This is a genomic window from Luteolibacter sp. (assembly GCF_039920825.1).
Taxonomy (GTDB): domain Bacteria; phylum Verrucomicrobiota; class Verrucomicrobiia; order Verrucomicrobiales; family Akkermansiaceae; genus Luteolibacter.
The window spans coordinates 1-56849 of sequence record NZ_JBDSCX010000091.1 but is presented as its reverse complement, the minus strand read 5'-3'; the positions used below and the strand labels follow the sequence as shown (position 1 = coordinate 56849).

At 58.4% G+C, this 56849-nt stretch carries 51 protein-coding genes and 1 tRNA gene; 24 read left to right on the top strand and 28 right to left on the bottom strand.

The genetic code is table 11. From position 1 onward, the window contains the following. Nucleotides 1-163 precede the first annotated feature (163 nt). Nucleotides 164-1756 carry a bifunctional GNAT family N-acetyltransferase/carbon-nitrogen hydrolase family protein gene (locus tag ABIQ96_RS27025; RefSeq protein WP_348217786.1) on the top strand — a complete coding sequence of 531 codons (1593 nt, stop codon included), beginning with the start codon at nt 164-166 and terminating at the stop codon, nt 1754-1756. A 207-nt stretch (nt 1757-1963) separates the two neighbouring features. On the opposite strand, the gene ABIQ96_RS27020 is transcribed toward ABIQ96_RS27025, so the two are convergent. The 5 genes from ABIQ96_RS27020 to ABIQ96_RS27000 all read right to left on the bottom strand — a co-directional run bounded on the left by ABIQ96_RS27020 (nt 1964) and on the right by ABIQ96_RS27000 (nt 7435). Then, nucleotides 1964-2653, bottom strand: coding sequence for a hypothetical protein (locus ABIQ96_RS27020; protein ID WP_348217785.1), 690 nt, complete (start codon nt 2651-2653; stop codon nt 1964-1966). Nucleotides 2654-3545: 892 nt separating this feature from the next. Further along, nucleotides 3546-4349, bottom strand: a complete 804-nt coding sequence (locus ABIQ96_RS27015) for an endonuclease (protein WP_348217784.1) — start codon at nt 4347-4349, stop codon at nt 3546-3548. Beyond that, complete coding sequence (locus ABIQ96_RS27010) at nt 4346-5704, bottom strand: DNA cytosine methyltransferase (RefSeq protein ID WP_348217783.1); 1359 nt, start codon at nt 5702-5704, stop codon at nt 4346-4348. Before ABIQ96_RS27010 ends, ABIQ96_RS27015 begins: the two co-directional genes overlap by 4 nt. 158 nt (nt 5705-5862) lie before the next feature. Beyond that, on the bottom strand, nt 5863-6822 hold the full coding sequence (locus ABIQ96_RS27005; protein WP_348217782.1) for a phosphoglycerate dehydrogenase: 960 nt from the start codon (nt 6820-6822) through the stop codon (nt 5863-5865). A 217-nt stretch (nt 6823-7039) separates the two neighbouring features. Next, a complete protein-coding gene (locus tag ABIQ96_RS27000) occupies nt 7040-7435 on the bottom strand; it encodes a hypothetical protein (RefSeq protein ID WP_348217781.1) in 396 nt (131 codons plus the stop codon). A gap of 80 nt (nt 7436-7515) precedes the next feature. Here ABIQ96_RS27000 and dusB point away from each other — a divergent pair, with 80 nt between their 5' ends. From dusB to ABIQ96_RS26985, 3 genes are all read left to right on the top strand, one after another. Further along, nucleotides 7516-8514, top strand: a complete 999-nt coding sequence (gene dusB / locus ABIQ96_RS26995; protein ID WP_348217780.1) for a tRNA dihydrouridine synthase DusB — start codon at nt 7516-7518, stop codon at nt 8512-8514. A gap of 90 nt (nt 8515-8604) precedes the next feature. After that, entirely contained in the window at nt 8605-11847 is a 3243-nt protein-coding gene (locus ABIQ96_RS26990) for a DUF1553 domain-containing protein (RefSeq protein ID WP_348217779.1), read from the top strand. A gap of 3 nt (nt 11848-11850) precedes the next feature. Further along, complete coding sequence (locus ABIQ96_RS26985; RefSeq protein WP_348217778.1) at nt 11851-13380, top strand: DUF1501 domain-containing protein; 1530 nt, start codon at nt 11851-11853, stop codon at nt 13378-13380. A 3-nt stretch (nt 13381-13383) separates the two neighbouring features. Here the strand turns inward: ABIQ96_RS26985 and ABIQ96_RS26980 are convergent, their stop codons facing one another. From ABIQ96_RS26980 to deoC, 5 genes are all read right to left on the bottom strand, one after another. After that, entirely contained in the window at nt 13384-14055 is a 672-nt protein-coding gene (locus ABIQ96_RS26980; RefSeq protein WP_348217777.1) for a ubiquinone/menaquinone biosynthesis methyltransferase, read from the bottom strand. Nucleotides 14056-14228: 173 nt separating this feature from the next. Beyond that, a complete protein-coding gene (locus ABIQ96_RS26975; protein WP_348217776.1) occupies nt 14229-15092 on the bottom strand; it encodes an aldehyde dehydrogenase family protein in 864 nt (287 codons plus the stop codon). Nucleotides 15093-15103: 11 nt separating this feature from the next. Next, nucleotides 15104-15427 carry a hypothetical protein gene (locus ABIQ96_RS26970; protein ID WP_348217775.1) on the bottom strand — a complete coding sequence of 108 codons (324 nt, stop codon included), beginning with the start codon at nt 15425-15427 and terminating at the stop codon, nt 15104-15106. Between the two features lie 39 nt (nt 15428-15466). Continuing rightward, nucleotides 15467-16948 (bottom strand): aldehyde dehydrogenase family protein, encoded by a 1482-nt coding sequence (locus ABIQ96_RS26965; protein ID WP_348217774.1) that lies wholly within the window; start codon nt 16946-16948, stop codon nt 15467-15469. A gap of 37 nt (nt 16949-16985) precedes the next feature. Beyond that, the gene (gene deoC / locus ABIQ96_RS26960; protein ID WP_348217773.1) at nt 16986-17921 is read right to left on the bottom strand and encodes a deoxyribose-phosphate aldolase; all 936 of its coding nucleotides are present in this window, start codon (nt 17919-17921) and stop codon (nt 16986-16988) included. Nucleotides 17922-17999: 78 nt separating this feature from the next. Here deoC and mscL point away from each other — a divergent pair, with 78 nt between their 5' ends. From mscL to ABIQ96_RS26945, 3 genes are all read left to right on the top strand, one after another. After that, nucleotides 18000-18422, top strand: a complete 423-nt coding sequence (gene mscL / locus ABIQ96_RS26955) for a large conductance mechanosensitive channel protein MscL (protein ID WP_348217772.1) — start codon at nt 18000-18002, stop codon at nt 18420-18422. Nucleotides 18423-18683: 261 nt separating this feature from the next. Then, nucleotides 18684-19031 carry a P-II family nitrogen regulator gene (locus ABIQ96_RS26950; RefSeq protein ID WP_348217771.1) on the top strand — a complete coding sequence of 116 codons (348 nt, stop codon included), beginning with the start codon at nt 18684-18686 and terminating at the stop codon, nt 19029-19031. Between the two features lie 100 nt (nt 19032-19131). Then, nucleotides 19132-19458, top strand: a complete 327-nt coding sequence (locus ABIQ96_RS26945; protein ID WP_348217770.1) for a DUF3817 domain-containing protein — start codon at nt 19132-19134, stop codon at nt 19456-19458. Here the strand turns inward: ABIQ96_RS26945 and ABIQ96_RS26940 are convergent. The 4 genes from ABIQ96_RS26940 to ABIQ96_RS26925 all read right to left on the bottom strand — a co-directional run bounded on the left by ABIQ96_RS26940 (nt 19455) and on the right by ABIQ96_RS26925 (nt 23748). Beyond that, the gene (locus ABIQ96_RS26940; protein WP_348217769.1) at nt 19455-20951 is read right to left on the bottom strand and encodes an NAD(P)H-hydrate dehydratase; all 1497 of its coding nucleotides are present in this window, start codon (nt 20949-20951) and stop codon (nt 19455-19457) included. The genes ABIQ96_RS26945 and ABIQ96_RS26940 overlap by 4 nt on opposite strands. 40 nt (nt 20952-20991) lie before the next feature. Further along, a complete protein-coding gene (locus ABIQ96_RS26935) occupies nt 20992-21597 on the bottom strand; it encodes an N-acetylmuramoyl-L-alanine amidase (protein WP_348217768.1) in 606 nt (201 codons plus the stop codon). A 107-nt stretch (nt 21598-21704) separates the two neighbouring features. After that, nucleotides 21705-22577, bottom strand: a complete 873-nt coding sequence (locus tag ABIQ96_RS26930; RefSeq protein WP_348217767.1) for a hypothetical protein — start codon at nt 22575-22577, stop codon at nt 21705-21707. Between the two features lie 97 nt (nt 22578-22674). Next, nucleotides 22675-23748 (bottom strand): phosphate acyltransferase, encoded by a 1074-nt coding sequence (locus tag ABIQ96_RS26925; RefSeq protein ID WP_348217766.1) that lies wholly within the window; start codon nt 23746-23748, stop codon nt 22675-22677. An 83-nt stretch (nt 23749-23831) separates the two neighbouring features. Here ABIQ96_RS26925 and ABIQ96_RS26920 point away from each other — a divergent pair, with 83 nt between their 5' ends. After that, on the top strand, nt 23832-24629 hold the full coding sequence (locus ABIQ96_RS26920) for a histidinol-phosphatase (RefSeq protein ID WP_348217765.1): 798 nt from the start codon (nt 23832-23834) through the stop codon (nt 24627-24629). Between the two features lie 153 nt (nt 24630-24782). Here the strand turns inward: ABIQ96_RS26920 and ABIQ96_RS26915 are convergent, their stop codons facing one another. Further along, complete coding sequence (locus ABIQ96_RS26915) at nt 24783-26579, bottom strand: YHYH protein (RefSeq protein ID WP_348217764.1); 1797 nt, start codon at nt 26577-26579, stop codon at nt 24783-24785. A gap of 114 nt (nt 26580-26693) precedes the next feature. Here ABIQ96_RS26915 and ABIQ96_RS26910 point away from each other — a divergent pair, with 114 nt between their 5' ends. Continuing rightward, nucleotides 26694-27347, top strand: coding sequence for a response regulator transcription factor (locus ABIQ96_RS26910; RefSeq protein WP_348217763.1), 654 nt, complete (start codon nt 26694-26696; stop codon nt 27345-27347). Further along, on the top strand, nt 27344-28780 hold the full coding sequence (locus ABIQ96_RS26905; protein ID WP_348217762.1) for a HAMP domain-containing sensor histidine kinase: 1437 nt from the start codon (nt 27344-27346) through the stop codon (nt 28778-28780). Before ABIQ96_RS26910 ends, ABIQ96_RS26905 begins: the two co-directional genes overlap by 4 nt. 17 nt (nt 28781-28797) lie before the next feature. Here the strand turns inward: ABIQ96_RS26905 and ABIQ96_RS26900 are convergent, their stop codons facing one another. Then, nucleotides 28798-29151, bottom strand: a complete 354-nt coding sequence (locus ABIQ96_RS26900) for an arsenate reductase family protein (RefSeq protein WP_348217761.1) — start codon at nt 29149-29151, stop codon at nt 28798-28800. Nucleotides 29152-29202: 51 nt separating this feature from the next. Between ABIQ96_RS26900 and ABIQ96_RS26895 the strand changes: the two genes are divergently transcribed. The 5 genes from ABIQ96_RS26895 (at nt 29203) to ABIQ96_RS26875 (ending at nt 34585) form a co-directional block, all read left to right on the top strand. Then, nucleotides 29203-29661, top strand: a complete 459-nt coding sequence (locus ABIQ96_RS26895) for a transcription elongation factor GreAB (RefSeq protein ID WP_348217760.1) — start codon at nt 29203-29205, stop codon at nt 29659-29661. 63 nt (nt 29662-29724) lie between these two features. After that, nucleotides 29725-31287 (top strand): hypothetical protein, encoded by a 1563-nt coding sequence (locus tag ABIQ96_RS26890; protein ID WP_348217759.1) that lies wholly within the window; start codon nt 29725-29727, stop codon nt 31285-31287. 209 nt (nt 31288-31496) lie between these two features. Then, nucleotides 31497-32525 (top strand): hypothetical protein, encoded by a 1029-nt coding sequence (locus tag ABIQ96_RS26885; protein ID WP_348217758.1) that lies wholly within the window; start codon nt 31497-31499, stop codon nt 32523-32525. A 45-nt stretch (nt 32526-32570) separates the two neighbouring features. Then, on the top strand, nt 32571-33956 hold the full coding sequence (xseA, locus tag ABIQ96_RS26880; RefSeq protein ID WP_348217757.1) for an exodeoxyribonuclease VII large subunit: 1386 nt from the start codon (nt 32571-32573) through the stop codon (nt 33954-33956). Then, nucleotides 33953-34585, top strand: coding sequence for a flavin reductase family protein (locus tag ABIQ96_RS26875; protein ID WP_348217756.1), 633 nt, complete (start codon nt 33953-33955; stop codon nt 34583-34585). The genes xseA and ABIQ96_RS26875 overlap by 4 nt, the downstream gene beginning before the upstream one ends. A gap of 16 nt (nt 34586-34601) precedes the next feature. Here the strand turns inward: ABIQ96_RS26875 and aroB are convergent, their stop codons facing one another. From aroB to ABIQ96_RS26860, 3 genes are all read right to left on the bottom strand, one after another. Beyond that, complete coding sequence (gene aroB, locus ABIQ96_RS26870) at nt 34602-35681, bottom strand: 3-dehydroquinate synthase (RefSeq protein WP_348217755.1); 1080 nt, start codon at nt 35679-35681, stop codon at nt 34602-34604. A gap of 87 nt (nt 35682-35768) precedes the next feature. Next, nucleotides 35769-36140 (bottom strand): STAS/SEC14 domain-containing protein, encoded by a 372-nt coding sequence (locus tag ABIQ96_RS26865; protein ID WP_348217754.1) that lies wholly within the window; start codon nt 36138-36140, stop codon nt 35769-35771. Between the two features lie 234 nt (nt 36141-36374). Then, a complete protein-coding gene (locus tag ABIQ96_RS26860; RefSeq protein ID WP_348217753.1) occupies nt 36375-36734 on the bottom strand; it encodes a hypothetical protein in 360 nt (119 codons plus the stop codon). A gap of 45 nt (nt 36735-36779) precedes the next feature. Here ABIQ96_RS26860 and ABIQ96_RS26855 point away from each other — a divergent pair, with 45 nt between their 5' ends. Together ABIQ96_RS26855 and ABIQ96_RS26850 are read left to right on the top strand one after the other, a co-directional pair. Beyond that, entirely contained in the window at nt 36780-37241 is a 462-nt protein-coding gene (locus ABIQ96_RS26855) for a hypothetical protein (protein WP_348217752.1), read from the top strand. A 402-nt stretch (nt 37242-37643) separates the two neighbouring features. Beyond that, nucleotides 37644-37988, top strand: coding sequence for a hypothetical protein (locus ABIQ96_RS26850; protein ID WP_348217751.1), 345 nt, complete (start codon nt 37644-37646; stop codon nt 37986-37988). A gap of 44 nt (nt 37989-38032) precedes the next feature. On the opposite strand, the gene ABIQ96_RS26845 is transcribed toward ABIQ96_RS26850, so the two are convergent. Both ABIQ96_RS26845 and ABIQ96_RS26840 read right to left on the bottom strand, forming a co-directional pair. Further along, nucleotides 38033-38704, bottom strand: coding sequence for a hypothetical protein (locus ABIQ96_RS26845; protein ID WP_348217750.1), 672 nt, complete (start codon nt 38702-38704; stop codon nt 38033-38035). After that, nucleotides 38701-39729, bottom strand: a complete 1029-nt coding sequence (locus tag ABIQ96_RS26840) for a DUF3500 domain-containing protein (RefSeq protein ID WP_348217749.1) — start codon at nt 39727-39729, stop codon at nt 38701-38703. Before ABIQ96_RS26840 ends, ABIQ96_RS26845 begins: the two co-directional genes overlap by 4 nt. 157 nt (nt 39730-39886) lie before the next feature. On the opposite strand from ABIQ96_RS26840, the gene ABIQ96_RS26835 reads away from it, so the two are divergent. Then, entirely contained in the window at nt 39887-40240 is a 354-nt protein-coding gene (locus ABIQ96_RS26835; protein WP_348217748.1) for a cupin domain-containing protein, read from the top strand. 12 nt (nt 40241-40252) lie between these two features. On the opposite strand, the gene ABIQ96_RS26830 is transcribed toward ABIQ96_RS26835, so the two are convergent. The 6 genes from ABIQ96_RS26830 to ABIQ96_RS26805 all read right to left on the bottom strand — a co-directional run bounded on the left by ABIQ96_RS26830 (nt 40253) and on the right by ABIQ96_RS26805 (nt 45656). Continuing rightward, on the bottom strand, nt 40253-40555 hold the full coding sequence (locus tag ABIQ96_RS26830) for a hypothetical protein (protein WP_348217747.1): 303 nt from the start codon (nt 40553-40555) through the stop codon (nt 40253-40255). A 2-nt stretch (nt 40556-40557) separates the two neighbouring features. Further along, nucleotides 40558-40890, bottom strand: a complete 333-nt coding sequence (locus tag ABIQ96_RS26825; RefSeq protein WP_348217746.1) for a hypothetical protein — start codon at nt 40888-40890, stop codon at nt 40558-40560. Between the two features lie 14 nt (nt 40891-40904). Further along, the gene (locus ABIQ96_RS26820; RefSeq protein WP_348217745.1) at nt 40905-41192 is read right to left on the bottom strand and encodes a hypothetical protein; all 288 of its coding nucleotides are present in this window, start codon (nt 41190-41192) and stop codon (nt 40905-40907) included. A gap of 154 nt (nt 41193-41346) precedes the next feature. Then, nucleotides 41347-41886, bottom strand: coding sequence for a hypothetical protein (locus ABIQ96_RS26815; protein WP_348217744.1), 540 nt, complete (start codon nt 41884-41886; stop codon nt 41347-41349). Nucleotides 41887-41897: 11 nt separating this feature from the next. Continuing rightward, nucleotides 41898-43958: a right-handed parallel beta-helix repeat-containing protein gene (locus tag ABIQ96_RS26810; protein ID WP_348217743.1), complete on the bottom strand. Its 2061-nt coding sequence runs from the start codon at nt 43956-43958 to the stop codon at nt 41898-41900. A gap of 60 nt (nt 43959-44018) precedes the next feature. Next, nucleotides 44019-45656 (bottom strand): NAD+ synthase, encoded by a 1638-nt coding sequence (locus tag ABIQ96_RS26805; RefSeq protein WP_348217742.1) that lies wholly within the window; start codon nt 45654-45656, stop codon nt 44019-44021. Nucleotides 45657-45880: 224 nt separating this feature from the next. On the opposite strand from ABIQ96_RS26805, the gene ABIQ96_RS26800 reads away from it, so the two are divergent. The 3 genes from ABIQ96_RS26800 (at nt 45881) to ABIQ96_RS26790 (ending at nt 46687) form a co-directional block, all read left to right on the top strand. Next, nucleotides 45881-45951: transfer RNA gene (locus tag ABIQ96_RS26800), tRNA-Gln, on the top strand. A gap of 60 nt (nt 45952-46011) precedes the next feature. After that, nucleotides 46012-46227: a hypothetical protein gene (locus tag ABIQ96_RS26795; RefSeq protein WP_348217741.1), complete on the top strand. Its 216-nt coding sequence runs from the start codon at nt 46012-46014 to the stop codon at nt 46225-46227. Nucleotides 46228-46231: 4 nt separating this feature from the next. After that, nucleotides 46232-46687 (top strand): nucleoside 2-deoxyribosyltransferase domain-containing protein, encoded by a 456-nt coding sequence (locus ABIQ96_RS26790; protein WP_348217740.1) that lies wholly within the window; start codon nt 46232-46234, stop codon nt 46685-46687. Between the two features lie 25 nt (nt 46688-46712). Here the strand turns inward: ABIQ96_RS26790 and ABIQ96_RS26785 are convergent, their stop codons facing one another. After that, nucleotides 46713-48905, bottom strand: coding sequence for a TIM-barrel domain-containing protein (locus ABIQ96_RS26785; protein ID WP_348217739.1), 2193 nt, complete (start codon nt 48903-48905; stop codon nt 46713-46715). Nucleotides 48906-49298: 393 nt separating this feature from the next. Here ABIQ96_RS26785 and ABIQ96_RS26780 point away from each other — a divergent pair, with 393 nt between their 5' ends. From ABIQ96_RS26780 to ABIQ96_RS26770, 3 genes are read left to right on the top strand one after another with little or no spacing between them, the layout of a single operon-like run. Further along, complete coding sequence (locus ABIQ96_RS26780) at nt 49299-53216, top strand: LamG-like jellyroll fold domain-containing protein (RefSeq protein WP_348217738.1); 3918 nt, start codon at nt 49299-49301, stop codon at nt 53214-53216. Nucleotide 53217: 1 nt separating this feature from the next. After that, on the top strand, nt 53218-56034 hold the full coding sequence (locus tag ABIQ96_RS26775) for a two-component regulator propeller domain-containing protein (protein ID WP_348217737.1): 2817 nt from the start codon (nt 53218-53220) through the stop codon (nt 56032-56034). Nucleotides 56035-56044: 10 nt separating this feature from the next. Then, nucleotides 56045-56722, top strand: a complete 678-nt coding sequence (locus ABIQ96_RS26770) for a response regulator transcription factor (RefSeq protein ID WP_348217736.1) — start codon at nt 56045-56047, stop codon at nt 56720-56722. Nucleotides 56723-56849 lie beyond the last annotated feature (127 nt).

The following is a 56849-nucleotide window of genomic DNA, read 5'->3' as shown; positions in this document are numbered from 1 at the left end:
GGAGTGGGCCTATTGCTGAATGCCAAGAAGGTCAAACTCCATTAGGTAATGTGCCAAGGCAAACATTCTGAGTTCAAACAATCGATTTTTCATAATTCCATCCGGAATTTTCTGCGACTCAGCTCCGCTTGACCCGGGCGCGGATCTCGGGACACTTGGCCCCATGGATTCTTCCACGTATCAAAGCAAAGCCGGGGAAGTCCTCATCCGCCAAGTCGAACCCGACGATTTTCCCCGCCTCATCGAGCTGAACAGCAAGGCATTCCCCCTGCTGGGTGAGGAAAACGTCGTGTGGAGCGTGCGGCAGTTGCACAATCATTTGAAGGTATTTCCCGCCGGACAACTCGTCGCGGTGATCGGTGGCCGCATCGTGGGCGCGGTTTCCTCGCTGGTCATCAAGGCGGACCGCGATCCCTACCGGCAGCACACCTACGCGGGCGTCACCGACGGCGGCTACTTTCACAACCATGACCCGAGCGGCGACACGCTTTACGGCGCGGATGTCTATGTCGATCCGGACGACCAAGGAATGGGCATCGGTGCGGCGCTTTACGAAGCCCGCCGCGTACTTTGCAAGCGGCTCAATCTGCGCCGCATCCTTGCCGGAGGCAGGCTCGCCGGTTATGCCGCGATGGCCGCCGGGCTAACACCGGAAGAGTATGTCCAGCGGGTCAAGGACGGCGAGATCCGCGACAACGTCTTGAGCTTCCAACTGCGCGAGGGCTTCGTCGTCCGCGGCATCCTGCGTAACTACATCACCGATCCGGTCAGCCTTAACCACGCAAGCCTGATCGAGTGGCTCAACCCCGACTACGTCGAAACGGAACCCTCGTCGAAAGTCCGCATCGCCTGCGTGCAATATCAGGTGCGTAAAATCGACAGCTTCCAAGACTTTGCCAATCAGGTGGAATACTTCGTCGAGACGGCCGCCGACTATCGCTCGGACTTCGTGTTGTTCCCCGAGTTCTTCACCGTCCAGCTCCTTTCCTTCATCGAGCCGCTGTCATCCATCCAAGGCATCCGCCGGCTCTCCACCGATTTTACCGGTCCCTTCATCGAACTGATGTCCGGCCTCGCACAGAAATACGGCCTCTACATCATCGGCGGCAGCCACCCGATCGAGGAAGACGGCGAACTCTATAACAAGTGCCTGATATTTGATCCCGAGGGCCGCTACATCGCCCAGCCGAAACTCCACATCACCCCTTCGGAAAAACGCTACTGGGGCATTTCCGGCGGCAGCGAACTGATCGTCCTGCCTACGCCCAAAGCGAAGATCGCGGTGCAGATTTGTTATGACGTCGAGTTCCCCGAGGCCACCCGCTACCTCGCGGACCAGGGGGTGGACATCCTCTTCGTCCCGTATTGCTGCGACGACCGCCACGCCCAGCTCCGCGTGCGTTACTGCGCCCAAGCGCGGGCCATTGAAAACCAGATCTTCGTCGCCACCGCCGGCGTCATCGGCAATCTCCCGAGCGTCCCCGCGATGGACATCCACTACGGCCAGGCCGCGGTGTTCACGCCGTCCGACTTCGAGTTCGCCCGCGACGGCATCCAAGCCATCGCCGACTCCAATGTGGAAACCTTGTTAGTCACCGACATCGACACCGGCGACCTCTATCGCTCGCGCGCCTCCGGCTCCGTCACCCCCCGCCTCGACCGCCGGACGGATCTGTTTGATTTCAAAGTGAAGCTGAAGAACCTCGACACCAGCATCGAGCTAACCGAAGCCCCGGAAATCAAGCTGCCGAAGTAACGACGACGGGAACGCGACCCTCCGCAATTGGAGCGTGAATCCAGAGTCTGCACTAGCAGACCTGACAAAAATGGCGCAGCCCAGAATGGCTGGCCCCTAGGCAAATTCATTTCGCGCGAAATCTTCATACCTGGCCGCTCAAAAAAACAGGAACCGCCTTCTCCACGGAAAACGGTTCCTGCCCCGATCTTCAAACGGTATCAGGAGTTAGGGAATCACCGTCACTTGGACGACCTGGCTGTATCCCGGCAAGACCGTGTCGCCGTCCAGATAGGCCGCGCGGTATTCGCGGGTTTCCGGCACTCCGGCGACGGCCAGCGGGCGGGTGTCCGCGAACGGGCTGTAGAGATCCACTCCCAGATCCACCCACGCGCCGCCATTGGTGCGGCCTTGCAGTTTCACGCCGGTCCAACCGCTCTTGTTCCACGACAATGTCACGCTGCCCGCCGTCGCATTGACGACTCCCAGCGTCGGCACCAGCGCTGCGGCCGATTCATCCGTGGCGATGATGCCCAGATCCTGGCCGATCGTTTCCGTGTAGCCGGGACGGGACTTGATGTTCTGCACCAGCTTGCGCAGGCGCGTCATCGCACCCGGCAGGATCGCCGCCGGATAGGCGGGCGGAGCCACCGTTCCCGGCAGGGTCGCGGGCAGCGGCGCGGAGGCGTCACCTTCCTTGATGAAGTTCTTGTATTCCACCGTCGCCGCCAGCGACTGCCGCTCCGCCGGCACCCGCACGTTGAGCAGATAGATCACATAGCTGATATCCGCCTGTGTCGTTGTCACGTCTGCCAGTAGCAGGCCGAGCGTGGCGGCGTAGTTGGAGAGTTTCGGTCCGAAGTTGGTCAGCCATGGGACCAGATCGGCTTCGGGGGTGGGAATGGGGCTTCCTGCCATGATGTTAATTCTTTCTTGTTTTGTGTGGTTGATAGGACTCCGGCAGTTATTCCGCACGTTTGGATAGACGCCGGAGCCCAATCCTCAATACTGCTAGAAATTTCCGCCTGATTGTCAATGTACCTTTTCGGCACTATTTTCGCACTTTTGGGTGACGGGAAACCGTTCCGGCGGCCTCCTCTAACCCCATTCGCCCCCGTATGTGAGTTCGACCCGCCTTGGAAAACTAACTTCTACCCAAGGAAGTCGCTCCCCTCCCGGGGGAAGAACCCTGCTTCCTCCGCCACGGGGCGGCTTTCCCCGGGGAAGACTCAAGTTTCCCAAGGGAACCGGCCCATGCCCCCGGGGATGCGAGCCGTGTCCCCGGGGAAGCAGGTCTTGTCCCTGGGGAAGAATCTTCCTTCCCCGGGGAAACTCCGTCCATACCGGGGAATCTGCTCCCGCCCCCGGGGAAGACCGCTGCTTCCCCGGGGAAGATCCATTCTTCCCCCGGGAAACTCCGGCCAAAACGGGGAAGACGGCCGCACCCCCGGGGAAACAACTCCCGCCCCGAGGGAAGGGGATGCCGCCCCCGGGGAAAACGGCCGCTTCCCCTGTCTGAATTCGTTCTTCCTCGGGGAAGATCCAATCTTCCCCTCGCAATCGTTGGAAGCAGTAGGGAAAGCGCCGTTTCGTCGGGTTCACGCCAGCGAATTTAGTGACCACCTTGTTTTCCGTTTCAGCAAGAAAATGCAGCCCAGTTTTCCCAGATCTGGAAAGTCGCCCGCAACGTCTCCGACCCCGGCCAAGCAGCCCAAAAAATAGGGGTGATCTCACGCCGTCGGTTTCCGATTCGAGCCCGCTTGCAAGCCGCCGATCCTTATGCACGCGGCCCTTTCACTGGCTAACTTGCCTACTTGGATCTTTGGCAATAGCTTTGCAGATCAGCTGACTCAATCTGATCGCCCGGAACTAGCAGGTAGTGGCGTTCTTCCACAGTCCTTACCATACCGTCCGCATCGAGACAGAGTTCAAAAAGTGCGATCCTCGAGTCATCCATAAATTGCGCGGATATTGCCCGACATTGAAGACCTGGAAATTTTTCAGTGCAGCAGGCAATATCCTGCTTCGCCTGCACGACGGACAATTGATCATTTCCGCCCTTCGCCTGCACGGGTATGATGTATTGGCATCCGTGGCGGTCCACACCTACGTAAACTTCGTCTATTTCAATCTGCCCTAGACCTTTCACAGTTGTACGCAGATGGTTCTGAAGCGAGTAAGATGCCACTCCTAGAAAAATATCGATTAGCCGATTATACCGGACTTTGGCGAGCAGCGCCTGTTCATCCGACAAGGAATTGACTGCGATAATCTCCGGCGTGGCATCTGGCAATTTGATTGTCACCAGATTCGGGTTGGGTGCGATTCGGTTGATGGGAACGAGTTTGAATTCATAAAGCGCTCGCCCCACCCCTTCAATCACCCATTCCTTGCCTTTAGGTTGCGTCGCTAGGATCTCCGCAGGAAGGGGGTATCGGTAGCGGAAGGAATACAGGACATCTCCCAGATTTTTCGGGATTTTTATTTGGAGGCGGTCAGCGGTTTCAATCAGTTCCTCTCTTGAGAACAAAACGGAAGTGACTCCCTTCTTGTGAGATTTCCTGAAAATCTCGGCCACCAGAGCCTGATAGCGGTTTGGCTGCTTCTCCTTCATGCTGATTTCAAAGTTACATTCCCAAGCCGTTGGGCCTCTGTTTCCGTTTGCGTACGTTTGCGAGCACCACTTTTACGGTCTCGCTTCTGGATGGGAACCGACACATCCCAGTAGGTTGAGGCTTGCGACATGTCAGCATAAAGAAGTTTCGGGTCACCAAGAGGAATCGGCACTTGTCCACACTGGGGATTGATTCCCATAGCCGTAATGAGAGACGCTGCCACCGCACGGGCCAGCGGGGGCGGAACGGCGTTCCCTATCTGGCGGGCACCGTGCCACTTGGTATGATGAAAACGGAACCAATCCGGAAAGCCGTGCAAGCGCGCCATTTCGCGGACGGTGACGCAACGCGGATGCCGATAGTGAATTGGCCGCGGGCTGGTGAATGCACCTCTCGCAGAATCGGTGCCAGCCCGAAGGGTGTTCGAGGCACCGTCTGATGAGAGTTTGAAGAACCTCGAAATAGGTTCCACCGCGCCTGGCATGGTTTCATTGAAGCGGAGTTTGGAAATCTCGGAATGTCCGGTGCGCGTGCTGGATGTCAGAAGTCTGGGATTCCAGAGCCGCATCTCGCCGAAGTGCCAGGCAGCGTCATTTAGACAACGCATCTCGCTGGCGTAAGAAGAGACCTTGCGCCAGCGCGGCGGCTTCACTTCGTCACTATTTAGCAGCGCTGGAAATTCATCGGCATCGGGAAGGTCATCCAACGCATCCATGCATGATGGCCCCTGTGTAAGCCCGATCTCGTGCGGACGGCCCGCCTTGGTCGTGATAGGCGGCGGATAGCAGGGTGGTTTCAACCCCTTTTTGGCACCCAGCAAAAACAACCGCTTCCGATCCTGCGGAACGCCATAAGATGCCGCGTTCAGAACCATCCATGGAAGCCTCACGGCATATCCCGCCGCATCAAAGGTCTCGATCAACTCCTCGAGGAATTTCTTATGACTTCCCACCGTTAGGCCCTTTACGTTTTCAAAAACAAAATAATCCGCATCTAGTTCCGAGACGATACGAACAAAATCACGAACTAGGCTGTTTCGGGGATCGTCCAAGATCCGCTTGCCAATCATTGAAAATCCCTGGCAGGGTGCCCCGCCAAAGACGACATCCACCTTGCCTTCGATTCCCGCGATTTTCCGTATCGTGTTACCCGTTACATCTTCAACCGAGTGGGGAATCACTGTGCATTTTGGAAAATTGAACTTGTGGATGCAACAGTGGATGGGATCGATCTCCACCGCTGCGGCGACATTGAAGCCCGCCTGTTCAAATCCAAGCGACATGCCGCCCGCTCCTGCAAAAAGATCCACTCCGACCGGCCGTGATGATTTAGTTGATTTCAAAACACGTTTCATAGTGTTCTTATGATTACTTGGAATTTCAGGTTCAAGACATTTGATTCTGGTCGTGTCTTTTCCATGGATTGCAGCGCGGTGCCGCCTAGTATTTTTGTCGGTCTTAAAGCTTCTGTCGGCTGCGTTGATGCCGACCCCCATGGACAATGACATTTCATTCAAATCACCCCGTTCGCGCAGTTGCACTCGCCCTCGCCTTTCAGGGCGTTGATAAGGTTGGTCAGCGATTTCATCGCCTGGCGCGGGACACTTTCAAACGTCCGCGAACCGACGTGGGGGGTGATGATGACTTTCGGGTGATGGAGCAGCGGGTGGTCGGCTGGCGGGGGTTCCTCGTCGAGGACGTCGGCGGCGTAGCCGGCGAGTTTCCCTGAATCGAGGGCGGCGACGATGGCGGCTTGGTCGATGAGTTCGCCGCGACCGGTGTTGATGACCCACGAGCCGTCGGGCATCAGGGCGAGACGGTCGGAATTGACGCAGTGGAGCGTCTCGGCATTGAGCTTGGTATGCGGGCTGATGATGTCGACGGCAGAGAAAAGTGAATCAAGCGAGTCGTGGCGGGTGATCTGGAATTGCTCCGCGATGTCCTCAGGCCAGTAGTTTCCATACGCGTGAACCTCCATGCCGAAAGCACGGGCGCGGCGGGCGACTTCCTGACCGATGCGGCCGAGCCCAATGAGGCCGATGCGTTTTTCAAACAACTCGCTGCCGGTCTTGCGATTCCACTGTCCCGCACGGGTGCCGTCGATGGCGTAAACGAAGTTTTTCGCGAGCGCTAACAGCAGCAGAAACGTGTGCTCGGCGACGGTGTCGTGGTTGACGCCGGGAGTGAAGAGGACCGGCACCTTGAGCTCCTTCGTGGCCGGGATGTCGATCTTGTCGAGGCCGATGCCGTATTTCGAAATGACCTTCAGGCGCGGCAGCGATTTCTCGATGACCGCACGGGTGATGCCGTCATCGCCGCACAGGAAGGCGTCGAAATCCCCGGCGAGTTCCAACATTCGCGCTTCGGAAAGCGGCCCGCGCTCGCGGACGATTTCCCAGCCTTGGGATTCCATCAATGCGTGGTGCGGGCCGGGGGTGTCTTGGTAGGAACAGGTGGTGAGGAGGATGCGCATGCGGGGAGGAGAAAGATTCCAGAAACAAGAATCAAGATACCAGTTTGGGTGAATTCGTGAGCGTCCGTGGATACAGGACGGGATTTGGGGCTCCCGCACTCTGTCGGGGGGCGAACCTGGCGGTTTTGGCCCCCTCACACACTGTCAGGACGTTGAATCCAGTGGATTCGCGCTCTCGCAGAGTGTTCAGGCTCGCAAACCCGGTAATTTAGACGAATCACTGCGATTCATCGCCAGTGACACTTGCGATTGCCACTGGCTCGCCAGCTTGTGGCGCATTCGCTTTCGCTAACCGCATGTAGGAGCGTATCAAGAGCACCAAGCCGGTGGTGGTGGAGGTAATGCAGACGATGTAGCTGAGTTTTCGGGCGATCAAGTAAGCAATAAAGGATGGATGGCCTTTGTGGAGAGGAAGGGTGGTGTGATCGAAAATCGTGTCGAACGTACCGATCAAATATCCAAAGAGGATGAAGAAAAACGCGCGGTGTCCTGTCGATTTGAATGCGGGATAGGCGCATATCATCACGGCCACGTTTGCCGCAACCTGGCCTAGCCATGTGGCGTGATACAGAGTTTGGTAAAAAGTCATTTGGTGCGGTTTGTTGCCTATCATGCTCGTTGCCGCTCGAATAGTGCGAAAAAGCGGCAGATGTGTGGTGGACGAGGAACACGTTCGGCATGTAATCTCCGCCTGTGCTTCCGTGGTTTTCCAACAACGCTTTCCCGCTCTACCTCGCGCCGATGGCCGGGGTGACGGATGTGATTTTCCGCCAAATTTGCAAAGAATTGGGCGCAGATGTGATGGTGACGGAATTCGTTTCCGCGGAGGGCATCATGCAGGCGGACGACAGGACGCGGAAATACACGGAATTCACCGACGAGCAGCGGCCGGTGGGCGTGCAGCTTTTCGGCGCGGACGGCGAGCGGATGGGGGAGGCGGCGAAAAAGATCATCGATTGGAAACGGCCTGATTTCATCGACATCAATTTCGGCTGCCCGGTGAACAAAGTGGTCGCGCGGAATGGCGGCTCTTCGCTACTGAAAGATTGTCCGATCCTCGCATCAGTCGCATCCGGGGTTGCGAAGGCGGTGGGCGATCAGGTCCCGGTGACGGCGAAAATGCGGATCGGCTGGGATGAGAACTCGGTGAACGCGGTGGAGGTGGCGAAAATTCTCGAAGACAGCGGCATGCAGGCGATCGCCGTGCACGGTCGGACACGGGCGCAGGGATATAGCGGCGAGGCGAATTGGGACGTTATCGATGCGGTAGCGCGAGCGGTGAAAATTCCGGTCATCGGCAACGGTGACATCCATTGCGGTGCGGACTTGCTGAAACGAAAGAGTGAAACCGCTGTCTCCGGCGTGATGATCGGCCGCGCTGCGATGCAAAATCCGTGGGTTTTCCGCGAAGCGAAGTATTTTCTCGAAACCGGCAAGGTACTCCCGGAAGTGGCGGAAGAAGAGCGCTGGGAGCTGGTGATGCACCATTGCAACCTGGCGGTGGACAGCAAGCGGAATGGAAACGAGAAGCAGACTCTCACGGCGATGCGCTCGCGCTTGATGGCTTATTGTAAGGGATTTCCAGGTGCGAAGGAGCTTCGGCAGAAGCTTTGTCACGTGTCTTCGCTGGCGGAAGTCGAGGATTTGGCGGCGCTTTCCCTAGAGAAACGGGCAGTGCTGCAGGAGTTGTGATCGCCGGTTTCCGGTGCAAGATTCGGGGGGGCAAACCCGTTTGGGGGTCTAGCCAGATCCCAGCGGCTTTCCCACTTTTCCAGCCTGTTAATGAAACCTTTTGTTCGCATTATTCTCCCGATTATATCTGGATGTATTTTGTCCGGTTGCGACCGCACGACCAAAGTCACTGCGTCCGGAGGGGCCGTGCCTGAGGGAGGAGCGCCGATTTCCTTCAATGAGTCGATTCAGCCGATCCTTTCCGAAAACTGCTACCATTGCCACGGACCGGACTCCGGAACCCGCGAGCCGAAAAAGGAACCGCTGCGGCTGGATCGGGAAAAATTCGCTTTCAAAAACCGCGAGGATGGCAAGCCGGTGATCGTCAAGGGCGATGCGGGTGCCTCGCTGCTTGTGAAGCTCATCAAGTCGAAGAATCCGGACGAGGTGATGCCGCCGACAAAATCGCATAACCAGCTCACGCCCGAGGAAATCGCGCTGCTGGAACGCTGGGTCGCCCAAGGCGCGAAATACGAGGAGCACTGGTCGTTCATCCCTCCGGTCAAACCGCCCGTGCCGGATGTGGCCAAACCCGCGGTGGTGAAGAATACCGTCGATTCCTTCATTGAGGAAAAGCTGGAGCAAAACCAACTTTCGATCCAATCCGTCGAAGATCCACGGGTCCTCGTGCGCCGCGCCGCGCTCGATCTAACCGGACTTTTGCCGGATGTGGCGGACGTCGAAAAATTCGCGAAAGATCCCTCCGACGCGGCTTATGCGGCGTATTTGGAAAAACTCTTCGCCTCGCCCGCCTACGCCGAGCACCGCACGAGATACTGGCTCGACTACTCGCGGTATGCCGACACCCACGGCATCCACTTCGACAACGTGCGCTCGATCTGGCCCTACCGCGACTACGTCATTCGTTCATTCGCTGCTAACAAACCTTACGATCAGTTTGTCCGCGAGCAGTTGGCGGGCGATTTGATCCCCGCGAAAACGGCGGATACCTGGATCGCCACCGGCTATGTCCGGTGCAATCTCTCCACCAACGAGGGCGGCACGATCCCCGAGGAAATCCAAGTGAATAAAACGCGTGACCGGGCGGAGGCGTTTGGCGCTGCGTTTCTCGGTCTAACGGTAGGATGCGCCGTTTGCCACGATCACAAGTTCGACCCGACGGCGCAGAAGGATTTCTATTCGCTCGGCGCGTTTTTCAACAACACCGCCGAGAAGTCGTGGGATGACAACGTTGCCGACAGTGGCCCGGTGCTGCGCCTGCCGCCGCCCGATAAGCAGGCGGAGTTCGATGCCGCGGTCGCGCGGCGTTCGGAAGCCGGTGCGAATTACGAAAAGCGCCGGGCCGACGCGCCGAAGCTTTTCCGCGAATGGCTTGCTTCGGGCAAAAAGCCGCTGCCGGTTTCCTCCGATGCATTAGACCTGCGACTACGCCTCGACGAGGGCAGTGGCGACGTGGTGAAAAACTCCGCCCCAGGCGCGAAAACGCCCAGCTACAAAGTCGACACCAACCCGCTCGTCTGGGGTGAGAGCGTCTGGTACTGGCCGACGATGCGGATGGACATCACCTCCAACCTGCCGATGCCCGATCTGGGAGACTATGAGGCGGACCAGAAATTCTCCGCTGCCACCTGGGTGAATCTGCGGTTGAAAACTTCCAACGCCAACACGGGCAATGGCTCGCTCATTTCCCGCATGGGAGACGACAGCAAGGACGGCCATCGCGGCTGGGACATGTTCATCGATGGCGACAATTTCGTCGTTCACATCATCAATCACTGGCCGGACCGCGCCATCCGACTGAACACCGGCGGCATCCCGCGCGGCGAGTGGGTGCATCTAGGATTCAGTTATGATGGATCGGGCAAAGCGGAGGGCGTGAAGCTTTTCGTCAATGGCCAGGAGAGAAAAACCAACATCACGGTCAACAATCTCCAGCCCGGCGACACCATCCGAAACAAGCTGCCGCTCAATCTCGGACAGCGTGTCGAGAGCGACCGGTTGCGCGAGAGCGCTTTCTTCGATGCGCGCGTCTATCACCGTGCGCTCGATCCCGCCGAATTCGCACGTCTTCCCGAAGAGGATCTAACTGCCGAGTTGCTCGCCGCTTCTCCGGATCCCGAGAAATGGAATCCCATGCAGCGCTTCCTCGGGCTGGATCGCTATTTCATCGACAGCGTGGATCCCGAAGCCGCCAAGCTCCGTGAGCAAATCAAGGCTGCGGATGCGGAAATCGGTGCGCTGGGCAAAGATGGCCAGGCAACCTTGATCGCCCGCGAGCGCGAAACTCCGGCGAACGCATGGGTTCTCAACCGTGGTGTCTATACGGCGCGCAAGGAGTTGGTCGAGCCCGCCACCCCGGAATTCCTTCCCGGTTCTCACGACGCGTCCGACCGCCTCGAACTCGCCGAGTGGTTGTTCAAGCCGGAAAACCCGCTGTTCGCACGCGTCACCGTCAACCGCATCTGGCAGGAAATCTTCGGCACGGGCATTGTGGAAACGTCTGACGACTTCGGGATCATGGGCGCGCGCCCGTCGGATCAGAAACTCCTCGATTGGCTGGCCGTGGAATTCCGCGAGTCCGGTTGGAACGTGAAGCATATCTATCAACTTCTGCTCACCTCGAACACCTACCGGCAAAGCAACCACGTCAGCGCGGAAGCCCTCGCCGCTGATCCATCCAACCGCCTGCTTTCCCGCGGCCCTCGTTTCCGGATGGATGCCGAGGTCCTGCGCGACACCGCTTTACAGGCATCCGGCCTGTTGGCAAAAACCGTTGGCGGGCCGCCGGTGAAGTCCTATCAGCCGGACGGAGTTTGGGAAGCCGTTTCCATGCCCGAGTCGAACACGCTTCATTACAAGCAGGATTCCGGCGAAGCGCTCTATCGCCGCTCGATGTATTCATTCTGGAAACGTTTCTCACCGCCGCCGTCATTGGAAACCTTCGATGCTCCGGCTCGCGAAGTCGTTTGCACCCGGCGCACCCGCACCGACACTCCGCTTCAGGCGCTGGTAAGCATGAATGATCCGCAGTTTTTCGAAGCCGCCCGCAAGCTTTCGGAGCGCGCGATCAAGCAATCCAGCAACCCGAAGGAACGCATGGATTTCATGGCCGAAACTTTGCTCTCACGCCAGTTAGGCGACGAGGAACTCGCCAAGCTGACCAAAAGCATGGATCGCTTCTCCGCCCACTATAAGGAACATCCGCAGGACGCCAAGGATGTGCTCACCAATGGTGACGCTCCGGCGAATCCCGATCTTGATCCGATCGAAATAGCGACCTGGGCAATGGTCGCCAACCAGTTCTTGAACCTCGACGAAACCCTCAACAAGTAAGCCATGAAACCACCGACGATTCAACTTTGCTCGGACCACGGCGGCGACGGCCCGACCGTGATGGACTTGCCGATCCCGGACGATTTGAAAAGGGAATGGCTGGCCCTTGCCTCGCGCCGCCAGTTCCTGTCCCGTGCCGGGAAATCCCTCGCCTGGGCCAGCATCGCCGGACTTTTCGCCAAAGGCGGCAACTCCGCGCAGGCTGCGGAAATGCAGGCGGCCCTGCTGCCGCATTTCGCTCCGAAGGCGAAGCGGGCGATCTATCTGTTCATGGCGGGCGCTCCCTCGCAGATTGAAACATGGGACTACAAGCCGGACCTTGCCAAACATTTCGACCAGGACCTGCCGGAGTCCGTTAGAGGCGGCCAGCAGCTCACGGGCATGACCGCCTCGCAAACGCGGTTTCCCGTGGCGCCTTCGTTTTACAAGTTCCAGCAACATGGAAATGCCGGTCACTGGGTCAGCGAGCTGTTCCCCCACCTCGCCAATGTTTCCGACGATTTCGCGGTGGTCCGCTCGATGCACACCGACGCGATCAACCACGAACCGGCGATCCTTCTGGCCAACTCGGGCAACATGAATCCGGGAAAACCATCCATCGGCTCATGGATTTCCTACGGCCTCGGCTCGATGAACGATGACCTTCCAACATTCGTCGTTCTCACCTCCAAGCTGGCCACCACGGCGAACATCCAGGCGCTTTCCTCGCGCCTTTGGTCTTCCGGTTTTCTATCACCCGATCATGCCGGAGTCGCGTTGCGGTCGGGTGGAAATCCGGTGATTCATCTTTCAAATCCCAAAGGGGTTCCCGCTTCGATGCGCCGCGCGATGATCGACGGCGTCGGCGAAATGAACCGCGAGCTTTTCCAAAAGATTGGTGATCCGGAAACCAACGCCCGCATCGCCCAGTATGAAATGGCCTTCCGCATGCAAACTTCGGTGCCGGAGCTCACCGATCTATCCAACGAGCCGCAGTCGATCTGGGACATGTACGGCCCTAAGGCGAAGGAACCAGGAACCTATGCCTACAACTGCCTGATGGCCCGCCGCCTCGCCGAGCGCGGGGTGCGCTTCACCCAGATTTTCCACCGCGGCTGGGACAACCACACCAATCTTCCTGCGAATATCAAGACGCTCTCGGAAGACATCGATCAGCCGACCGCCGCGCTGATGGCTGACTTGAAACAACGTGGCCTGCTAGATGATACGCTGGTCGTCTGGGGCGGCGAATTCGGCCGGACGGTTTACTCGCAGGGCGGTCTAACCAAGGACAACTACGGACGCGACCACCACCCGCGCTGCTTCTCGATGTGGATGGCCGGCGGCGGTGTGAAGCCCGGCGTGACCTATGGCGAGACCGACGATTTCTCCTACAACATTGTGAAGGACCCGATGCATATCCGGGATCTCAACGCGACGATCCTCAATCTGCTAGGTGTCGATCATGATCGACTCACGTTCAAGTTCCAGGGATTGGATCAAAAGCTGACGGGCGTTGAACCCGCGAAGGTCGTCAAGGAACTCTTGGCCTGAAGATTATCGGGTGCCTTCGTAGATGGTGACGACGCCGAAAGTGATCGGAGTGGCCGCGGTTTTTCCAAAACCGCAGGTCTCCAGCAGATCGGTCATTCCCTTGCCCGAGGGGAATTGCTCGATGGAGCCGCCGAGATATTCGTAGGCGTCCTTTTGGCCAGTTAGGAAACCCGCCATGTGCGGCAGGATATTGTGAAGATACCAGCGGTAAGGTCCGCGCATGATGCCTTCGGGGAGCGAGAAATCGAGAATGACGAGACGACCGCCCGGCTTGAGAACTCGGTTCATTTCGCGGAGCGCGGCAGGGTAGTCGGCCATGTTGCGAAGGCCGAAAGCGACGGTGACGACGTCGAATTCCTGATCTTTGAAAGGGAGTTTCAACGCATCGGCAACGATGGTTTTCGCGATGCCCCGGCTGGCTGCGTGGGCGAGCATTTCCGCGCAGAAATCGGAGGCGATCACCTCGCATTGCGGGCATTGGTCCTGGATTTCCAAAGCGAGATCGCCGGTGCCGCTGGCGACGTCGAGCAGCCGTTCAGGTTTCCATTTTCGAATGCGGGCGGTGACGATCTTCCGCCAGATAATGTCCATGCCGCAGCTCAGGACGTGGTTGGTGAGCACGTAGCGATCGGCGATTCTGGCGAAGGCGTCATGGACGTAAACGGCGTCGGGCATGCGGGATGGGTAAACCGGATGAGGTTTCGGACAAGCGAAATGTCCTCTGGAGTGCGGTGGCAGAGCGCAGCGGCGACACCGCTTTGGATTCTTTCGGGCGGCAGGAAGACGGTGGATGCCGGTTCATCCAAAGCGGTGTGGCGCTCCGCTTCCCACCGCAGTCCATGGGGGCATCACGCTCCGATGGGGTGCCAGGTGGTCTTGGACTCGAGGTGATCGCGGATCTCGTAGAGTCCCTGGGCTTTTTCGGAAAACCAATCGGTGGCGGTTTCCGAGGGGATCAGCTTGAGACGCTTCACGCTGTCGGCCGCTCCGATCTGGAGGGTTTTGCGATCCTCAAGATTCGCAACAGCGGCGATGCCGCGAAGATGGGCGTGAGTGGCGAAAGTCGGAATGAGCTCGGAACGTTCGCCGGTGAGTAGATTGACGACTCCGCCAGGGAGGTCGCTGGTGGCGAGCATTTCACCTAACAAAATAGACGGATAAGGCTGCGTGGTCGAAGCCAGAGCGATCACGGTGTTGCCGCTGGTGATGGCGGGCATGACAAGGGAAAGTAGAGCGAGCAGCGGAGCCGTGTCCGGTGCGACGATGCCGATGATCCCCATCGGCTCGGTGACCGTGAAATTGAAATGCGGCGAGGCAACGGGATTCACGCTGCCGAGGAGTGCCTGGTATTTGTCGGTCCAGCCGGCGTAATGGACGATGCGGTCAATGCTGGCGGAAACCTCGCGATCGGCATCCTTCTTGGAAATGCCGGTGAGGGAAATGGCTTCCGACATTTCAGCCGAACGCGCCTCCAACATTTCGGCGAGTCGATAGAGAATCTGCCCGCGGTTGTAAGCGCTGCGGGCTGCCCAGCCTGGACCTGCCTTGGCGGCTGCTTCCACGGCGTTCCGCAGATCCTTGCGGGTGCAAAGCGGGATGTTTGCGAAGAACGCGCCGGCCGCGTCGTTGATCGGATAGACCCGGCCGCTTTCGGAGCGGATGAATCCGCCGCCGACGTAGCACTTCGGGGTTTTAGTGATGGGGAGACGCATGGTTTTGCTGGTTATCGGTTTTCAGGAAGCGGGGCTTCAGGGGTGGGCATGCCGGGTGCGGGTGGCACTACTCTAGGGCGGGCTTGGGAGGCGCGTTTATTGATCTCTTCGAGCGATTCCTTGATTTTAGAAAGGGTGTCGGTCTGGTTTTTGATATCCGACTTGAGGCTGTCGATGTCGGTTTGCAGATTGCCGACCTCGGATTGTACGGTGGAAAGCTGGTTCTTGAGATTTTTGTCATCACCCCGGTCGGCATTGCCGAAAATCATGACAATCAGCGCGATAAGTATGAGGGTTCCGCAGCCGAGCGAGGCCTTGTTGTTTGTGACTGACATGGGTCGTTTTCCCTTTTGAAATGTTGTGTAAAATGGAACTCAGCGGAGCTGGGCATAATCCAGCAGGCCTTGCTTGCCACCTTCCCGACCGAAGCCGGATTCCTTATAGCCGCCGAAAGGTGAGGTGGGGTCGAATTTGTTGAACGTATTCGCCCAGACAACGCCGGCCTTGAGTTCGGTGGACATCTTCAGAATGCGCGAGCCCTTGTCGGTCCAGACCCCGGCACTGAGGCCGTAGTGGGTGTTATTTGCCTTTTCGACGGCTTCTTCCGGCGTGCGGAAGGTGAGGATGGAAAGCACGGGGCCGAAGATTTCCTCGCGCGCGATGCGTTGGCTTTGGGAAACGTTGGAGAACAGGGTGGGGGGGAAATAGAACCCCTTTTTCGGCAAGGTACATGCGGATTGATAGATCTCCGCACCTTCCGCAACACCGGAGGCGACGAGGTCATGGATACGGCCGAGCTGGGCCTTGGAATTGATCGCCCCGACGTCGGTGTTTTTGTCGAGTGGATCGCCGGTGCGGAGGGTTTTGAGGCGGATTTTGAGTTTCGCGAGCACCATGTCGGCGACGGATTCCTGGACTAACAACCGTGAACCGGCGCAGCAGACGTGGCCTTGGTTGAAGAATATGCCGTTGATGATCCCTTCGACCGCTTGGTCGAGCGGGGCGTCGTCAAAAACGATGTTGGCCGCCTTGCCACCGAGTTCGAGAGTCAGGCGTTTGCCTGTTCCTGCGAGGGCGCGCTGGATGGCTTTGCCGACGTTGGTCGAACCGGTGAAAGCGATTTTCGCGGCCAGCGGGTGATTGACGACGGCGGCTCCGGTTTCACCCGCGCCGGTGACGAAGTTGACGACACCGGGCGGCAGGCCGGCATCTTGTAAAATGGAGGCGAATTTGAGCGCGGTGATGGAGGTGGTTTCCGCAGGCTTGAGGACGACGGTGTTGCCGGTGGCCAGGGCAGGGGCGATTTTCCACGCGAGCATCAGCAGCGGGAAATTCCACGGAATGACCTGTCCGATCACACCTAACGGTTCCAACGTGCGGCCCGGAGTGACGTAGCCAAGCTTGTCCGCCCAGCCAGCATGATAGAAGAAATGTGCGGCGGCCATCGGCACGTCGAAGTCGCGGGATTCCTTGATCGGCTTGCCGCCGTCGAGGGTTTCGGCCACGGCGAATTCGCGGGCTCGGTCCTGAAGCAGCCGGGCGATCCGGAAGAGGTATTTCGCGCGCTCGGTCCCGGGTAGTTTGCTCCACGACTTGAAAGCGGTGGCCGCTGCCTGATAGGCGGCATCGACGTCGGCGGCTCCGGCGAGGGCGATTTCGGAAAGCTTCTCCTCGTTGCGCGGGCTGATGGAGTCGAAGTATTTCTTCGTCTTCGGAGCGACGAACTTGCCGTTGATGAAAAGGCCGTAGCGCTCGTCGATGAAGGCTTTGGCCGTTTCCGGCGCGGGATCGTATTCCCAAAGATCGCCGAAAAGAAGTTCGCGGGCGGCGGGGCGTGTGGATTTCTTGGCGGGCATGGTAGATATAGGTCGTATGGGTCCTATAAGACCTATTTCAGTAGGCTGAGGACGATTCGCTGAAGATGTAGGGCGCCTGATAGGCCCCGGTTTTTTCCTTCACGAGTTGGCGGACTAGGTCGTTGAGCAGGGCAGAGGCGCCGAAGCGGTAGCGGCTGTTGTTCAGCCAGGCGTCGCCGAGGGTTTCCTTGACGGCGACGAGGAAATGCAGCGCCTGTTTTGCCGTGCGGATGCCGCCGGCGGGCTTCATGGCGATCTCGATGCCGGTTTCCAGATAGAAATCGCGGATGGCTTCGAGCATCACTTGGTTGTTGCCTAGCGTGGCGTTGAGATTCGTTTTTCCGGTGGAGGTCTTGATGAAATCGCCAGGGCGGAGGACGCGCATGGCCAGAAAAGACGCGGCACGGATGTTGTCGTAGGTTTCCAGTTCGCTGGTTTCGAGGATGACCTTGAGCGTGCTTTCGCCGCAGGCTTCGAGCACTGCGGCGATTTCATCCTGCACAAGCTGGAGTTCTCCCGCGAGGAATGCTCCGCGGTTGATGACCATGTCGATCTCGTCAGCACCATCGTCAACGGCGGCGCGGACTTCGGCGAGACGGGTTTTGAGCGGTGCCTGGCCGGAAGGGAAAGCGGTCGCGACGGAGGCGATTTTGACCGAAGTGCCTTTCACGTATTTCGCGGCGTGTCTCACCATCGCCGGATAGACGCAGACGGCGGCGGTCGGGGGAATGTCGGTGCCGTCGTGCGGATGGAGCGCTTTCTGACAGAGAGAGGCGACCTTGCCGGGAGTGTCTTTGCCCTCGAGCGTGGTTAGATCGACCATCGTGGTCGCGAGTTTCAGTCCGAAAACCTTGGCGTTTTTCTTGATGCTGCGGGTGCCGTATTTGGCGACCCTCTCCTCGATGCCAATTTGATCGACGGTTCCAACATCATCCAGGAGGCGCTTTAATGCTTGGGAATTCCGCGTGGCCATTGAATTCAGACTCGCGGGAAAGTCACCGACTGCCAAGTTTCAAGTTTCGCCCTCGCAAAAAACCAGCGCCAAAATTCCTTGGCAGATCAGGGTTTAAAGTCCATTCGTTGGTTCAATCCTCCTAGAACCATGCTCACAGAATTCAGAAACTTCATCTTGAAAGGCAATGTCATCGATCTGTCCACAGGTGTGATCATCGGTGCCTCGTTTGGAAAAATCGTCACGGCATTTACCGACGGCGTTGTCGCTCCCATTCTCTCCCTGGCGGGAGGAGATCCAAAGGTGGGATTAAAAGTGGGGGTTTTTGATCTGGGCCTGATCATCAGTGCGATCATCGGTTTCCTGATCACGGCGGCGGTGATTTTCTTTGTTATCATAAAGCCGGCAAACGCCTTGATGTCCCGGATGAAAAGAGCGGAAGCCGCCGCCCCTCCGCCAGGTCCGACGGCGGAGGAGACTTTGCTCACCGAGATCCGCGATCTGCTCAAGGCGAAGGCCTGATCATCCGGGGCTGAAATTTTGAACGGCCGTTCCGAAAATAGGGAATGGTGCTTTTATTTTTGAGGATGCTTTTTCGTTTCCCCAGTTGGCAGGTTCTCTGGTGAGGAGTTTTGCCATAAAAAGCTGATAATTTTGAAGTTCGGGGCGCTTTTACTCTCGTCACGGGCGCTTGTGACGCATAGGTTTGTGGCGGAAAATAATTCAGTGCGTGTGCGATTTGGCACACGCCATGCTTTTCTCTAATCACCAATCCGCCGAACTATGAAAAAAATTGAAGCGATCATAAAACCATTCAAGCTTGAAGAAGTTAAGGAGGCCCTCGCCGAGGTGGGTGTGCAAGGTATGACTGTTACCGAGGTCAAAGGCTTCGGTCGCCAGAAAGGTCATACTGAAATCTACCGGGGATCCGAATATACGGTGGATTTTCTTCCCAAAGTCAAAATTGAAATCGTTGTGGACGATGCGCAAGCCGACGGCGTGGCCGCCGCGATTGTGAAGAGTGCGAACACCGGCAAGATTGGTGATGGAAAAGTGTTCATCTCGACCGTCGAAGAGGCGATCCGTATCCGGACCGGCGAAACCGGCACGTCAGCCGTCGCAGTCAACTGAGCGCGGTTTCCCGAATTCGAATCTAACTGCCCGTGGCTTCCCCCGATGCCACGGGTTTTTTGTGGTTGTCAGTCCGGAGGCGGTGCATCAGTGATTCGCCATGCCGAGCTGGAATACCGCCGTCGGGCGGATGCGTGCCGTTGGAATGTTAGAGAGTGTTTCCTTCATCCTATTGATGGGCGTTGCGATGCCGCTCAAGTATTTGGCGGGAATGCCGGAGGCGGTCAAATGGGCGGGTTGGATCCATGGGATCCTCTTTATCGCCTATGGCATGACGAATCTGGCGGCTCTGACCGGAGATAGGATTTCGTTCCGGAAATCTTCAATTGCCTTCATGGCATCACTGATTCCCTTTGGCCCATTCATCATCGACAGAAGATTCGCAGAGGATGAGGAAATCGAACGGGCCTCCCGTGGAGGACGCTAACGACTCGATGTTTTCCAATCCCTGAACGCCGCACCCAGGAAATGGAGGACGTCGGTAGCTAGAAGCGACTCTTCCGAAAGATGGCGTTCGGTCAGCGCGATTTCAGCGCTCCGGCCGCAAAGCCATGCGGCCATGGAAGCGGCATCCATCGGGCTGTCGCCGATCGCCAGCCGTGCTCCGATGACACCCGCGAGCACGTCGCCTTGGCCGCCACTGGCCATGCCGGGAGTGCCCGTGGCATTGCACCGGAGCGGTTGCCCCTGCCGGGTGACGATGGTGCGGCAGCCTTTCAATAAAAGCGTTGCAGGAGTCCGGTCGGCAAATTGACGGGCTGCGTCTTCTCTCGGGAGGTCCGCGAGATCCGGCGCGAGTCTTGCGAATTCTCCGGGATGCGGAGTGATGACATGTTGCGAGGTGAGCACATTCAAATGCCCGGAGCGCGCGAAGAAATTAAGGGCGTCCGCATCAATGACAACGGGGGCGGGGGAGTTCGAAAGCAACACCAGCAATCCATGGGATAAATCCGAATCCATTTCGCCAAGGCCGCAACCGACGACCAAGGAATCAAAACGGGAATCCAGCACTTGGGAGGGATTTTCGTATGAACGGACAATGACTTCCGGCGGGCATTTGCCAGACACGAGGTGATGGATCGCTTCGGGAACGAAAAGAGTCACCAATCCGGCACCGCCGCGAAGCGCTCCGCATGCTGCGAGTACGGCGGCTCCCGTGTAGTTCTCGGAACCCGCCACGATGGCCACCCGTCCCGCCATGCCTTTGTGGAAATCGAAGGGGCGAGGCGATTTTCCGACATCCAGAGTTTGTGGAGAAATGAGGTCCAGATCGCTGGGATTTCGTGCGGTCAGCGGTTCAACGGCGACCAATGCCAGAGCGCCGGTTGCGTGGGCGGCGTGGCCGTTGAGCAACCCGGATTTCGCATTGCCAATCATGAAAGTGACATCGGCGGAGACAGTGTCTGGAAACACCTGTCCGCAATCCGGATCAATTCCAGAGGGGAAATCAACCGCAGCGACACGGGCTCCCGATTGCTGCCGCAGATTCTCGATTTCCGAAGCGAGGCTGACCAACGGTTCGCGCAATGAGCCCGACGAACCACTGCCGAGGAGCCCGTCCAGCAAAACGAGAGGGCGTTTGATATCCCTCCACGCGGGACGGCGGTCAAGGGGAACGACGAGCCCGAGTTCGTCCCATTTCAGGAGAGTCAGAGGAGCGTAGCTGCCGATGGGATAGGCGTTCCGGGTTGCCACCTCCCAACCATATTGGTCGCGCAGGATTCGGAGCGCCACCAAAGCATCGCCGGCATTGTGTCCTTTCCCGAGGTAGCCGATGATCGTTCCAGGAGTGGGAAAAAAACGGGCAACAGCATGTCCCAGCTTTTCTCCCGCGGCGTTCAATAATTGCTCTTCCGTCCAACCATTCGCCAGAGCCGAAACTTCGATGGCGAGCGCCTCAGCAATCGTTACCGCACCCATGCGACAATCCTACGCCGCATTCGCGACTCCGCATCTGAAATCAATACTGGCGGCGATAGCGCTGGATGCCATCGGCGATCCCTTGTGCGATCGTTTCACGGAACCAGGCGGATTTCATCCGATTGCGCTCCGTGGCATTGCTGACAAATCCGCCTTCCACGAGAATCGCGGGGAGCGTGGAATTCCGGATGACGTAGAAGCGGGCGTATTTCACTTTCCGGTCTACTGTCCGGGTGCGTTGGATGAGGCTGTTATGGACGCAGTAAGCGAGGCTGTGGCTTTGTTCCGTCGAGTAAAAGGTTTCGAGGCCGCTGACATCCTGCTTCCATGTGTAATTGTAGTGGATGCTAACAAAAATGGCGTTGTTGGTGTAGCGGTTTCCGGTGCTGACGCGTTGGGGCAGCGAAATGAAGTAGTCGCTGCGCCGGGTCATCACCGTTTGGTAGCCGAGACTTTTCAATTTGCCTTCGAGTCGATAGGCGGTGTCGAGAGCAAGGTGCTTCTCATAAACGCGGCCCCATTGGCCCCCGTTGTCGTGTCCGCCGTGCCCGGCATCGATGACGACCGTCCGGAAATTGGCAGCGCTCGCGGTGCCGCCCACTGCCATTGCAGCCATCAGGGCGAATAACTTGATGAAAGATTTCATAACTTGAAAGTTAAGGAAGAAAAACAATTAGGATATGTTGATATTTTTTTAAAAATGTAAAGCGAATTCACCGAATGAGTGAAAACTAGATCGCTCTACAGCCGATCTTAGTAAGTGATCGGCGGGCGGTCGGAAGCCTTGCGAATCTTTGCATTGGCTTCGGCTGCGGCTTTCTCGTCGTAGGGAATGCTGTTAGCTACCTTCACCGTTCCATCGGCGAAAGTCAGCAATTCCGGATCACCTTGGGCACCACGCTGATGGATTTCCCGTGATACGAGTTTGCCGTCGGTATCGATTTCGCAGTGAACCCACATCGTCGGCGTTGCCAGATACATGACATGCAACCGCTGTTTGCGATCCACTGTGACCAGCGGCTTGCGAAGCATCAGAACCTCGCCAAGCAGGAAGGTGCGGACATTCTGACCGGTCCGGCCATCAATGATCTGGGTGTAAATCTGGGCCTTTTCGTCTCCGCTGAAATTGATCACGCGGAATTCCCGGGTTTGTCCGGTCTTTCCGGCGATCCCGACCTTCTGTTTCCAATAGGGAACACCGGGACTTTGGTTGAAAAGGACTCGGTTGGTGGAGGTGCCTTCGCCGGTGTTTCCGGGCATGTGAACCACGGCGATAGCGGAGAAATTCCCGGGTTCGCTGAGGTAGAAAATTTGCGAGAGATCCACTTGGCGGGCCATGGATTCACCGGCTTTGATGGTCATTTTGCCGAAGGCTGCGCGTCCTTTCGGGGTCACTTCCTCGCCGTGGCTGTCCTTGAGAATGAACGTGAGCCACTGCATGCGAGCGTCGCCATAAAAGGTGAGTTCCTGACCGGCGTGGTTGGTGATGTTTACGGTCGCGATGACTGGCTCGCCTGCCAAATACTGGGTTTTCGAGAGTTTCAGCGTCGTCGAGAGCTGGGCGTTGGCTATGGCGGCAAACGCGAACGCGAGAAGAAACAGGCTAAAGCTCCGGAAATGAGTCACGTCGCACAACTAGCCCGTTCCCGGGGTGTCGTCAATCTAACGAAAATTATCCGGGAAAAACCGGAAAAATTGAAGATTCCGCGGGGATTCCCGCGCCTCAAACGTCTCCGTCCGGGTAAAGCTGGTGGAACTTGATGGCCTCTACGGCGACGGCGGCGGCCGTGCCGAAAATCGTTTCCACTGTCGCCGTACGCGGGACTTGGGCTGCCGGGCGGGACAGGCCCAGGATGAGTTGGCCGTAGTTTTGCGCTCCGGCGACGTGCTGGAGAAGTTTCAGCGAAATATGAGCGGCGTCGAGATTTGGAAATACCAATACGTCGGCTGTCGGGCGGGCTTCCGCTCCCGGTAGCTTCGTTTCGGCGGCTTCCGGGTCGAGCGCCACATCGGCTTGGAGCTCCCCTTCGATGCTGATTTCCAGAAATCCCTTTAGCGCCTGATCCTGTGCCAGCGAGGTTGCCGCCGCCATGCGGAGCGCGTCCGGAGTGGAGGCCGAGCCCTTGGTCGAGTGACTGAGCATCGCCACGTAGGCTTTCCGACCGAGGAAATGATGAGCCAGTTTCCCGGTTTCGATGGCGATCGCCGCAAGTTCGGCGACGTCCGGATTCGGATTTAGTCCGCAATCGGCCAAAAATAGGATGCCGCTTCCCCCCATATGCTTGAGGTGGGAACCGGTTAGCAACGTGACGCCAAAGATTTTCGGGACATTCGGCAGTGGTTTGATGGTGTGGATGAGCGCCCGGAAATAGGCGGCCGGCAGTGCCTTGTTGCCTCCGACAACCGCGTCGGCCTGCCCGTATTGCACCATCAGCGAACCGAAGTAATGGGGCTTGGCGACAATTTCCTCGGGATTGCCGATTTGCATGGTCCGGTAGCGGGCCATGTTTTCAACCCTCTGGCAGAAAAGCCCGAAATCCGAAGCGAGCGGTGGATCGATGATGTGAATGAATTTCAGCGAAACCCCGTGCTCCGCGGCCAAAGCCCGGATGCGCTCTTTGTTGCCCAGCAGGATGGGAGCGACCACCTCTTCCTCAACAAGCCGGGCCGCCGCGCGGATCACCCGGATGTCCTCACCTTCCGTGAAAACGACCCGTTTCGGGTGGCGGCGGAGTTGTTCGAGAAGATAGCGGGTGACGGAGACGCTGGATTCGGGCTCTTGGGAAATTGCTGACATGGAAAGTCTGGCGCTTGCAGCGCGGGGGGAGTGTAGTATGGCTTTCTCCGCCCGTTCAATCCGATTCATCCTGAATTACACAAGTGCCCGCCGACTACCACACCCACACGCCGCTTTGCCGTCATGCGGAGGGCGAGCCGGAAGACTACATCGACGCGGCGTTGGCCGCGGGGGTCACGGAATACGGCATCTCCGACCACGCGCCGCAGATCCCGGAACCGTTCGACGATTGGCGGATGGCGGTCGATGAATTGCCCGACTATTTCCAATGGATCGAGCGCGCCCGCAAACAAGCGGCAGGCAAAATTCCGATCCGCTGCGGACTGGAATGCGACTGGCTGACCGGATGCGAACCGTGGATCGCCGATCTCGCCGCCCGCCACGATTGGGATTACCTCATCGGCTCCGTCCACTACCTCGGCGATTGGGATTTCGATAATCCGAAATGGCTCGGGCGTTGGGCGGAATGCGATGTGGACGCCGTCTGGACCCACTACTGGGAAACCTATGCAAAAATGGCTGACAGCGGTCTCTTTGACATCCTCGGCCATCCGGATCTCGTGAAAAAATTCTCCCACGTTCCCGCGGGTGATCTCGACCGCTTTTACGAACCGGTCATCGATGCCATCGCCGCCTCCGGCAGCGTTATCGAGCTCAATACCGCAGGCTGGCACAAGCCTTGCGGCGAGGCCTATCCAACACCGCGCTTTCTCGAACTCGCCTGCTCCGCCGGCATCGGTCTCGTCATCTCATCGGACTCGCACGCGCCGAATGAAGTCGCCCGCGATTTCCCTAAAGCCATCGCACTCGCGAAAGCAGCGGGCTACCGTGAAACCATCCTATTCGAAAGGCGCCAGCGCCGGACCGAAGCATTGGTCTAGCAGATCCGGCAATCCCAGCGCCGTGGTGTCATGAGCATCAGTTGGGAGCAATCCACCGGCTCCCGTGACGCGGAGACGTCTCACCCGGGGTGGAAATCACTACAGGTTCTCGCGTAGATTTCCTAACAAATTCTCGCCTTGGTTCGCTCCGGATCAGTTCACCGTGAAACCGTTGCCGAGCGACCAGGTGTTAGGTCCAAAGGTGGCGTTGACCGTGTAGGTTCCGGTGGCGGTGAGGGGAACGGTCGCCGTCACCACGCCAGTGGTGGTGTTCCGCGAATAGCTCGTCGCGGTGAGGGTGGTGCCGGTCTTGGTGAGCGTGACGCTGGTGGGCTGGACGGTTACCGGCGGAGGGTTCATTCCGCCGCTGTTGTCCAGCGTGATGGTCAGTGTCACGGGGATGGTCAGTGTCCCCGAAGTCGGCGATAGGGTGGCGATGCCGGAATGGGTGGGCGTGGTGCCACCGCTACCGCCTCCGCCGTCGTACGTCGCAAGCGCGGTGCGGCCAACCTTGTAGAAGCGCTTGGTATGGCTGGAGGCTGCCGCGTTTTCCACATAGCTCGTCTCCACGGTGCCACTGGCTGCGGCTTGGGTGTTGGTGAGTGGAGTCCAGTTGGAAAGATCATCGCTGGCAAGGACCTGATAGGTTCCGCCTTCGACGCTGCTCCAGGTGAGCGTTACATTGCCGCTGACCTTGTTCACTTCGGAAACCTCCGCGGCTTCCTGGATGTCCGGACCGCCTTTGAAATAGTCGGTGACCGTTTCACTGATGGTCGTGATCGTAGTCGCGGTGGGAGTACCGAAGAAATAGCGATTGCAATGATAGGGGAATGCGGGAGTGCCACTGGCATCAATGGTCATGAAATAGGCGTAGGTTCCGCTAGGGAATTCCGGCGTCACACAATAGCGGACGTTATACTCGTTCAGGTCGAAGTCGGCGCCCTGCTCGTATTTCGTGGTTCCTGTTTTGATCAGATCTCCCAAGTAGGCGTTGTCCTGAATGTAGCGGCCGAACGGGAAGGTGGTGGAAACGGCCGGTCCGTTGGAAGAGGTGTTGCCATTGTTTCTCAACGCCCACGCCGGCAACGTGCGTCCGGTGCTCGCGACATTGTCCACTCCGATAGTGGTGCCGTCACGTTTCACAAAGCCGCTGACCATCCGGCGGATGCCGTTGTTGGCATTGAGCGCGCTGCTGTAGCCATAGGGCCCGTAGATCGGATAGCCGTCGCGCATCCAGCCGAGCAAAGGGGAATGTTTCGTGGGGACGCCGGGTGTTTCGGTGTATTTCTTGGTGGTTGGATTGAACGTGATGTTGTCGCCCATCAGATAACGCAGAGCCAGGGGGTTGGCGTGATTGTGATACATGCCGGTATTCTGCTGGTGGGTATTGCCGTAGTCGGTTGTCAGACCTTCGTTCACATACGCGTCGCGATGCCATTGACCCGTGTTCCCGCCAGTGTCCGCGCTGCCGACGTAGGAAAACCCGTCGGTGCAGTCGAACATGGCCACTCCGTCGATCAGGAAACCGACGGCTCCTTCCATTCCCGACGTGGTGGTTTTTGAGACGGGTGGTGCCGCGAGTGTCGATGTGCGTGGGAGCCGCCAGATGATGTTCTGGTTTTTTGGCGCATTCACAAACCGGGTCGTGCGCGCGGCGTTGTCATACCATGGCCCCATCGTGTAGCCGCCGAGATCGCTGGTCTTGATGTAGATCCAGCCTGAGGAATAGGAAATCTGTTGGATGCCCGCGTAGGCTGGAAGTACTTGCGAGAGATTGCCGGACGGATTGCTCCAAGTGGTGTAAGTCGTTCCGGCGGTGGCATCCGCATCGGTGAGGTAGGACCGGGCGTATTTCGACGAGAGCTCCGTGAACCACGAGGTGAGTTGAGGATCGGCATGAGCACTGGACGTGGCCAGCGCGAGGAAGGTGGCGAGAAGCAAGGTTTTCATGGCTGCGTGAGCTTCTCACAGCCATCATGAACCCAGCATGAATGGGAAAAATTCCTTCGCGCCCGTTCCAATTCATGGTGGATTCATGAAAGCTATGTTAGCAAAGCCTTACCGATGCGAATCCTGATCGTTGAAGATGAGCCCGACATGCTCAGAACTCTTTCCCAAGCCATGCGGGAAGAAGGCCACGCCGTGGACGAGGCGGTGGACGGTCCCGAGGGGCTCTACAAGGCAACCGAGTGGGACTACGACGCCATTGTCCTTGATGGAATGTTGCCGGAAATGGACGGCTTCGAAGTCCTGCGGCGGATCCGTTTGATCAAGAAAACTCCGGTTCTCATGCTCACCGCCCGGGCCAAGGTAGGCGACCGCATTCACGGCCTCGACACCGGCGCGGATGACTATCTTGCAAAACCTGTCGATCTTAACGAACTCGCCGCCCGCCTTCGCGCCGTCATTCGCCGGTCGCAGGGAGATGCCAGCGCGATCATCACCATTGGCGATGTGCAAATCGACACCTCGTCCCGCCGGGCCACTAAAGCGGGTGCTCCGATCGTTCTAACCGGAGGTGAATATCCGCTGCTGGAATTCCTCGCATTGCGTCGTGGAAAAATCGTCACCCGCACGGACCTCTACGATCATCTCTACGATGAAAACGACACGCCGATGTCGAACATCGTCGATGTCCAGATTTCCAATCTTCGGAAAAAATTCGGAGCTGAATTCATCACCACCCATCGCGGGCAAGGCTACTGTATCGACGCATGAACATCCGTAAATCCATCCGCTGGCGCATCCAATCGTGGCACGCGATGCTTTTGTTAGCCATGTGTGCGGGTTTCGGTGTGACCGCCTACCGCTTGGAAAAAACCAACGCGTTGCATCGTGCGGATCAGGATCTGGAGATCCGTCTCAGCGCACTGACTTCAGCGCTTAGCCAAGGCGGTGGACGTCCTGATGACCGGCGTCCACCGCCGGATGATTTACCTCCGGAAGAAGAGCCGCGTGATGGTCCGCCACAGCCGCCGGGATTCGGATCCTCCGCCGTAACGGGGCTTTTCGATTCGGGGGAAGCCGAGCCGTTTTACTATCAGGTGTGGACCCGCCGCGGCACGTTGCTTGACAGGTCATCTACCGCCCCAGACGATATTCCTTTGCCCGGAGGTTCGAAGGATCTTGAGAAATCGGCCAGCGTTCGGAATGGTTTTCGCGAACTTCACTTGTTCACTCCGCCCGGCGAATGCCTGCTGGTCGGCAGAGCCACGGCGGGTATGGAGCGGGAACTGCGAGATCTCGCCTGGAAGCTGACGGGCATCGGTATGGCGGTTCTCGCCTTCGGGCTCGCCGTCGGGTGGTGGATTGCCACTCGTGCGCTGCAACCGGTTTCCCAAATCAGCGAGGCAGCCACCCGCATCGCCGCGGGAAATCTGAAGGAGCGTATCCGCACCAGCGAGACGGAGAGCGAGCTCGGCCAGCTCGGCTCGCTATTGAACAATACGTTTCAGCGCCTTGATACTGCGTTCGAGGAACAGGCACGTTTCACGTCGGATGCCGCCCACGAACTGCGGACGCCGGTGTCGATCATTCTCGCGCAGTCGCAGCTCTCGCTTGGCAAGGAGCGTGGTGCTGCCGAATACCGCGAGACCATCGAAATTTCCCAACGCGCGGCGAAACGCATGCACGCGCTCATTGAATCGTTGTTGCAACTCTCGGTGATCGACGCATCCGGCACGGAGAGAAATCTCCAGTCCGCCGACCTGCGCGACATCACCGCCGAGCAAATCACCTTGATGGGCACGCTGGCTGCGGAAAAAAATATGGCTCTGGTTTCAGATCTCAATCCCGCCGCCTGCACCGTAAATCCGGAACAGATCGGGCAGATCGTGGTCAACCTGCTGACCAATGCCGTGAAATTCAGCCCGCCGGGTTCCGAAATCAAGATCTCGACTCGCATCGGAAACAGCAGCGCGGTTCTAACGGTTTCCGACAATGGCCCGGGAATTCCCGACCACCATCTGCCGCATCTGTTCGAGCGATTCTATCGGGTGGATGCCTCGCGGAATCGGGCGACCGGCGGCGCGGGACTCGGCCTCGCCATCTGCAAGCGCATCGCCGAGGCGCATGGAGGAAATCTAACTGTTGAAAGTCATGAAGGAAAAGGCAGTTCCTTCACGCTGACGATTCCCCATAAGGAGAGTTGACCGAAGACCGACCCTCCTTAACCGAGCGTTTTACCCCAATCCGCGTCCTTGAATCCGACAAGCGCTTTCCCCTCTCCGATGAGAAACGGCCGCTTCACCAGATTGCCGTTTTTCGAAAGCAGCTTGAGCGCTTCCGCCTCGCTCATTGCCGGAAGTTTGTCCTTCAGTCCGAGTTCCCGATAATCGACGCCCGAAGTGTTGAACAGCTTCCGCAAATCTCCGCCGGTCGCGGCAAGAACGGTCTTCAACTCATCAACCGTCGGCGGAGTTTCGCGGATCGCCTTCACCTGATAGCGGATGCCGCGGGCATCGAGCCATTTCATCGCGTCGCGGCAGGTGCTGCATTTCTGGTATCCGTAAACAGTCAACATGCGTCCGATCTTGATTCCTTTCCTGGACGGTGCAAGTCTCGCCGTCCGCTGATGAAATCCCGATTGCTCGAACAAATCCGCGCCGAGTTGCGCGCCAGCCTCGAACGCCTTTCCAAAGCCGCCTTCGAAGCCCACGCCGCCGCCACCGACCCCGGCAGCAAGGCGGAAGGAAAATACGACACCCGCAGTCTTGAAGCGTCCTACCTCGCCGCCGGTCAGGCCCGCCAGGTCGATGAACTTGCGGCAGCCGTGAGGATTTTCGAAACCCTGTCGTTGCCGGATTTCGAAATGGACGACGCCATCGACGCCGGAGCTCTCGTGGAGGTGGAACTCAACGGAGAGGATCAGTTTTTCCTTTTGGTCCCGACTTCCGGTGGTCTGCTCATCGAGCACGACGGCATGGAGATTACTTTGCTTACGCCCGACAGCGCCTTGTATCGCAAGTTGATGGGGATGCGCTATGGTGAGTCACTTGACCAGCCGTCGCTGAGGATTACCGAAGTCAGTTGACTCGCGGAAATGTCCGCAGGATGCGACTTGCTGGCGATTCAGGTTCTGTTTTGATATCCCGCAATGAAAGCCCGCCAAAATCACCGCAGGGCTTTTGCCTCCCACGGGCTGGCATTGCTGATAGGTGGCTTCGGCGGGCTGGCAATTCTGGACAATTCCAAAACCGCGGGGAATCAAAACGGGACATCCACAACGAAATCGGTTGGAGCCGGTGCCAATGAAATGGCGGAGACTTGGATCGGTGATTCGTTGGGGAAAATACGGGAGAAAAACACTGAGAAAGAGTTGAGTCCACGAAAGCCGCTCACCATGGCGGAACAGTTGCGAGCGAACCGAGTCGAGGCGGAAAAGGAGCGGAAGGAATATGCCGATCAGGTCGACGAGATTCTTGCTGAAGCTCCGCGTTATGCAAATGAGCCTGACCCGGCGGCAGCCATCCGCGAGAACATGCGCGCGGGTCGATGGCAGGAAAATCACTCGATGGCGATTTTTCAAGCCTGGATAGACAAAGATCCGGAGGCCGCCCTTGCCGAACTCGCGCGGAACTGGAAGTTGCAGGAGAGCGAGGATATACCGCTTCTGCTGGAGAGAAAATTCGGTCGGGAATGGCTTGCGCAACAAATCGGGGATGATGATGCCCCTTACCGTTTTCGTAATTCCGCTTTGGATGCTTTTGCCCGGGATCTGGCTTGGGATGGGGGATTGGACGGCCTTCTGAAGGCCTACAACTCGATAGCGAATCCCAAAATGAAGTTGAGATTGGTCTATTGGTTTTCCTGGAATTGGCCCTTGGATGATCCCGCCGCTACCGCACGGATTCTTTCGGAAAACGTGCCCGTTGAGATGCGGAATTCATTGCTGGATAAATGGAAGCCGCCGACCGATTTTGGTTCGTCATTTCCCATGAACCCTTCGACACCATTTCCATATATGTCGCACGAGTGGTATCATCAGCTTTGCGAGGCGATGGCTCCCGGTTCCCTCCCCGATAAGTTTTGGAATCCACCTCCGGGAACTTACGATGATAAACGCGAGACTGTTTCCGTCTCCCCTTCGCTTTCCGATTCGGTGGAAACTAAAATGAAAGCCGGAGGCACCCGCGAAGATGCCGTGAAAGACACACTCTCTTCGATGGTATGGCAGGCGATGGAGGAAGGCACGGACTTGGGGGAACTCTACGGTGAAGGGAAAATTTCACGGAAGGAATTATTGGAAGAGTTGAGCCGCCGCATTCCGGGCTCCGAGATGTTTCCGGATGCCTTGGAGGGCGAGGCATGGCGGATTACTGCGACGATTTCCGACCCACGGCAGGCGGCGGAATGGACCGCGGCCTTGTCAAAGAGGGGCGACATGGTTTCGTTGTTAGGTTCAATGTCGAATGCATCGCGGGATCCTCGAAGGAAGATGCGGCTGGAATGGAACCGGATTTTCGCGGCCGGTTTGGAAACAGGACCCTTGTCATCACAGATTCAAAGCGAACAGGTTGATAACTGGAGCCGCTGGTCTGCGATTTCCCCGGTGGCTGCCGCTCAATGGCGGGATTCGTTGCCTGAAGGCGATCCACTTCGCGCTGAGATTCACAAGGTGGAGAAGGAACTGGAAAACAAACGAAAGGAATCGCCATGATTTCCCGCTCCGTTGTTACGCATGGTTTGGCGCTTTTGTTGGGACTGGGTGCCGCAGTGATACTTGCGAAACGGGTGGACATGGGAGGTGTTGTTAGTCCCGCTCATGGTGCGGGCCTCGGCCAAATTCGAGGCAGACGGCCTGCCGGACGGGGTTTGTCGTCTAACGAGAGTTTCCGGATGGCCTATGATTCGATAGCGTCCCATCCCATGTCTCGTGGCGAACGAGGCGCATTGAGAAGAAATTTGTTTGCGGAGTGGGGCAATCGTGATCCGCAGGGCTTGCTCGCGTTTTTGGACAAGAAGTCCGTTTGGCCGGAAGACTTTTCCTTCTATTCGAGTTTAGGGACTCTGGAAAATGATCGTCCGGACCTTCTGCTGGATTTTGCGATCCGCAATGGATGTGTGGAAGCGCTTTCCCCATTGAAATACGGTGATCCGGCGACAGTCGCCCGGCTGATCGACGCGCTCCCGGCATCTCAAAGGGGCGTTGAACTCACTGAGCTTCGGGATGTCGCCTATCAGGATATGGGCAAGCAGGGAATCGTCACCGCCACTCCCAACGCGGCCAATTTGGGAGGTTCGGCGGAGTCGATGTTGGATGATGGCAGGCTGGAAGAGTTCATCGATACTTTCGGGAAAATAGACGATGAGTCAGTGAGGAGCAAACTGGCGAGAGATCTCGGTTTTTCCCTCAGTTACGAGAAGTTAGGCGAGCGGGTTTTTGAAACGATCTGCAAACTGCCGTTATCTTTTCAAATCGAAGCCACCTCAGAGCTTTTTCGAAATGCTGGCAGCGCGATGGTATTTCCCGAAGCTCGTGAGGAACGTCGCCATTGGATCGATCAGTTCGCGGCCCAAGGTCTGGCGGAAGGCGCGGCGTCAGGCATCGACGGCCTTTTTGTGGAGGATGACCTCGATAGGGTGAACGGGGAAATCGCCGCTTGGGTGAGCGGGTGGGAGTCCGGCGATTCACTCAAGCCGATGGCGGATCGCCTGGTCTTGGAGTGGAGCGGCTTTGACCATGAAGTCATGATTCGTGAATTGGTCGCCATGCCCGAGGGCAAAGTCCGCGACCAGTTGGCGGCCGCCGCACTGCGTAACGGAGACATCAGGGAGGATGAGGAGATATCGAAGGTGAAATCCCTCATCCTGGACCCGGCGATCCTGAAGGAAATGGAACCCGATCCAAATGCGGATCCATTCGCGGACCCCTTCGCCGATCCCGAGGAGAAATGAACCATCCGGCGACCGGGGATGGGATTTTCCCGCTCGAATAATTCCTTGGGTTTGACACCTTCCGGTGTGGATTTGTTTTCGAGACCCAAGACCTCCGAGGAAAAGGCGCTTTCCGTGACGCAACTGCTGCGGCGGATGAAGAATCTGCTGGAAGTGCAGATCGGCGAAACGTGGGTCGAGGGTGAGGTTTCGAATTTGCGGAAGCAAGGCAGCGGGCACTGGTATTTTTCACTGAAGGACGAAGGCGCGCAGATTTCCTGCGCCATGTTCGGAGCGCGGAAGCGCGAGGGTTCGGACGCGTTGGAAGACGGTGCGAAGGTCCGGGTCTTCGCCGAAGCGAGCGTTTATGAAGCGCGCGGCCAGCTTCAGATCATCGTTCAGAAAGCGGAACGCGCCGGGGCGGGGGACTTGCAGGCGAAGTTCGAGGCGCTGAAGCGGAAATTGAATGCCGAGGGTTTGTTCGATGCGGCTCGCAAAAAGGCCATCCCGCCGTTTCCCCGCACGATCGGACTTATCACTTCCGGAACCGGTGCGGCGCTTCAAGACATGCTCAATATTCTAACACGCCGTGCGCCGTGGGTGCAGCCGGTGTTGTTTCCGGTGCGCGTGCAGGGCAGGGGCGCGGAAATGGAAATTGCGCAAGCGATTGCGAAAATGGGACGACCGGAAGCGTTCGGCTATCCACGTTGCGATGTGCTCATCGTCGGGCGCGGGGGCGGATCCATCGAAGACCTTTGGAATTTCAACGAGGAGGTCGTCGCGCGTGCGATCGCCGATTGCCCGATTCCCATCATTTCCGCGGTAGGTCATGAAATTGATTTCACCATCGCCGACTTCGTGGCCGACCTGCGGGCGCCCACTCCAAGCGCCGCCGCCGAACTCGCGGTGGCCGATGGCGGGGAATTGTTAGCCCGCCTCTCGCAGATCCGGAACCGCATGACCCGGACTACCCGCGAGCGGTTGATGCGATCGCAGATGGCGGTGGACTCGCTCAAACGCGGCGTCCTCCAGCGCGACGGGGAAAAGCTATTGCGGGAATCCGTGCTGCGGTTGGACACGGTGCGTGGCCAGCTTTCTCTGGCGACCCGAGCCGCGCTGGAAACACTGGGCCAGCGCCTTACCGAGCTTCGCGCCAGTCACAAGGCCAATCATCCGGCCAAGGTGTTGGAAAGAAGAACGGATGCCGTTGCTGTTTTCCGCCAAAGGCTGGAACGGGCTGGCAGGGAATCCATGGATCGCCGCTCCGAACAACTCGACCACCTGCGCGTGATGCTGCGGACGCTGGGGCCGGAATCCGCCTTTCAGCGTGGTTTCTCGATCACGCTCGGGGCGGATGGCAAAATCGTTACGTCCGCCGCTGCGTTCAAATCAGGCGATCTTCTCCGCACGAAATTTGCCGATGGCGAAACCAAGAGTATCGTCCAGCCATGACCGAACTCGACCTTCTGGGCGAACATGCCGACCGCGCTTATCCGATTCTAGCAGGACTGGTTACGCCCCGCCCCATCGCGTGGGTGACTACCTTGAACGAGGACGGTAGTGTGAACGCCGCGCCGTTCTCGTTTTTCAATGTCTTCGGGGACGATCCGCCGCTGGTGATTTTCGCGCCGGGCGACCGCGACGATGGCTCGCCGAAAGATACGGCTAGAAACTGCGAGCGGACCGGCGAGTTTGTCGTCAACCTGGTGGATGAGTCGCTGGCGGAAGTCATGAACCGCACATCCGCCACCGTGCCCTACGGCGTCAGCGAGACCGAGCGCGAGAAACTCGAAACCGCCGCATCGTCCTCCATTTCACCGCCACGAATTGCCGCCGCTCCCGCCGCTCTGGAGTGCAAGCTGCATTCGATCCAACTCATCGGAACAAATCGGCTGGTCCTTGGCATTGTCCATCGCGTGCAAGTCAGGAATGAATTCTTCGATCCGGCCACCTTGCGTGTTAGAGGCGACTTGTTTCATCCCGTCGGCCGCATGTCCGTGCCGAACTGGTATTGCAGAACGGGTGATTTATTCGAGATGGTTCGCCCGAAGTACGACGAGACGGGTAGTGAATCCGGCTGAGACAGCCGGGACACATTTATCTTAAATACTCGATCGCCTCGCGCAGGTCCTCCGCGGTGACCGTGTTGATCACCTTCGCGCTGCCCAAGGCGTCGAGCACGACGAAGCGGATGGCTCCGGAAGAGAACTTCTTATCCCGCGCGAGTTTCTCCATCACTGTCTCCGTCGCGATTTCCGGAGAGAGCACCAGCGGCAGATGAAACTTCTCCAACAGAGCGATCACTTTCGCGCTGTCTTCCGGCGCGAGGCCCGCGTGGCGTTCTGATAGGAAAAGTGCCGCACGGATGCCGAGGGAAATCGCCTCGCCATGCAGCATCTCGCCGTAGGGAACCGAGGCCTCGATGCCGTGGCCGATGGTGTGGCCGAAATTCAACAACGCCCGGATGTCTTTGGTCTCATGCTCGTCGGCTTCCACGACGCGGGCCTTGATGGCGATGTTCCGTGCGATTAACTCGGCGGGGACATCGCGGGTTGCTGGATCGAGCGCGGCGAGTTCATCGAGCATTTCCGCATCGCGGATGGCGGCGTGTTTGATGGCCTCGGCGAAGCCTTCGTGATATTCGCGGTCCGGCAGGGTTCCCAATGTGTCCGGATCGACGATGACGAGACGTGGTTGGTGGAAGGCTCCGAGCAAATTTTTTCCTTCCCCAACATTTACGCCAGTCTTACCGCCGACCGAGGAATCGACCTGCGCGACGATGGTCGTCGGCACCTGCACGAAAGGAATTCCCCGATAGAAAATCGAGGCCACGAATCCTGCCAGATCGCCTACCACGCCGCCGCCGAGCGCGACGACCATTGATTTACGATCATGGCCCGCGCGGATCATTTCGCGGCAAAGCGTTTCCGTCTGGCTCATGGATTTCGACGCCTCGCCCGCCTTTACCGTGTGGAGCGTCGGGCGGAAACCGGCGGCTTTCAGCGATTCCATCAGCCCGCCCGAGTGGAAGCGTGCCACCGTCTCATCGCTGATGATCGCAGCCCGCAGGCCACTGATTCCGGCCTTTTTCAGGGTTTCACCCGCGTCGCCGAGCAGGCCCGGTTCGACGAGTACATTGTAGGCGCGTTCGGCGAGATCGACATGGACGGATGGCATGCGGGGAGCATGAAAGATGCCGCCGCCATGTCCATCCCGGAGTCCTATCCGCAGCGGCACCAAGGAGCCGAGGACTGCGAGTGGCGCTCATCCCAAGGGAGTTCGCAACCAATCCAGCGCCGCTTCCTTATCTCCGTAGCCGAATCCTTTTACCTCCGCGTTTACGAAATGACCGGCCAGTTTCGGAGCGATATCCGCCAGCAGGCTGTCGCTCGCAACAGCGATTTTCGCTATTTTCTGATGGTGATCCCGCACAAACCGCAGGTGACTGACAAATCCGGCAAAATCCTCCCATCCCGGAAACTTCTCCGCGTGGACGAGGATTCCTTTCAGCGTTTTCTTGCGTTCCAGAAACGCGTCCACGGCTACCGTGAGGTCCCGGAAATCCTCCTCCGAAAGCGGCCCCATTGGCTCAATGATCACGATGTTGTCGTCTTCGAGTATTTGATAAGTCAGCATGGTCCTGCATGGTTGGAATTCGGCCGGCGATCCGGCATGTTAGGGGACGAGGGAAGATATGTCCGTCAGTGCCGTGTTGCAAAAGAGTTTGGCAATAAAATTTCTGAAATAGGCGGCGTATGTTTTTCCTTGCGGCTCACCATTTGGTTTGTCGAATGGAGTGTGGTATGGAGAAGAAAAAGGCCGTCCGGGATGCGGACGGCCTGGGAGAAAAATAGGGATTCCAACCGGGAATCATTTGGTCCTGACAATGGTGAATTTCCTGGGTTTGGAGAGGTTTCCGTAGATGTCGGTAGCGGTCACTGTTCCTTTGCTGGTGCCTTTTGGGGCATGGACGGTGAAATGCCACTTGTAGGTGCCGATGGCAACCCTGACCGGATGACCGTTGAACTTGTATTCGACCTTATCGAGGCCGACGCCGGAGTAGGCGTATCCGCTGAGCAATACTTCCTTTTTGTCGGTGGTGATCTTCTGGGGAGTGAGGAGAGTGACGGCGGGGGGCTTGGGAGTCGAGGCGACTCCGAAGACCTCGATATTATCAAAGGTGATGACATAAGCTGGAGAAGGAGTGTAGCTGTAGATTCGGAATGTCACCGCATTACGCGATCGCGTAGCAAAGAATTGTTGGATGGCGGCAAAATGATTGATATTAAAGCTGGCGTGACTACCCCCCCTCGTCATTTCAGTCCCTTATTGCTTGTGCCCGTAGCGGTTCTGGCATGGATCATCATTATTGGCACCGTTTTGCGATTCCTGTTCGGAGCGGAAGTTTCCGGAGGATGGGCCATCGCTGCCGGATTTTTCACGATGGGGGCGCTGTGTTTCTTGGTGTTGTTGAAGGAACTGAACGATACGTTCTTTCTTCCTGCGTATTCCGAGTTCAACAATCGGCTTGAAAGCCGTCAAAAAGCGGAACAAGCGAAACATGCCGAGGCCCGACAGTGGGACGACCGCTTGATTGATCATTCCTCGTTTGGCCCGCGACGGGAGGCTTTGGGGTTGAGTTCCCACCGGGTGGGATTGAACAGGCAGCGCACATCCGTCGGGCGGCGATCCATCGATTCCCCGGCAGAATCGCCGAGCTACGCTTTCGATGGTTGAATCGCATCGCGCTCCTCCCACTGACTGTTTCGGCTTGGATGCGCTTTACCGACAGCCGGGGAATCCGCCCTTCGCTAGATTTTCATCCTCTTCTCGGGGACTGCATCCGATCCGGCCGAATCCGGCGGCCGCGAGTCTCTCGGGAATTCACCTATAACTCGTTCCGCATTTCACCAATTGCGGTTGAAGTCGTTTGAGGTCATGGTCGAAGCTCTCGATCGGCCCCCCGTTAAAAACCGGCGAGAGGAAAGCCCCAGTGAAATCCCCCCGAAAATGAGTGTGAATGTTCCCGTTTGTCCCCCCGAAGCCGGCACTTCCGCCCACCCTTTATTCCCGGCCGATCAGGCATTCCTGTGGCTGCCTGGTATGAGCGGTGGGCGGAAACCATTTTGTTCTTATAACATGGCGACGAAAAAACGTGGTGCGTGGCAGGGGCGAACGGTCAAGGGAAAGGGTGCGAATCTTTCTCCGCCATTCGCGGTCAGCCAGGCATCCTATGTGATGTGGGATTGCGAATCGTCGCCGCCGTTTCCATATCATCCGGTTCCCGTGGCCCGCCCGCTATCAGCCAAGGAGATGAAGGAACTTGCGCACCAGGTGATCGAAATGGCCGGCGAAAAGCTGGAGGATCATCCAGAGCCACTGAAAATGCTCAGAAATGATACCAAGAGCTTCGTGCTCGTATTGCTGTCACGCATGAAGTTGCTGGCAGGATCGGGCGGGGATCGGAACATTTCGTATGGCTGATACCGATCCGCCTGCGTGTTTCGGTCGGGAAAAATAGTTAGCGATCAAGCACGTCGCCGTGAAGTTTCCGCAGTCCGCCACCGGGATGCCCCCATGGCGAGCAGCAATCCTGTGACCGATGCGACGATTCCGAGGGCTTTCGATGAAATTGCCGGCGGCGGCTGATAGGTGAATTCGATTTCTCCCGTGCTTTGATTTCTATTCCGCTTCTGGCGGATGATTTCAACCGGTTTGGATTTCGGTAGCGCCGCGTTGAAGAGATACACGCTGGCCGCCGGCAGATGTCGGTTTTCAAATGTCAGGCGATGCGCACCTGCGGCGAGAGAACCGGGTGAAATGGAAAACTCCATCGAGATGATTCCCATGCCGGTGTGCAGTTCTTCTGGCGGGGGAAACTCGGAGGCGGTGGTTTTTAATTCCAACTCACGCTGGTCCAGTCGAACGGTGAGGTCGTGTTTTAGCGTATCCGCGTAGGCTGTTGTCTCGCTCGCGGAAATCACGCCGTCGTGGTCGATATCGATTTGATCGAGCACCTGCCCGGCAACCGCCACGCCGGGAGTGAGGTTGATTTGCAAGCGGATGTTAGGAGGCTCGATGTCCACAAGCGTCGCTTGCAGATACTCGTCGAGCCGGTGGGCGGAAGCGACGGATGGGAAGGCGAGAAATCCCAACCACGCGAGTGGAAGCAGCGGAAGGTGGCGGAGGGATAGCTTCATGGCTTCCACCATTTCGTACCGTAGTCGTTGGTTGGATCGCGGTAAATCGTGTGGATGTGGTTGGTCGGGTCGCCGCCCATCCGCTGCGGTGCGTATTCGATGACGACCGTCGGCCCTTGGATGCGGAAATAGGCGGCGCTTCCTTTTTCGGTCGGGCCGCTCCAGGCGAACCATGTTTCGCCGATGTTCTTTTTCATTTCATCCATTTTCGCTTTCGCGACCGCTTCGTTCTGGATGCCGGTCCATTCGGATGCGAGGTCCAGCAGCATCTCGCGCTGCTTGTCCGTTAGGGCGGAGGCTTTGATTCCTTCCGGCTGGATGGTTTGTCCGTCGCGTCCCGGACCTAACACGAGGTCGTGCATCTCGACGCCAAGGATGGCCAGCTTGCGCTGCGCATCGTCCAGCGAACCGATCAGGGCGAACGCCTTGTCCGTCTCGTCACCCAAAGGGCGCACGGTCTTGCCTTCGATTTCATAAGTCGCCGGCTGCGCGGCAGTGTGGCTTGGTGCGAGTGTGCCCTGGTCGCCGACCAGTGTGATGTTGAGCGCAAGGTGATGTCCGCCGAACTGGATCATCCACGGATCGGTAGCGGAAGGCTGGCCGAGGAATGAGACGTAATATTCATCCTTCCCGAAAATCAGTTTCCCGCCTTCGGCTTTCTTCAGCACCTCGTCGCCCTCGACGATCTGCATCACCTTTTCGTAACCCCGCGGGCTCAAGGCCGCCTTAAGGATCGTCATGACCGCGTCGCGCTGCGGTTGCGTGAGATCGCCCATTCGAAGACCGGCGCGTTTGAAAATGCCCGAGGGCAAATTCGACCAGCGCTTGCGTTGCGCCTCGTCCTTGAAATCGAAGACAACCTTGCCGCGCTGGCCATCATCAAGGGTCGCGAGGAATTTTTGAGAAGCGGCGGAAATTTCTCCGGTGGCATTGCTGGAGGCTGGTGCGGCCTTGGCGATGGCGTGAGGTCCGGAGGATAGGCCGCAGCAGGCGATCGTTAATGCCAGGAGGATTTTTTTGCTCATGAGGATTGGGAATCCTTCACCAACCGCCGTCGGCTGGCAAAGTTGCGCGAACCCGTCATGTCGTTAACTGCGAGATCGCTTCGATCTTTTCTTCTCGTCATTTAGCGATGCGATCTCCCCGGTTGATCTTCGCTGGCTTCGGTGCTTCCCTCGCGGTATGGAAGTCCGAAAATACTCCGAGCAGGTGCCGTTCACGACCAAGGACGGATCGACAATCCGCAGCCTGTTGGATTTGTCTAACGCTCCGGTCGCGAACCAAAGTCTTGCCGAGGCGACGATCCCCGCCGGTGACGAAACGGAACGGCACTATCACAAATTCAGCGAGGAATTCTATTACCTCCTGGCTGGACGCGGGCTGATGGAAATCGACGGTGTCGACCGCGAGGTCGCCACGGGCGATGCGATCCTCATTCCGGCGGGTGCTTGGCATCAGATCAAGGCAATTGAATCGCTGCAATTTCTCTGCTGCTGCGCGCCGCCGTATGCGCACGATGACACCTATTTCGCGTGAAAATGGCAGCCCCTAACGCCTCGCCTCGTTCTGAAGGAATTCGCATAGCTTCGCCGCACCGAAGGCGAAGAGAGCCGGCGGCGCGAGCGCCGCCATCAGGCGGACTTGTGTTACCAACAGCGATCTCACCGGAAGCCGGTGCAGACAGTAGCCTGCGGCTGCTGCGACGAGGATCGCTTTTCCCGGCGATCTACGGACGCGGTCTTCGCAGCTTTCATAGCTGCTGTGAACCTTGTGTTTCACGTCTTCGATGAGCGCGGCTACGCCCTGTTCGACGGTGGGTGGCTCTGCTAGGCCGGATGGGATGGGTGTCATGGTTACCAGAATTTGAGGTTTTCATAAACGGCACGGAGCGAGTTGGAAAGCGTATCACTCGCATCGGCGAGGGGTTCCCGGAGGTCGAAATCGTGGGCTGACGAATTCCGGCCGGAAATAATTAGACAACCGACGGCGATGCCGAACGCGAATGCTCCGGCAACCGCGGGCAGTGGATTGCTGCGGATCTTGTCGCTGGCGCAAGACATCATTTTTTCGGCTTCTTTGCGGATGCATTCACAGGCTGTGGATGCGGAATCTTCAACCGGCTTGAGCATGGCGGTGAAGTTGTCGCCGATTTCCTCGGTTTTGTGGGATGGGGTGTCGTTTGACATGGGTGTAATGGTTGTTAGTTATTGAAGAAATTTTCCTTCCAATCGATTCCGTGGGCTTCGAGATAATTCGAAGGATGTTCAGCCCCGTGGTCTTTGACGAACTCCAGGAGTTCGGTATCTGAGATCCAACGCCGCTGGTCCCGTTCACCGAGGAAACACTGCTCGCCCGGGCGATGTTCGTCGTTCACTCGCATCGTTTCGAGAATTTCCGCGATGGTGAGATCCTCGTGGGCGGAAGGCGGATTGGACCCCGCTTCCGGATATCCGGACACGGGTAGTTCTTGGACTGATGGAAATGGCATGGTTTTGGAAGGGTTGCGTATCCCTTTCGCATATAGCGTTCCAAATCGACCATGCCCGCGGATCGTTGAAAAACGGAGGCCCTTGGCTTGAACGCGGATAGCCGAAAAGGCATTTTGCATTCCACCTCTGCGCGGAATCGTGCAGATCCGGCGGTTATGGTTCCTGATGGGAATTCACGCTTCCGGAATTGGCTGCGATCACGGGAGCGGCGAACCTCCGGTAAACCGCACTTATCACTAGATCGAAGAGGAATGCAAAAGCCAGACCTCCGCAGGCACCGGCGAGGGATCCAATCGTTAGAGTCTCCCGGGGGCTGAGTTCGGAATGGGTGAGATAGGAGCCGAGCCAGAGAATTCCGATGCCGGCGGGGATGGCGACGACGGTGCAGAACTGGTAATGCATAGCCCTCAAACCGGACGAGAAACGGCGTCGCAACATACCGATGAGAACCGCCGAAGAGACAATACCGAGTCCCGCCAGAACAGCAACCGAGGCCGCGATAATCCCGGCGACGACGATACCGACTCCGATCAGAATCAGCGCGATGCAAAGGGCGGCCAGAAGGATGAATAACATTCCGGGTGCGAAATCATCGCTTGGATCGATGGGAGCTTCCGCGGTCATTCCAACCACGCGGGTGGCTAACAAAAATAGCAATGGAATGGCTGGCTTCACCGGGCATGGCTTTTTCAACGTTTTAGAAGCTACCTCTTCTTGTCGGGCGCCGGTTCGACGATGATGGTGGCGCGGGGGATTTTTTCGCCAGGGGCGGGAGTGCTATCGTCGTGGGACGAAAGATTGACACCGGTTAGGATTTGCTCTCCGGTGTTTTTCGACACGGAATTGGAAGCATAGGAAGCAGGAACCAGACCTTTTTCCAAAATGAGCCCGGGACCTTTGTTGAGCGTGGCCTCATTGGTGGCAACGCTGACGACCTTCGCCGCCGCGCGGATCACGATGCCGCCTAACAAATTTGCGCGGGCGGTGTTTCCGGAAACCTTGCCGGCCGCGGCGCTGTCGAGCACGATGCCGAACTCGCGGTTGGCGATGAGTTGGTTGCCCTCGATGGTGGCGGAGGCGAGACCGTTGTCGGCATGGATGCCATTGCGGCTGTTACCCTCGCAGCGGTTGTTGACGAGAATCACGGCCGCGCCGTCCCACGACTCGATGCCGTGTTCGAAATTGTCGAGCGATTCGGAATCACGGACCTCGAGGGTGCTGCCGTTGCCGATGGCGGCGATCCCGTCCCAGCCGTTGTTGGAGAAATGGCAGTGACTGATGGTTGCCTGCCCGCCTTCGATGACGGCGAGTCCGTGGCCGCTTGCTTCGGTGAAATTACAATCGACGAAAGCCGCCTTGCCGCCTCTAACGAGTGCTGCGGAGAACCGGTCCGTTCCGACCGCGAACGCATTGTGGCGGAACGAAATGCCACTGACCCGCGCACCCTTCGCGTCCGGTCCGATGGTGATGGCGCTGCCACTGTCGGGCGGGCATTCGATTTTTGTATTGCCCGAACCGGCACCCTGCAACTCGACGGCGGCGTTGATGACGAGCGGTCCTTTCCACGTTTCCGCCCCGAGGACGATGCGGTCGCGGTCGCGGGCATTTGCCAAGGCTTCTTCCGGCGTGGAGAAATCACCGGGCACGCGCAGCGTGCGGGTGTAGCCGGAAAGCTTCTCTAACAACGATGCGATTTCCTTGTCGTCGGGAGCCAGCGAACTTGCCTCGCGGATCCAGTCGAGTGCCTGCTGGTCGAACTGCCCCTGATCGCGGGCGCTCGCCATTTTCAAAAGCCCGGCGGCTTTCTCCTTGTTGGCGGCAGCCTTCGACATGGCGGCGGTGGCGTCGGCGAGAATGGACTTCGCATCCGGATCATCGGGCGAGGCCGCGAGGATTTTCCGAGAGGTGGAAATGGCGAGTTCCCACTTCCGCTGGTTGAGGGCATCGCGAGCAGCGGCGAGGGCTGCGTCCTGAGATTGAGTGACTCGTGCGGTGGCGATGCGCTCCAGCAGACCGGTGGCTTCCTTGTCCGCGGGAAACCGAGCGAGGACCTTGCGGGCAGCGGCGTCGGCTTCATCGAGTCGTCCGGCTTCGAGTTCCGCGGTGGCTTGTCCGTTCCAGTAGCCGAGGAACTGGGTTTGCTCATCGACCATGCCGGCTTCGATGCTGCGGCGGCCACGGCGGGCGATTTCGGATCCCGGTGTGAGCGTTTCGATTTCCTTGAACATGTCCGCCGCCTCCTGCCAACGGCGGTTCTCGATGAAAATCGAGCCCTGGCGTTCCAGGAAAACGACGCGGATGGTCCGCTGCTCTTCCTTGAATTGTTCGTTTTTCACATAGAGCCATGCTCCTCCGGCGGCACCGATGAAGATGACGAAAAACCAAACGATGAAGGAAAGCGCACGGCTCGGAGAATTTTCTCCTTCCTCTTCGGTCACTTCGGATTCGATGACGGTGGCCGGTTTGGACGGTGGCGGGACGGTACCGAGCACCACGGTTTTCGCCGGCGGAGGAATAACTTTTTCCTCGGTGATCGCTGGTGGCGGAGAGGTTTTTTCGCCCGGGCTGATTTCTTCCTGAATCACCGCCAGCGCTTCGTCGAACTCGTTGAGGCCTTTCTGATAGCGCCCCGCCAGGGTCTCGTTCGGCGCGCTCTTCACCATCGCGGCGATGTGCTCGCGGGCGTTCCTGAACTCCGCGAGGAAAGGACGCGGATCTTCGGTGGGACTGAGTCCGAGGATTTTACGGGCGTCGATCGGCGTCATGGGTGCGAGAGATTCCAAAAAGGTCGGTTGGTCTTACAAGACCTGCAAGTCGTATGGATTTCAACCGACAAACCTCTGGACGATGGGCATACGCCTGCCGATGCCGAATGCTTTCGATGTCACGCGCAATCCCGGCGCGGCCTGGTGGCGCTTCCACTCGTTCAAATCCACGCGGCGCTGCACCCAGCGGACGGTCGTTTCCTCGAAGCCACGGGAAATGATTTCGTCGGCGGACAATTGGTTCTCCACGTAGAGTTCGAGAATGCCGTCGAGGATTTCATAAGGCGGCAGCGTGTCCTGATCTTTCTGATCCGGGCGAAGTTCGGCACTCGGCGGTTTGTCGATGGTGTTCCACGGGATGATTTCCCGTTCGCGGTTGATCCAGCGCGAGACTTCGTAAACGCGGACTTTCGGCAGGTCGGAAATCACCGCCAGACCGCCGCACATGTCGCCGTAGATCGTGCAGTAGCCGACGGCCAGTTCGCTCTTGTTGCCGGTGGTGAGCAACAAGTGGTTTTCTTTGTTAGAAAGCGCCATCAGCATCAATCCGCGGATCCGGGCCTGCATGTTTTCCTCGGTGACGTCTTCCGGCTTGCCATCAAACACAGGCTGCATCGTCGCCTTGATCGCTTCGAAGGCATTTTTGATAGGAACCTCGTCGCAGCGGATGCCGATGTTTTTGGCGAGGGCGAACGAATCCTCCACGCTGCCCCGTGACGAATACGCGCTGGGCATCGTGAGTCCGCGGACGTTTTCCGGGCCGAGCGCGTCGGCGGCGATGACGGCTGTTAGCGCGGAGTCGATTCCGCCGCTGAGGCCGAGGCAGACGCTGGAGAATCCGCACTTCGTCACGTAGTCGCGGACGCCGAGAACGAGCGCGTTGTAGAGTTGTTCCGAATCGCCGCTATCGAGCGGAACATCGTTTTCCACCGTGGCAAATGGATCGACGACGCGGCAGGTTTCCGTGAAGCCGGGGAACTGCCGGGCGATGCGGCCGCTGGCGGTGGCAACTAGTGAATGTCCGTCGAAAACGAGCTGGTCGTTCGCGCCGATCGCGTTGCAATAGACGACTGGAACCTTCGCCTTGCGGGCGATCCCGCCAATCATCGCGCGGCGCAGCAGCGGCTTGCCGAGGTGGAAGGGCGAGGCGCTGAGATTCAGCAGCAGGTCGATGCCCTTGGCCGCGAGTTCCTCCACCGGATCACGGTCGTAAAACGGGCGCTGGAGGTAATTTTCCGTCCAGATGTCCTCGCATATCGTCACGCCGATGCGGTGGCCGTTCCACAAGATCGGCTCGCTGGATTCACTCGGTTCGAAATAGCGGCGCTCGTCGAAGACATCGTAGGTAGGCAGCAGCGTTTTCCACACGCGGTGCCGGATTTTCCCGTTCTCCAGCCAGGCCGCGGCATTGCGGAATGGCTTCCCCGGATGCGCGGGGTGATGGTGGTCCACATACCCGACGAGCAGCGGGATTTCACGCACTTCACCGGCGAGATAATCCAGCGCTTGCAGGCACTTCGGGACGAACTGGGATTTGAAAACCAAGTCCCGCGGCGGGTAGCCTACGAGGGAAAGCTCCGGCGTCACCACCAGGTCCGCTCCCGCCTCCTGGCATTCGCGATAAGCGGCGAGCAGGCGTTTCACATTGCCGGGGAAATCCCCGATCACGGAATTGATTTGAGCGATGCCGATGTTCATGGACACGTGCAGGGAACACCCGCCACGGGGCGGGGCAAAAGGAAAAATCGACTTTCCGCGCGAAGATCGGCGCGGGATCTCCGGCCCGGAGCGATCCGATCCGAGCCATGGCCGATGTTTCCCTAGCTGGAAAATCTCGTCACATTGATTGATTTTCCCTGTTGCCAAACCCAAGCGGGTCGGATTAGGTTCCGCCCGCCGCAGGCCGGAAGGCCGCTGCAAACAGCCTCATAGTGTAATGGTAACACCCCGGATTTTGATTCCGTTATTCTAGGTTCGAGCCCTAGTGAGGCTACTTTTCCGTTCTTGGTGGAAGTCAGCTTGTCAGGCCCCGCGATTCTCCCCAGCCTGCGCCATGAGACTTTTCCAGGACCAGATCTACCAAAAAGGAGATCAATTCATCCGCATCGTTCGTCTGGACCGCTACGAAGTGGAATTCAAAACCACCAAGGGCGATCCGAAGGGCGAGGGGACTCAAGAGGTTTTCAAGAAAAAGGAATTCTGCCGCCTGCTCAAGCACATGACCTTGGTCGTCCCGGTGAAGAAGGACAAGGACGAGGTGACGGAGTGATGCGATGAACCTCTATTTCGCCGCGCCCTTGTTCTGTCAGGCGGAGCGGGCTTTCAATGCGCAGTTGGCATTGCGAATCGAAGATCTCGGCTACTCCGTGTTTCTGCCGCAACGCGATGGTGTGGAATCCAGCAAGCCGCCTTGGAGTCAGATGGCTCCGGACGATCGGAGGCGGGAAATGTTTGCCATGGACGTGCGCGAAATCCGCCGTTGTGACGTGTTCCTTTTTATCCTCGACGGTCGAGTGCCGGACGAAGGCGCGTGCGTCGAACTCGGGATCGCTTTCGAGCAGAAATCTTCCGGTGCGGGAAAGCATCTCGTCGGCCTTCAAACCGATCAGCGGGCGGCATTCATTGGCTCGCGCCTGAATCCGATGATTCGCGAGGCGCTGGATGAAATCGCCGGTGATGAAGTGGAACTGCTGGCGACTCTAACACGATTGAGATCCGACGCTTCTTGATACTGCCGCTTCAGACCCTGTGGGTTTAATGTTCCAACGGGATATCGAGTTTTGAACCATCCCACGGAATGGTCCGCACTTCCTGACCGTTCGCGGATTCCACACGGATCCGTTTCGGCCACGCCGGAACGTAGTCGGATTTTTTTCCGGATTTCAGATGGAGCATGTGTGGTCCATCCCGCCATGTCATCTGTGTGGTTAGGGATAGTCCCTTGCTGAAATCCATTGATGTTCCGTCGTCCTGATAGATTTCGGTGCCGCCGTCTGCGCCCGGATAGATTCGGAGAGCGAGCGGCTCATCGGTGGCCTGCGAGGTGAATTGACGGACAGGATCGATGGGTAGCACCGCACCCGCACGCACATAAAGCGGAAGCGTGGCCAGATCGGCGGGGCGGGTGATTTCGCGTCCCCCTTCGACCGGCAGGCCTGTCCAAAAATCATACCACTTGCCCTTCGGCAGATAGAGCGTGCGGCGGGTCGCGCCCTTTTCCAGAACGGGAGCGACCAATAGGTCTTTCCCCCAGAAGAACTCGTCGCCGTGTTTCATGGTTTCCGGTTCATCCGGAGCGTGCATCCACAGCGGACGCATCATCGGGATGCCGCGTTCGCTGGTTTCTCGGGCGAGCGTGTAGTTGTAAGTGAGGAGCTGATAGCGGAGTTCCAGATACTTTTTGCAAATCGGCTCGATGCCGGGATTGCGCGTGTCCTCCAAGGCGGGAAGCCCGGTGAAATTCGCATCGACTTCCAAAGGCCCGAACTCGCCCGTGTTCCAGCCCCACGGCAGGTGAAGATGCCAGCTGCGGCCATGCGAGCGGAACGACGGGGTGAAACAGGAAAACTCGAACCAGCGGACGTATAGCTCCGAGGTCAGTTCTTTCGATGGAATGAATCCGCCGGTATCGCTGCCCCAGAACGGAGTCAGGCTAACGGAATGATTCAGGCCGACCGTGACTTGGGCGCGCAACGTGTCCCATGTGCTGTCGGGATCGCCGGACCACATCCAGCCACCGTATTTCTGAACGCCGAGGTAACCGGTGCGGTGGAGTGACCAAGGACGTTCGTTGGATCTTTCGCGCAGCGGACCAAGCTCATACAACCGGTGACGTGCGACTCGGGAGGCGGCTGATAGTTCGTCGCCATCGTCCGGCCACCATGCGTCGGCTCCCGTCGCGAAGGCCGGCAGGTGGGATTCCCAATAACTGCCGATGGAGTCGCCGCCGTCCGGAGTGAGCGTGTCGCCGTGGAGTTTTTCCGGCACGCGGTTCGCGTGGAGGACGACCTTGAAATCGAGATCGTGGAGGTCCTTCATCATCTCTGCGGGCTTGGGGAATATCTTCGGGTTGAAATCGAGCGAGCCGTGGCCCTTGTTCCATCCTGCCGGGCAATAACCGGTGCCTAGATAGATCAGGGCATCGCAAGGCAGATGATGATCGCGGAAAGTTTTCGCCACCGACATCACTTCGTCCGGGCCCGCCAGCGTGCGATGCGATTGCATGTAGCCGAGCGCCCATTTCGGCGGCAGCGGCGCGTTGCCCTCGATTTTTCCGCGTTCCACCGCAAGCAACGCGGGGTCTTCCGATAGGGAAACGAACAGATCAAACGGCAAGGCGTCCTGGGCGGCGTCCGGGCGGTATCCCGCAATTGGATTCCTTAAATCGAACTCACCCATTTGTCCCGGAAGGTGATTGAAAAACAACGACCATCCTGCCGGGGAAATCAGATAGGGCACTGCGACGCGGCTGCCGTGGGATTCACGCTTGTAGCCGCCCCAGCCGTCTTTCATCGGGAAAACCGCGCCCCGTCGATCGAAACCCGGACCTCCGCCGCCAAGTCCGAAGACCGGAGCATCCGCGTGGAAAGTGAAGGTCTTGCCCTCGGGTTGCCATTGAAACGACTGGATCACTTTCTTGCTGGCATCGCGGACCTCAAGCGCCAGCGGTTCGGACGAGAGGTGGATCTGATAGGAGCCGAAGGGAATATTTGCGGCCTGATCGAGCGACGTTCCCTGCCACAGAACTTCGCGCGAACCGGGAAGTGCTGCATCAAAAGGCAGGTTGAAATCGTTCGAGTCCGTCCGTTGCAAGCGGACTTCAAACGTGCGGTCGGATAGTTTCTCGAGAGTCAGTTTCACCGGAGTTCCTGCATGTCGCAGTTCGATGGCTGCCAAATTTGTGCAAGTGATCGCTAGTAAAAGTAATGGGAATTTGATCAGTTTCATTTTTCCGGTGGCATGGAGGCTGGCAGTTGGACCGCAATGACGCTTTTTATGAGAGGTTGGGATGCTCGGTATGTCCAATCGCCCGTCATTTCAAGCAGGTGGCCGTCCTCCACGAAACTCCGAATTTCCGTCGTGAAGCAATAGGGAAATCCGCAAACCATCCGACAGATTCATTGCTCCCGGCCTAGATAGTGATTCAACATCCCTGTCATTGACCGCCCCAAATGGGGGGCGGATCAACCCGTTTGGGGGTTCGATTCCGCCCTGCCTTGGTGTTATTCTTAGGAAAACCTTGGGGATACACGGAGGGTGCAAATCTTGACAAGACCGCACAGGAGCCGAAGCATCGTGGTCCTGTCGGTTAGTCATGAAGTTGGTTCGATGTATCCCCGTTTGAAATCCATTCTCCGATATCTGTTGGTGGCGGCACTTTTGTGCCGGCCAGCGATAGCGAGGAGTTTGGAAGTGGCAGGCAGCCTGTTGATCGAGCTCGATGCCAAAGACTTCAAGGGGGGCGGCGGAAAATGGCAGCAGCACTCCGCAGATACCGGAATTACCGGGGATTTTGTCCCCAAAGGCTCTCCCACGCGGCAGATGGTGGGAGGCTCGGATGCGGTGGTTTTCGACGGGGACGGCGACTATTTCGTCGGCCCGATCACAACCGCGGCGCTGCATGCCCCCGGCGCGAAACACAGCGTCGAAATCTGGGTTTTCCAAGGAAATGTCAGGGAACAGGAATCCGTCGTTTCGTGGGGAAAACGGCAGGGCCCCGACCGGACCTTCGCGGGATTTCGCTACGGGTCCGATCCGGATTTCGGAGCCATCGCTCGCTGGGGATCGGCGGAGTCGGGATTTATCACCATCCCCGCTCCCGGCATCTGGCACCACCTTGCCTACACCTACGACGGCGGCGTGCAGACCGTTTATGTGGACGGGAAACTCGACAACGCGCGATCCGCGGGTCTGCTCGACGCCCATGACATGCTGCCCATCCATATCGGTGCGGAGATCACCGGTGATTTGAAATTGGAAGGGCAATTCACCCATTTTTCCGGAGCTCTCGCCCGGGTAAGGATCCACTCGGGGGCGTTGTCGGCGTCGCAGGTGAAAAACAATTTCGAAAGCGAGCGCTCCGCTTTTCCCGGCATCGCGGGGAAGTCGCTTTTGCAATCGCCGATGCACCGGTTTTCATTCAATGCCGCCGCCGCTCCGGCTCCCGACGGCACCAAGGTTACCGACAGCATCGGTGGTCTGGTCGCGGTGATCCGCGGGGCGGGTGCCGCGTTTACCGGCAACGCGATCGAACTGCCGGGCGGCTCCTCGCAAACCGCGGCTTACGTGGATCTACCTAACGGCTTGGTGTCCTCGCGGGAAAACCTGAGCATCGAGTTCTGGGAATCACAAACAGCCGTACAGAATTGGTGCCGCATCCTGTCCATCGGCACCAACAAGGTGGGGGATATCACCGGTCCCGGCGGAACATTTACCGGCAGCGAGACGCTGACCTTGTTCGGCAACGTCGGTGCGGCGCACGTCAATCTCTTCGCCAGGTCTAACGGGAGCTATTCGAACGGAGGAGCGGATCGCTTTCCCGCGGAGTATCCGGATTCGGACTACGGCGTCGTTTTCCAACAGGTCATCACCTACGACAAGGATCTGAAGGAATGGCACTGGTATCGCAACGGCATCCTCATGGAGGTCATCCCCGATACCAAGGGACCGACGCCGCTGAACGACGTCAATGTCTGGCTCGGTCGTTCGGAATTCTCTTCGGACAGCAATTTCCGCGGCAAGTATCTGGAGTTCCGGGTTTACAATCACACCCTCGGCGAGAGCGAAATTTACGGCAATTTTCTGGCCGGCCCGGGCAAACTCAATGTCGGTGGCAACGCGGTCGCCATGAACTGGACACCCGAGGAGCCGGGGACTTTTTCTTTCGCCAACACCGGCGGCTCGAATCATTGGAGCTCGGGCGGGGGCGGACCACATCCCAACGGCCCAGGCAGCGTGGCCACTCTCGCCAGCGCTCTATCAGGCGATCAGGTGGTCTCGCTGGAGTCCGCCGTCACGCTCGGCTCGCTCAACATCGGAAGCCGTGGCAGGAGCGGTTCCTTCACGCTTCAAGCGGAGAAAAACGGATCGATCACCATGGATTCCGGCAGCGGGATTCCCGCATCGATCACCCAGCTCCCCGGCAGCATCGGCAATGTCGTCAACGCGCCGATCATCCTCCGCACGGAGACGGAGATCGCCAACCAGTCGTCCAGTCCGCTGATTCTCGAAGGTCCGGTTAGCGGCAAGGGCAACTTTATCAAAAGCGGCGGCGGTCCGGTGGTTCTAACTGGTGATGGTGCCGCGCACACCGGCGAGGTGAACGTGGTCGCAGGATCTCTTTTTCTCGGAGATGCCTCGGACACGGGAGCGATTGGCGCGTCGCGTTTCACGATCATCGATCCCGGCCGGTTGATCCTCAACCGCAGCGACGATATCGTGACCAGTGGAAATTACGGTGGCAGCGGCGGCCTCCATTTCCAAGGGCGTGGGAATCTTCTTCTAACTGACAAGGCGCTGGTGACGAACACCGGTATTCTCGAACTGCACGATGGATCGGGCGGCGTCACCAGCGAGGGACTCATCGACGGTCCCTCCGCCATCCGGGCCGACGGTCATCTGACCCTGCGCGGCCATAGCAAGACCCGGGTCCGGGAATGGATTTCCATCGGCATCGGCGGCGACGGAGGCACCCTGACGCTTCAGGATTCCGCGGAAGTCCTGATCACCGGCGCGGGTCATCTCAACATCGGAGACGTCGGCCGCGGACAAAGCACGATGTACATGAGCGGCGGTTCGGCCACCTGCAAGGAGTTATTCATCGGCAAGAATGCGGGCACCTCCGGCGTGCTGATCCAGACCGGTGGCGATTTAAAAAAAGTGGGGATGCTCGATTCCCGCATTGGCGGTGCCACTGACGGCACTGCCGGCGCTTGGGGGGCATGGCGCATTACTGGTGGAACGTTCAACGACGAATGGAATCTTCAGATCGGAGCCTACGGAGCCGGAATCATGGAAGTCGATGGAGGTGATGTTAGGGTCAACGGTTTCCTGGGGATTGGAAGATTCGAAGGGGATCGCTTCCATCCCGGAGTGGGGGTATTGGATGTGAAATCAGGCAGCGTTTCCACGACCTCCCCGGAAACATTGTTGCTGGTTGGCGAGGACGGGATCGGAACGCTGAATATCCGCGACCGTGGGCTGGTGATTTGTACCAACCGAATGATCATCGGAGCCGGGACCATCGAAAAACCCGGTGAAGGCACGGTCAACCTGCTCGAAGGAGGAACCCTGGTCACTTCGGGCATCGAGCAATACAACCAGATGGAAGCCGTTGGCCGCCTGAACCTCGACGGCGGAATCCTCAAAGCAGGGGACTCCAATCGTGACTTCATTCATGGCATCGATTTCGTCCGCATCCGCAAGGGGGGAGCGCATATCGATACCAATGGCTTCGATGTGGGGATCGGCCTGCCTTTGCTCGCCCCGCGTGGCAACGGCGTGGTTTCAATCCCCGTCGTCGCCGGTGGCAAGGGCTACCTTGCTCCTCCCGTCATCCAGATCAACGGCGGTGGCGGCAATGGTGCGACGGCCCTCGCTGAACTCGTTGACGGAGTGGTTGCAAACATTCTCGTGACCCATCCGGGCACCGAATATCTATCAGCTCCCACTGTCGATGTTTTGGGTGGCGGCATCGGCTCCGGGGTCGTCTTGGGAACGCCCGTGCTCGCCGCGAATACCAGCGGCGGACTCGTCAAGACCGGTGACGGAACCCTCACCTTGCGCGGTGCTAACAGCTATCTCGGAACGACTTCGGTCAAACAGGGCGGACTGCGGATCGAAAATCGTCTGGAAGGAGCCATTGAGGTGGCGGACGGAGCTTCGTTCGGAGGTGGCGGCTTGATCGCCGGCTCTCTCAACATGGCTTCGGGCACCACGATCGCCGCAGACCCGGGATCCGTGCTCGAAGTGCGAGGCGATGCGACGGTGCACGGCTCACTGGTTCTTGAAATCACGTCCGTCGCCACCGGCAGGCTTGATGTCAGCGGCAAACTCGATCTCGACGGCGCACATCTGGTGGTGAAAGCCGATGCCGCGAAGATGCACAGCCCGGTTCATTTGATCGCCAGCTATGGAACGCTTCATGGCAAGTTTTCTCTGGAGGAACCGCTCCCCACGGGTTACGTCCTCGACTACCGCTACAACGGTCAGAACCAGATCGCCCTGGTTGCCACCGCAGCCGAATCCAATGGAGAGTGACTTGAAATCAGCCCCGATCACGAGCCCTGTTTTGATGGTTCGTGGACTTTGCTGCCTCGCGATTCTCCTGCTTCTCGGTTTGTTTTCCGCTCCTGTTAGCTCCGCCCAGGGCCAGTATTCGTTCAGGAACTGGCAGTCCGAGGACGGGCTGCCGGTGAATCTTGTCCGCTCGATCGTGCAGGCGGCCGACGGACATTTATGGATCGCCACCGCGGAATGTATCGCCCGTTTCGACGGGGTCGAATTCCAGCGCATCGACCAGATTGACGATTTTCCTTATCCGCATTCGGGTGACAACCGGTTGTTCTCCACCTCCGATGGCGTCGTCTGGTTTTCGAGTTCGCAGGGCGGCTTGCTACGCATCACCGGCGACAAGCCCGTGGTGATCTGGCAGGATACAGCCACCGCGCCTGTCAGCCAGGTCGTCGATTTTCCCGCCGGAGGAGTCCTGGTCCGCCGGGGCTCCGAGATCTGGCAGTATCGCGACCAGCGGATTACCCGCCTGGACAATCCGTCACCGGAGGTCACCGCGCTTCTCGACTCGGAGATGATCGAGCGTGGTAGGAAAGGCCGTATCGGTGTGGATGGACTTCCCGGAGACTTGGTGGATCGCAGTGGTTCGGTCTGGTCGGTTTCTTCCGCCGGCGTTCTAACGGTCACTTCGCCGGAAGGTTTCAAGCGCGTCATTTCCATGCAGCGGGTGAGTCCCGACTATCACGTCACGGAGATGTTGGAAGACCGCGAGGGAAACATCTGGGTGGCCACCGCCCTGAACGGCCTCGGTCTTTTCCGCGAAGACCGCGTGGAGGTGGTGAATGCCGCCGCCGGCCTCAGCGAGGGAGCCGTCCTCGCCGTCATCGAGGACACCAGCAATCAGGTCTGGCTGGGAAACCGCCGCGGCGGGGTGGACCGGATCGTCACCGGAGTCATCGATCATTACGACCTCGGAACAGAGCCGGGAGTGGGACAGGTTTCCGCCTTGTATGAGGACCGTGATGGACGGCTTTGGGCGGCTTCCACCGATGGTCCGGTTTTCCGTTGGAAGGATTCGGGGTTCTCCGAGCATTTTTCCGCAGGTGCCGGCCCGACGAAGGTCAACGCGATCTATCACGACGGCCGGGGCACGCTGTGGTTCGGCGGCCAGCTCGGTCTCTCGCGTTCCATGGGACGACGCGTCACTGAAGTGAAAGCCGAGGCGGGTTTCCCCGGCGGAGAGGTCACCGTGATGAGCGGCGGCGCCGACGACGAACTTTGGTTAGGGACGGCCCAGGGAGTTGTCCTGAAGGAGACCGACGGGCGGTTGGAGACCATCGCCACGTCCGGCGAACTTTTCTACAGCCGTGTCTCCGGCATTCTCGTTAGTGCCGCGAATCAGGTGTGGGTCACCACCATGGGGGCCGGACTTTTCCTTTATGATGGGGAAAAGTGGCATCACTTCGATCTCCGCCAGGGCCTTCCCGACCTTCGCCTCACCCAGGTTGTCGATGATCGGTTGGGCCACCTCTGGTTCGGCTCCACCGGGGGGATTCTCCGGGCAAGCCGCGAGGATCTGCTCGCCCGCGCGAAGGATCCGGACAAGCCGATCCACTGGTTGCGGATGGACCGCTCCGACGGTTTGCCCACCCGCGAGTGTGTTGGCGGGCATCATCCGGCGGGCTGGCGTTTCAACGACGGCGCGATTTGGTTTCCCACCAGTTTGGGAGTTGTTAGGCTGGATCCCTCGCGCACCATGGTCAACCGCACGCCGCCGCCGGTCTATCTGCGCACCGTCACGGCGGATGGAGTCGAACGGGCCGTTTCGGGGAAAAAATTGGAGTTCGGCCCCGGCCGCTCGCGGTTGGAGTTCCGCTACCACGGCATCAATTTCAGCGCGCCGGAAAAGGTCAATTACCGGACCCGTCTTGTCGGGCTTGAGGAAGGCTGGCGCGATGTCGGAACGCAGCGGCAGGCTACTTTCGAGTCGGTGCCGCCCGGGAAATACCGGTTTGAAGTGGTGGCGATCAATGGCGACGGTCTTCTGAGTCCCGCGCCCGCCACGGTTGATGTCGTGATCAACCCGCATTTCTGGGAGACCGCCTGGTTCTTCACCCAAGCTACCGTCATTGTCATCCTGGTCGCCGGTGGAATCGGCTGGCTCATCGCTCGCAGCCGGCTCAAGCGCCGCATCGCCATGTTGAAGGTCCGCAACACCCGCGAGCTCGAGCGCGCGCGCATCGCCCGCGATCTTCACGACGAACTCGGTGCGTCGCTAACGGAAATTGCCCTCCTCGCCGATCTCGGGGCGGAGCAGGCCGAAGGCAGCGCCTATCAGAAACAGCTCGACGAGCTTTCGAGCAAGGCCCGCATGCTCGGCCTCACGCTGGATGAAATCGTTTGGGCGGTGAATCCGCGCGAGGACACGCTGGCCTCGCTGCTGGATTACCTTGCCAGCTTCGCCACCGAGTTCCTCGACCGCGCCGGCATCACCCTGCGCATGAACATCGCCACCGGCATGCCGGACCTGCCGCTGGACGCCACCGTCCGTCACTCGGTCTTCCTCGCCGTCCGCGAGGCGTTCAACAACATCGTCAAACACTCCGAGGCTAAATCCGCCTGGCTGCATGTCTCCATTTCCAACAACAATATCCTTGAAATCAAGGTCGAGGACGACGGCAAGGGCATCGACGATTACGCCCTTTCGCGCGGCCACGGCCTGACGAATTTCAAGGTCCGCATGCAGGCCTGCGGCGGCGAATCCAGCATCACCTGCCGCGACGAGGGAGGCACACGGGTGCGTTTCCTTGTTCCCGTGCTTGCGCCTGAATCCCAACCCACGTAATTTTCGCTCCATGACTTCCGACCCGCAAAAGCCCATCGAAGTCGCGATCATCGAGGACAATCAGGCCCTCGGCGAGAGCCTCCAGAGGGTGGTTGAATCCATTCCCAACGCCCGCTGCATCGGCGTCTGGGGAACCGCGGAGGAAGGGTTGAAGAAAATCGACGCGTTCCGCCCGGCCATCGTGCTGATGGACATCAACCTGCCCGGCATGTCAGGCATCGAGGCCACCGCATTACTCAAGCGCCACCTGCCGGAGATTCTCGTCATCATTGTCACCGTCCACCGTGAGCATGAGAAAATTTTCGACGCCCTCAAGGCCGGTGCCTGCGGCTATCTGATCAAGCGTTCGCGTGCCGCCGATGTCCGTCAGGCCATCATGGACGTCTATGCCGGTGGTGCTCCGATGAGTGCCGAGATCGCCCGCCGCGTTGTCGAAGCCTTCCATCAGAATGCGGCGAAAGCCGGAGCTGAAACCGAAACTGTCGTGCTCTCCCAGCGCGAGACCGCCGTTGCAAAACTCATCGCCGAAGGCCTGGCTAACAAGGAAATCGCCGACCGCCTGGGCATCAGCACCGAGACCGTCCGCGGGCACCTGAAGAACATCTACGAAAAACTCCACGTTCGCTCCCGCACCGAAGCCGCCGTGAAATACCTCGACTCCGTCCGCTCGCGGAACGTGTTCCCTTGAGGGCGGTGTCTTTGTACGTAGTTTAACCCTTTAGGGCAATGCCTTTAAGGATTCGTGAAGATGATGGTTTTCAGGAGGGGTCTTGAGCTGGCGATTTTTGTCTTGGGCCAGTCTTTGATTGGTTGTC

Excerpts from the sequence above, each read along its gene's own strand:
- ABIQ96_RS27025 (WP_348217786.1), top strand. The coding sequence starts at position 164 with ATGGATTCTTCCACGTATCAAAGCAAAGCCGGGGAAGTCCTCATCCGC.
- ABIQ96_RS27020 (WP_348217785.1), bottom strand. The coding sequence starts at position 2,653 with ATGGCAGGAAGCCCCATTCCCACCCCCGAAGCCGATCTGGTCCCATGG.
- ABIQ96_RS27015 (WP_348217784.1), bottom strand. The coding sequence starts at position 4,349 with ATGAAGGAGAAGCAGCCAAACCGCTATCAGGCTCTGGTGGCCGAGATT.
- ABIQ96_RS27010 (WP_348217783.1), bottom strand. The coding sequence starts at position 5,704 with ATGAAACGTGTTTTGAAATCAACTAAATCATCACGGCCGGTCGGAGTG.
- ABIQ96_RS27005 (WP_348217782.1), bottom strand. The coding sequence starts at position 6,822 with ATGCGCATCCTCCTCACCACCTGTTCCTACCAAGACACCCCCGGCCCG.
- ABIQ96_RS27000 (WP_348217781.1), bottom strand. The coding sequence starts at position 7,435 with ATGATAGGCAACAAACCGCACCAAATGACTTTTTACCAAACTCTGTAT.
- ABIQ96_RS26990 (WP_348217779.1), top strand. The coding sequence starts at position 8,605 with ATGAAACCTTTTGTTCGCATTATTCTCCCGATTATATCTGGATGTATT.
- ABIQ96_RS26985 (WP_348217778.1), top strand. The coding sequence starts at position 11,851 with ATGAAACCACCGACGATTCAACTTTGCTCGGACCACGGCGGCGACGGC.
- ABIQ96_RS26980 (WP_348217777.1), bottom strand. The coding sequence starts at position 14,055 with ATGCCCGACGCCGTTTACGTCCATGACGCCTTCGCCAGAATCGCCGAT.
- ABIQ96_RS26975 (WP_348217776.1), bottom strand. The coding sequence starts at position 15,092 with ATGCGTCTCCCCATCACTAAAACCCCGAAGTGCTACGTCGGCGGCGGA.
- ABIQ96_RS26970 (WP_348217775.1), bottom strand. The coding sequence starts at position 15,427 with ATGTCAGTCACAAACAACAAGGCCTCGCTCGGCTGCGGAACCCTCATA.
- ABIQ96_RS26965 (WP_348217774.1), bottom strand. The coding sequence starts at position 16,948 with ATGCCCGCCAAGAAATCCACACGCCCCGCCGCCCGCGAACTTCTTTTC.
- deoC (WP_348217773.1), bottom strand. The coding sequence starts at position 17,921 with ATGGCCACGCGGAATTCCCAAGCATTAAAGCGCCTCCTGGATGATGTT.
- ABIQ96_RS26950 (WP_348217771.1), top strand. The coding sequence starts at position 18,684 with ATGAAAAAAATTGAAGCGATCATAAAACCATTCAAGCTTGAAGAAGTT.
- ABIQ96_RS26945 (WP_348217770.1), top strand. The coding sequence starts at position 19,132 with ATGCCGAGCTGGAATACCGCCGTCGGGCGGATGCGTGCCGTTGGAATG.
- ABIQ96_RS26940 (WP_348217769.1), bottom strand. The coding sequence starts at position 20,951 with ATGGGTGCGGTAACGATTGCTGAGGCGCTCGCCATCGAAGTTTCGGCT.
- ABIQ96_RS26935 (WP_348217768.1), bottom strand. The coding sequence starts at position 21,597 with ATGAAATCTTTCATCAAGTTATTCGCCCTGATGGCTGCAATGGCAGTG.
- ABIQ96_RS26925 (WP_348217766.1), bottom strand. The coding sequence starts at position 23,748 with ATGTCAGCAATTTCCCAAGAGCCCGAATCCAGCGTCTCCGTCACCCGC.
- ABIQ96_RS26915 (WP_348217764.1), bottom strand. The coding sequence starts at position 26,579 with ATGAAAACCTTGCTTCTCGCCACCTTCCTCGCGCTGGCCACGTCCAGT.
- ABIQ96_RS26910 (WP_348217763.1), top strand. The coding sequence starts at position 26,694 with ATGCGAATCCTGATCGTTGAAGATGAGCCCGACATGCTCAGAACTCTT.
- ABIQ96_RS26905 (WP_348217762.1), top strand. The coding sequence starts at position 27,344 with ATGAACATCCGTAAATCCATCCGCTGGCGCATCCAATCGTGGCACGCG.
- ABIQ96_RS26900 (WP_348217761.1), bottom strand. The coding sequence starts at position 29,151 with ATGTTGACTGTTTACGGATACCAGAAATGCAGCACCTGCCGCGACGCG.
- ABIQ96_RS26895 (WP_348217760.1), top strand. The coding sequence starts at position 29,203 with ATGAAATCCCGATTGCTCGAACAAATCCGCGCCGAGTTGCGCGCCAGC.
- ABIQ96_RS26890 (WP_348217759.1), top strand. The coding sequence starts at position 29,725 with ATGAAAGCCCGCCAAAATCACCGCAGGGCTTTTGCCTCCCACGGGCTG.
- ABIQ96_RS26885 (WP_348217758.1), top strand. The coding sequence starts at position 31,497 with ATGTCTCGTGGCGAACGAGGCGCATTGAGAAGAAATTTGTTTGCGGAG.
- ABIQ96_RS26875 (WP_348217756.1), top strand. The coding sequence starts at position 33,953 with ATGACCGAACTCGACCTTCTGGGCGAACATGCCGACCGCGCTTATCCG.
- aroB (WP_348217755.1), bottom strand. The coding sequence starts at position 35,681 with ATGCCATCCGTCCATGTCGATCTCGCCGAACGCGCCTACAATGTACTC.
- ABIQ96_RS26865 (WP_348217754.1), bottom strand. The coding sequence starts at position 36,140 with ATGCTGACTTATCAAATACTCGAAGACGACAACATCGTGATCATTGAG.
- ABIQ96_RS26855 (WP_348217752.1), top strand. The coding sequence starts at position 36,780 with ATGATTGATATTAAAGCTGGCGTGACTACCCCCCCTCGTCATTTCAGT.
- ABIQ96_RS26850 (WP_348217751.1), top strand. The coding sequence starts at position 37,644 with ATGGCGACGAAAAAACGTGGTGCGTGGCAGGGGCGAACGGTCAAGGGA.
- ABIQ96_RS26845 (WP_348217750.1), bottom strand. The coding sequence starts at position 38,704 with ATGAAGCTATCCCTCCGCCACCTTCCGCTGCTTCCACTCGCGTGGTTG.
- ABIQ96_RS26840 (WP_348217749.1), bottom strand. The coding sequence starts at position 39,729 with ATGAGCAAAAAAATCCTCCTGGCATTAACGATCGCCTGCTGCGGCCTA.
- ABIQ96_RS26835 (WP_348217748.1), top strand. The coding sequence starts at position 39,887 with ATGGAAGTCCGAAAATACTCCGAGCAGGTGCCGTTCACGACCAAGGAC.
- ABIQ96_RS26830 (WP_348217747.1), bottom strand. The coding sequence starts at position 40,555 with ATGACACCCATCCCATCCGGCCTAGCAGAGCCACCCACCGTCGAACAG.
- ABIQ96_RS26825 (WP_348217746.1), bottom strand. The coding sequence starts at position 40,890 with ATGTCAAACGACACCCCATCCCACAAAACCGAGGAAATCGGCGACAAC.
- ABIQ96_RS26820 (WP_348217745.1), bottom strand. The coding sequence starts at position 41,192 with ATGCCATTTCCATCAGTCCAAGAACTACCCGTGTCCGGATATCCGGAA.
- ABIQ96_RS26810 (WP_348217743.1), bottom strand. The coding sequence starts at position 43,958 with ATGACGCCGATCGACGCCCGTAAAATCCTCGGACTCAGTCCCACCGAA.
- ABIQ96_RS26805 (WP_348217742.1), bottom strand. The coding sequence starts at position 45,656 with ATGAACATCGGCATCGCTCAAATCAATTCCGTGATCGGGGATTTCCCC.
- ABIQ96_RS26795 (WP_348217741.1), top strand. The coding sequence starts at position 46,012 with ATGAGACTTTTCCAGGACCAGATCTACCAAAAAGGAGATCAATTCATC.
- ABIQ96_RS26790 (WP_348217740.1), top strand. The coding sequence starts at position 46,232 with ATGAACCTCTATTTCGCCGCGCCCTTGTTCTGTCAGGCGGAGCGGGCT.
- ABIQ96_RS26785 (WP_348217739.1), bottom strand. The coding sequence starts at position 48,905 with ATGAAACTGATCAAATTCCCATTACTTTTACTAGCGATCACTTGCACA.
- ABIQ96_RS26770 (WP_348217736.1), top strand. The coding sequence starts at position 56,045 with ATGACTTCCGACCCGCAAAAGCCCATCGAAGTCGCGATCATCGAGGAC.